The sequence below is a fragment of the Mesorhizobium sp. LMG17149 genome (assembly GCF_024518695.1).
Classification (GTDB): Bacteria; Pseudomonadota; Alphaproteobacteria; order Rhizobiales; family Rhizobiaceae; genus Mesorhizobium.
This window is the reverse complement of sequence record NZ_JANIFL010000005.1, coordinates 514,386-569,284: the sequence shown is the minus strand read 5'-3', so window position 1 is coordinate 569,284 and position 54,899 is coordinate 514,386. Positions and strand designations below refer to the sequence as shown.

The 54,899-nt window shown below is 62.4% G+C and carries 50 protein-coding genes (1 of these 50 only partly in view); 35 read left to right on the top strand and 15 right to left on the bottom strand.

The annotated features are described in order from the left end of the window. Together NP945_RS14780 and NP945_RS14775 are read left to right on the top strand one after the other, a co-directional pair. A partial coding sequence (locus tag NP945_RS14780; protein ID WP_256746747.1) for an adenosine kinase occupies positions 1-646 on the top strand: 646 nt, incomplete at its 5' end. A gap of 382 nt (positions 647-1,028) precedes the next feature. Further along, positions 1,029-1,730 carry an antitoxin Xre/MbcA/ParS toxin-binding domain-containing protein gene (locus NP945_RS14775; protein ID WP_256746746.1) on the top strand — a complete coding sequence of 234 codons (702 nt, stop codon included), beginning with the start codon at positions 1,029-1,031 and terminating at the stop codon, positions 1,728-1,730. Between the two features lie 32 nt (positions 1,731-1,762). Here NP945_RS14775 and NP945_RS14770 read toward each other — a convergent pair whose 3' ends face one another. After that, positions 1,763-2,854, bottom strand: coding sequence for a sensor domain-containing diguanylate cyclase (locus tag NP945_RS14770; RefSeq protein WP_256746745.1), 1,092 nt, complete (start codon positions 2,852-2,854; stop codon positions 1,763-1,765). Positions 2,855-3,396: 542 nt separating this feature from the next. Here NP945_RS14770 and NP945_RS14765 point away from each other — a divergent pair. From NP945_RS14765 to NP945_RS14755, 3 genes are read left to right on the top strand one after another with little or no spacing between them, the layout of a single operon-like run. Then, entirely contained in the window at positions 3,397-4,758 is a 1,362-nt protein-coding gene (locus NP945_RS14765; RefSeq protein ID WP_256746744.1) for a protein kinase, read from the top strand. A gap of 30 nt (positions 4,759-4,788) precedes the next feature. Further along, a complete protein-coding gene (locus tag NP945_RS14760) occupies positions 4,789-5,943 on the top strand; it encodes an AAA family ATPase (RefSeq protein ID WP_256746743.1) in 1,155 nt (384 codons plus the stop codon). Further along, positions 5,940-7,292 (top strand): hypothetical protein, encoded by a 1,353-nt coding sequence (locus NP945_RS14755; protein ID WP_256746742.1) that lies wholly within the window; start codon positions 5,940-5,942, stop codon positions 7,290-7,292. Before NP945_RS14760 ends, NP945_RS14755 begins: the two co-directional genes overlap by 4 nt. Positions 7,293-7,301: 9 nt before the next feature. Here the strand turns inward: NP945_RS14755 and NP945_RS14750 are convergent, their stop codons facing one another. Continuing rightward, a complete protein-coding gene (locus tag NP945_RS14750; RefSeq protein WP_127266636.1) occupies positions 7,302-9,581 on the bottom strand; it encodes an NADP-dependent malic enzyme in 2,280 nt (759 codons plus the stop codon). Between the two features lie 214 nt (positions 9,582-9,795). Between NP945_RS14750 and mutS the strand changes: the two genes are divergently transcribed. Further along, positions 9,796-12,525: a DNA mismatch repair protein MutS gene (gene mutS, locus NP945_RS14745; RefSeq protein ID WP_256746741.1), complete on the top strand. Its 2,730-nt coding sequence runs from the start codon at positions 9,796-9,798 to the stop codon at positions 12,523-12,525. On the opposite strand, the gene NP945_RS14740 is transcribed toward mutS, so the two are convergent. The 3 genes from NP945_RS14740 to NP945_RS14730 all read right to left on the bottom strand — a co-directional run bounded on the left by NP945_RS14740 (position 12,526) and on the right by NP945_RS14730 (position 16,397). Continuing rightward, complete coding sequence (locus NP945_RS14740; RefSeq protein ID WP_256746740.1) at positions 12,526-13,371, bottom strand: aldo/keto reductase; 846 nt, start codon at positions 13,369-13,371, stop codon at positions 12,526-12,528. It abuts the gene before it with no gap. 85 nt (positions 13,372-13,456) lie between these two features. Beyond that, positions 13,457-13,849, bottom strand: a complete 393-nt coding sequence (locus NP945_RS14735; RefSeq protein ID WP_127321683.1) for a DUF305 domain-containing protein — start codon at positions 13,847-13,849, stop codon at positions 13,457-13,459. 43 nt (positions 13,850-13,892) lie between these two features. Further along, complete coding sequence (locus tag NP945_RS14730; RefSeq protein ID WP_256746739.1) at positions 13,893-16,397, bottom strand: heavy metal translocating P-type ATPase; 2,505 nt, start codon at positions 16,395-16,397, stop codon at positions 13,893-13,895. A 185-nt stretch (positions 16,398-16,582) separates the two neighbouring features. Between NP945_RS14730 and NP945_RS14725 the strand changes: the two genes are divergently transcribed. The 7 genes from NP945_RS14725 to NP945_RS14695 all read left to right on the top strand — a co-directional run bounded on the left by NP945_RS14725 (position 16,583) and on the right by NP945_RS14695 (position 24,895). Then, on the top strand, positions 16,583-17,401 hold the full coding sequence (locus NP945_RS14725) for a glycosyltransferase family 25 protein (protein WP_127269992.1): 819 nt from the start codon (positions 16,583-16,585) through the stop codon (positions 17,399-17,401). A 79-nt stretch (positions 17,402-17,480) separates the two neighbouring features. Continuing rightward, entirely contained in the window at positions 17,481-20,282 is a 2,802-nt protein-coding gene (locus NP945_RS14720) for a [protein-PII] uridylyltransferase (protein WP_127271558.1), read from the top strand. A 46-nt stretch (positions 20,283-20,328) separates the two neighbouring features. Next, entirely contained in the window at positions 20,329-21,936 is a 1,608-nt protein-coding gene (gene murJ, locus NP945_RS14715; protein ID WP_127271141.1) for a murein biosynthesis integral membrane protein MurJ, read from the top strand. A 172-nt stretch (positions 21,937-22,108) separates the two neighbouring features. Then, positions 22,109-23,176 (top strand): tryptophan--tRNA ligase, encoded by a 1,068-nt coding sequence (trpS, locus tag NP945_RS14710; RefSeq protein WP_256746738.1) that lies wholly within the window; start codon positions 22,109-22,111, stop codon positions 23,174-23,176. A gap of 93 nt (positions 23,177-23,269) precedes the next feature. Continuing rightward, positions 23,270-23,761, top strand: coding sequence for a universal stress protein (locus NP945_RS14705; protein WP_013528063.1), 492 nt, complete (start codon positions 23,270-23,272; stop codon positions 23,759-23,761). Positions 23,762-23,917: 156 nt separating this feature from the next. Beyond that, positions 23,918-24,487, top strand: a complete 570-nt coding sequence (locus tag NP945_RS14700; protein ID WP_023811631.1) for a NifU family protein — start codon at positions 23,918-23,920, stop codon at positions 24,485-24,487. An 81-nt stretch (positions 24,488-24,568) separates the two neighbouring features. After that, positions 24,569-24,895, top strand: coding sequence for an NIPSNAP family protein (locus NP945_RS14695; protein ID WP_127269475.1), 327 nt, complete (start codon positions 24,569-24,571; stop codon positions 24,893-24,895). Positions 24,896-25,006: 111 nt separating this feature from the next. Here NP945_RS14695 and NP945_RS14690 read toward each other — a convergent pair whose 3' ends face one another. Next, on the bottom strand, positions 25,007-25,624 hold the full coding sequence (locus NP945_RS14690; protein WP_127269476.1) for a L,D-transpeptidase: 618 nt from the start codon (positions 25,622-25,624) through the stop codon (positions 25,007-25,009). Positions 25,625-25,850: 226 nt separating this feature from the next. Here NP945_RS14690 and cueR point away from each other — a divergent pair, with 226 nt between their 5' ends. From cueR to NP945_RS14670, 4 genes are all read left to right on the top strand, one after another. After that, positions 25,851-26,273 carry a Cu(I)-responsive transcriptional regulator gene (gene cueR / locus NP945_RS14685; RefSeq protein ID WP_127382668.1) on the top strand — a complete coding sequence of 141 codons (423 nt, stop codon included), beginning with the start codon at positions 25,851-25,853 and terminating at the stop codon, positions 26,271-26,273. Positions 26,274-26,331: 58 nt separating this feature from the next. Continuing rightward, entirely contained in the window at positions 26,332-26,763 is a 432-nt protein-coding gene (locus NP945_RS14680) for an OsmC family protein (protein WP_256746737.1), read from the top strand. A gap of 939 nt (positions 26,764-27,702) precedes the next feature. Beyond that, a complete protein-coding gene (locus NP945_RS14675) occupies positions 27,703-27,963 on the top strand; it encodes a hypothetical protein (RefSeq protein ID WP_256746736.1) in 261 nt (86 codons plus the stop codon). Between the two features lie 91 nt (positions 27,964-28,054). Continuing rightward, complete coding sequence (locus NP945_RS14670) at positions 28,055-28,555, top strand: MmcB family DNA repair protein (protein ID WP_050596738.1); 501 nt, start codon at positions 28,055-28,057, stop codon at positions 28,553-28,555. 29 nt (positions 28,556-28,584) lie between these two features. Here NP945_RS14670 and nhaA read toward each other — a convergent pair whose 3' ends face one another. The 5 genes from nhaA to NP945_RS14645 form a co-directional block, all read right to left on the bottom strand. Then, positions 28,585-29,781 carry a Na+/H+ antiporter NhaA gene (nhaA, locus tag NP945_RS14665; protein ID WP_127397240.1) on the bottom strand — a complete coding sequence of 399 codons (1,197 nt, stop codon included), beginning with the start codon at positions 29,779-29,781 and terminating at the stop codon, positions 28,585-28,587. 297 nt (positions 29,782-30,078) lie between these two features. Next, positions 30,079-30,642, bottom strand: coding sequence for an ActR/PrrA/RegA family redox response regulator transcription factor (locus tag NP945_RS14660; RefSeq protein WP_013528072.1), 564 nt, complete (start codon positions 30,640-30,642; stop codon positions 30,079-30,081). 85 nt (positions 30,643-30,727) lie between these two features. Beyond that, on the bottom strand, positions 30,728-32,059 hold the full coding sequence (locus tag NP945_RS14655; protein ID WP_127383477.1) for an ActS/PrrB/RegB family redox-sensitive histidine kinase: 1,332 nt from the start codon (positions 32,057-32,059) through the stop codon (positions 30,728-30,730). Between the two features lie 26 nt (positions 32,060-32,085). Next, positions 32,086-34,548: an ATP-dependent helicase HrpB gene (gene hrpB, locus NP945_RS14650; RefSeq protein ID WP_256746735.1), complete on the bottom strand. Its 2,463-nt coding sequence runs from the start codon at positions 34,546-34,548 to the stop codon at positions 32,086-32,088. Between the two features lie 47 nt (positions 34,549-34,595). Next, positions 34,596-35,486, bottom strand: coding sequence for a DMT family transporter (locus tag NP945_RS14645; RefSeq protein ID WP_127397038.1), 891 nt, complete (start codon positions 35,484-35,486; stop codon positions 34,596-34,598). Positions 35,487-35,514: 28 nt separating this feature from the next. On the opposite strand from NP945_RS14645, the gene NP945_RS14640 reads away from it, so the two are divergent. From NP945_RS14640 to NP945_RS31990, 17 genes are all read left to right on the top strand, one after another. Then, entirely contained in the window at positions 35,515-36,204 is a 690-nt protein-coding gene (locus NP945_RS14640) for a PIG-L deacetylase family protein (protein ID WP_128307320.1), read from the top strand. 277 nt (positions 36,205-36,481) lie between these two features. Continuing rightward, positions 36,482-37,813: an ABC transporter substrate-binding protein gene (locus tag NP945_RS14635; protein WP_127328780.1), complete on the top strand. Its 1,332-nt coding sequence runs from the start codon at positions 36,482-36,484 to the stop codon at positions 37,811-37,813. 220 nt (positions 37,814-38,033) lie between these two features. Then, a complete protein-coding gene (locus NP945_RS14630) occupies positions 38,034-38,981 on the top strand; it encodes a carbohydrate ABC transporter permease (RefSeq protein WP_032901495.1) in 948 nt (315 codons plus the stop codon). Continuing rightward, on the top strand, positions 38,978-39,928 hold the full coding sequence (locus tag NP945_RS14625) for a carbohydrate ABC transporter permease (RefSeq protein WP_256746734.1): 951 nt from the start codon (positions 38,978-38,980) through the stop codon (positions 39,926-39,928). The genes NP945_RS14630 and NP945_RS14625 overlap by 4 nt, the downstream gene beginning before the upstream one ends. After that, positions 39,925-40,131, top strand: coding sequence for a hypothetical protein (locus NP945_RS14620; RefSeq protein ID WP_127320730.1), 207 nt, complete (start codon positions 39,925-39,927; stop codon positions 40,129-40,131). Before NP945_RS14625 ends, NP945_RS14620 begins: the two co-directional genes overlap by 4 nt. Before the next feature lie 2 nt (positions 40,132-40,133). Beyond that, positions 40,134-41,246 (top strand): ABC transporter ATP-binding protein, encoded by a 1,113-nt coding sequence (locus NP945_RS14615; protein ID WP_256746733.1) that lies wholly within the window; start codon positions 40,134-40,136, stop codon positions 41,244-41,246. Beyond that, positions 41,239-42,252: an ABC transporter ATP-binding protein gene (locus NP945_RS14610; protein WP_256746732.1), complete on the top strand. Its 1,014-nt coding sequence runs from the start codon at positions 41,239-41,241 to the stop codon at positions 42,250-42,252. The genes NP945_RS14615 and NP945_RS14610 overlap by 8 nt, the downstream gene beginning before the upstream one ends. A gap of 55 nt (positions 42,253-42,307) precedes the next feature. Then, complete coding sequence (locus NP945_RS14605) at positions 42,308-43,951, top strand: dihydroxyacetone kinase subunit DhaK (RefSeq protein WP_256746731.1); 1,644 nt, start codon at positions 42,308-42,310, stop codon at positions 43,949-43,951. Positions 43,952-44,023: 72 nt separating this feature from the next. Further along, positions 44,024-44,626 (top strand): dihydroxyacetone kinase subunit DhaL, encoded by a 603-nt coding sequence (dhaL, locus tag NP945_RS14600; protein WP_256746755.1) that lies wholly within the window; start codon positions 44,024-44,026, stop codon positions 44,624-44,626. Further along, positions 44,623-45,012, top strand: coding sequence for a dihydroxyacetone kinase phosphoryl donor subunit DhaM (gene dhaM, locus NP945_RS14595; RefSeq protein WP_256746730.1), 390 nt, complete (start codon positions 44,623-44,625; stop codon positions 45,010-45,012). The genes dhaL and dhaM overlap by 4 nt, the downstream gene beginning before the upstream one ends. Positions 45,013-45,033: 21 nt before the next feature. Continuing rightward, positions 45,034-45,336 carry an HPr family phosphocarrier protein gene (locus tag NP945_RS14590; protein ID WP_256746729.1) on the top strand — a complete coding sequence of 101 codons (303 nt, stop codon included), beginning with the start codon at positions 45,034-45,036 and terminating at the stop codon, positions 45,334-45,336. Continuing rightward, on the top strand, positions 45,320-46,906 hold the full coding sequence (ptsP, locus tag NP945_RS14585; protein ID WP_256746728.1) for a phosphoenolpyruvate--protein phosphotransferase: 1,587 nt from the start codon (positions 45,320-45,322) through the stop codon (positions 46,904-46,906). The genes NP945_RS14590 and ptsP overlap by 17 nt, the downstream gene beginning before the upstream one ends. Before the next feature lie 9 nt (positions 46,907-46,915). Further along, positions 46,916-47,338, top strand: a complete 423-nt coding sequence (locus tag NP945_RS14580; protein ID WP_256746727.1) for a hypothetical protein — start codon at positions 46,916-46,918, stop codon at positions 47,336-47,338. Between the two features lie 90 nt (positions 47,339-47,428). After that, the gene (dhaK, locus tag NP945_RS14575; protein WP_256746726.1) at positions 47,429-48,415 is read left to right on the top strand and encodes a dihydroxyacetone kinase subunit DhaK; all 987 of its coding nucleotides are present in this window, start codon (positions 47,429-47,431) and stop codon (positions 48,413-48,415) included. A gap of 64 nt (positions 48,416-48,479) precedes the next feature. Further along, positions 48,480-49,505 carry a nucleotidyltransferase family protein gene (locus NP945_RS14570; RefSeq protein WP_256746725.1) on the top strand — a complete coding sequence of 342 codons (1,026 nt, stop codon included), beginning with the start codon at positions 48,480-48,482 and terminating at the stop codon, positions 49,503-49,505. A gap of 122 nt (positions 49,506-49,627) precedes the next feature. Beyond that, on the top strand, positions 49,628-50,485 hold the full coding sequence (locus NP945_RS14565; protein WP_236383302.1) for a glycosyltransferase family 2 protein: 858 nt from the start codon (positions 49,628-49,630) through the stop codon (positions 50,483-50,485). Further along, entirely contained in the window at positions 50,482-51,441 is a 960-nt protein-coding gene (locus tag NP945_RS31990) for a glycosyltransferase family 4 protein (protein WP_256746724.1), read from the top strand. Before NP945_RS14565 ends, NP945_RS31990 begins: the two co-directional genes overlap by 4 nt. A 217-nt stretch (positions 51,442-51,658) precedes the next feature. On the opposite strand, the gene NP945_RS14555 is transcribed toward NP945_RS31990, so the two are convergent. From NP945_RS14555 to NP945_RS14540, 4 genes are all read right to left on the bottom strand, one after another. After that, complete coding sequence (locus NP945_RS14555) at positions 51,659-52,645, bottom strand: serine kinase (protein ID WP_127269702.1); 987 nt, start codon at positions 52,643-52,645, stop codon at positions 51,659-51,661. Then, positions 52,642-53,076, bottom strand: a complete 435-nt coding sequence (locus tag NP945_RS14550; RefSeq protein WP_256746723.1) for a lasso peptide biosynthesis B2 protein — start codon at positions 53,074-53,076, stop codon at positions 52,642-52,644. Before NP945_RS14550 ends, NP945_RS14555 begins: the two co-directional genes overlap by 4 nt. Then, the gene (locus NP945_RS14545; RefSeq protein WP_128307323.1) at positions 53,076-53,360 is read right to left on the bottom strand and encodes a PqqD family protein; all 285 of its coding nucleotides are present in this window, start codon (positions 53,358-53,360) and stop codon (positions 53,076-53,078) included. Before NP945_RS14545 ends, NP945_RS14550 begins: the two co-directional genes overlap by 1 nt. A gap of 446 nt (positions 53,361-53,806) precedes the next feature. Further along, positions 53,807-54,655 carry a DUF2259 domain-containing protein gene (locus NP945_RS14540; RefSeq protein ID WP_256746722.1) on the bottom strand — a complete coding sequence of 283 codons (849 nt, stop codon included), beginning with the start codon at positions 54,653-54,655 and terminating at the stop codon, positions 53,807-53,809. 143 nt (positions 54,656-54,798) lie between these two features. On the opposite strand from NP945_RS14540, the gene NP945_RS14535 reads away from it, so the two are divergent. Next, positions 54,799-54,899, top strand: the start of a protein-coding gene (locus NP945_RS14535) for a propionyl-CoA synthetase (RefSeq protein ID WP_256746721.1). It continues 1,807 nt past the right edge of the window; 101 of the gene's 1,908 nt are visible here — the first part of the coding sequence; its start codon is at positions 54,799-54,801; the stop codon falls past the right edge of the window.

The following is a 54,899-nucleotide window of genomic DNA, read 5'->3' as shown; positions in this document are numbered from 1 at the left end:
GATCTTCGTCACGCCCGACGGCGAGCGCTCGATGAACACCTATCTCGGCGCCTGCGTCGAGCTTGGCCCTGAGGATGTCGAAGCCGACAAGGCGTCTGGCGCCAAGGTCACCTATTTCGAAGGCTATCTGTGGGACCCGCCGCGCGCCAAGGAGGCAATCCGCCAGACGGCGAAGCTGGCGCACGCAGCAGGCCGAGAAGTGTCGATGACACTGTCGGATTCGTTCTGCGTCGACCGCTACCGCGACGAATTCCTTGAGCTGATGCGTTCGGGCACGGTCGACATCGTCTTTGCCAACAGCCACGAGATCAAGTCGCTCTACCAGACATCGTCGTTCGACGAGGCGCTGGCCCAGATCCGCAAGGATTGCCGGATCGCCGCCGTGACCCGCTCGGAAAAAGGCTCGGTGATCGTGCGCGGCGACGAGACCGTGGTCATCAAGGCGACCGCCATCAAGGAACTGGTCGACACGACGGGCGCCGGCGATCTCTATGCCGCCGGCTTCCTGCATGGCTACACGCAAGGCCGCGACCTGCAGACTTGCGGCGACCTTGGCTCACTGGCGGCCGGCTTGGTGATCCAGCAGATCGGCCCCAGGCCACGGCAGAATCTGCGCCGCGAGGCTGAGCAGGCGGGGTTGCTGTAGAGAAAGCTCTTCCCTTCTCCCCCTGTGGGAGAAGGTGTCGCCGAAGGCGACGGATGAGGGGTGCTCCAGCTTGGCACTGACGGTACTCCGTCCAACACCGTCTTGGCGCTGCGCGCCAACCCACCTTCTCCCACAGGGGAGAAGGGAAGGCCGCCTCCGCTTCTCACCGTCGCGCGGCTGTCACACATCGCACCTACACGCAATCTGGCGCCCCGCGACTGACCTTTCGGGGCGCCAACAGCCAGTTGGGATGTCAAGAAATGCAAGACAGCGAGCTGTCGGGCCGCAGCATCTGTTGCCGTCGCGATTTCCGCTTTACGCTCTAGAGATTCAAAAGCCGGCCGCAGCTGTGGGAGGGGAGCGCGGCCCAGAAGACAGATGTATGAACAGATTTCAGATCCAGGGCCTCAAGCAGGACGACTTCGCCGAGATGGTCGCCGAAGACGTCGAACGCGCGCTTGCCCACTATGACGAGGCCATCAACAAGCCCACCATGGTCTCGGTCGGCAAAATCGCCGGCAGCATAGCGTCCGCCGTCACCTTGCTGTCACCGAAGCACCAGCGCGCTATCGACGCCATCCATGCCGACCTGCCCGGCCTGGCCTCGAGATTCGTGCGCGCGCTGGCGGCGGAAGCCGCGCGCCGCAGCGAAGCCGGTATAGCCGGCGTGATCAATCCGCCGACGACCCCGTTGGCCGATGTCGAGCCTCCTTCGCTGCCAAAATCCGACGATCTCGAATCGATGCTGATCGAGGACTGGGCGGGCCGCGTCGCCGGCTCGACCTATCTGGAAGAGAATTTGCGTATCGCCCGCTCGACCCTGCACCGCTGGCAGCGGCGGGGCGAGGTCATCGCCTTGCGCAAGGGCGGCCGCAAACATGTCTTCCCGCTGGCGCAGTTCGTCGATGGACGGCCGGTTGCAGGCATTCGCGACGTGCTGTCGCTGATCAGCAATCCAAGGCTCGCATGGCTGTGGCTGACGCGGCCCTCGGCGCAACTCGATGGCCGCGTTCCCATCGACCTGCTCCGGCATGATCAGGTCGACGAGGTCGTCGAGGCGGCACGGGTGTTCGCGCCGGCTTGATGGCTTTTGGTGCAAGCCCTTGATAGACGCGCCTAGGCAGTCTTGCGAATCGAGTGGCGGGGCCTGGACGATGGCTGTTGCGGCGCCATTTCCCTGGCCGTGACCAGCCGGTTGCGGCCGCTCTTTTTTCCGATGTACATCAGCCGGTCGGCGAGCGCGATCAGCGCTTCGGAATCGGCGGCCTCCGCCGGATACATGGCCACGCCAACGGTGCAGCCGACCTGGATGGCGCCAGTCGGCGTGGGAACCTTGATCCGCAATCTTTCCAGGATGCGTTCGGCGACTCGCACGGCCTTCTGCTGTGCCAGATCGGCGTCGCCCGAAAACAGGAAGGCGAACTCGTCGCCGCCAAGCCGGGCGACGAAATCGGCGCTGCGCAGGATCGAGCGAAGCTGGCTCGATACGCGCTGCAGCAGCGCATCGCCGGCCTCGTGGCCGAGCGTGTCGTTGACTTCCTTGAACCGGTCGAGGTCGATGAACAGAAGACCGGCCGCCTCGCCGGTGACGCCGCAGCGGGCCACCACCGATTTGAGTTCGTCGTGGAAGGCGCGCCGGTTGGGCAAGTCGGTCAATGCATCGTGGTTGGCCGAATGGTCGCTCTGCTGCTTCGCCAGTTCGATCTCGCGCTTTTGCGCGGATAGTTCCTCATTGGCGGTCTTCAGATCCAGCAGCAGCTGGGAATTGAGGTCCTCGACAACCTTGCGGTCGCTGATGTCGACGACGAAGCCTTCGAGGAATTCGAGTTCACCGGCGTCGTCCCAGACACCGCCGCCGATCTCGCGGACCCACAGCGGTTCGCCGACCTTCGGCACGATGCGGTAGTCGACGTTCCAGTTGCAGCGCGCTTCGAGCGCGGCGTCGACGGCGGCATAGACCGAGGGGAGATCATCCGGATGGATGGCCGAGACGTAGTCGCGCACGGCGTTGTGAATGAAATCGCTTGGTCGATAACCGCTGACGGTGAGAATGCCGTCGCTGATATAGAGCATGGTGTAGGACGCATCGTTGCGGCAGCGATAGAGGTAGCCGTCCATGCGCCCGGTGATGCTGAGAAGCGCATCCAGGCGCTCGTCGTGATAGGCTCCCTGGCCGCCCACGGATGCAGGACTCGTATCGTGCTTCACGGCTGCAGATCCATGACGGTCACCACCCCAGTCTGTCCAAAATGCCGCGCTGGCACATCGACGACAGCTCTCTGGTATAACAACCGGATATTATCAATCTCTTATGGATCGCGGTGGTTTTGCTCGTGAAGTTGGCTTGAATCGCAGGATTCCTGCGATTGCACGCATCCGGCGGGGTGGGGCGAGCGATTCCATTCAGGCCGCCCTCGGGGCGCTTTTCCTCAAGCTCCCCCCAGATACGCTGCAATCGTCGCTATGTTGACAGCATCACGGTTGAGACTTCAGCCGGTTCGAGATCGCGAGGAAGTCGATGGTCGACACTAGAACGAATTAAATCCCCTATTGTCCGATGGAAACTTGCCATTGAAATTGGATCCTTCATCTCGTTCCTCCTCCAATCGCGATTCCGGAGCCAGCCGAATCCTGATTGCTAGGCATCGATGCGAAAAGATTGGCAATGAGCAGCGCGTTCAAATCCTTCGAACGAGTACTCGCAGTTTCAAGACCTAATGATATAAGATTCACCGTGTGAGGGGGAGAACATGGATTCTGTCAAAGCTGGAATTTTGTACGAGAAACTCAAAGGCACATCTATTGGACCGTGGAGGATTGACAAGCTAAAGGGCATTGGAAAGTCAGCTGCGGTTTTCTTGGGAAGTCAAGGTACTGAAACTGTAGCTGTCAAGATTTTCGACGATGAACTGATCGAAAAGTACGGGGACAAAGCCCAGCTGGCGCGCATCGATAGAGAGTTGAAGTTGGTTGGAAAATCTCATCCGAGTATGGTTAAAATTCTAGACGGCGGCTTCGACAAGACGACTAGTTCCCACTACATAGTGATGGAATATCTCGACGGTCCGAATTTGAAAGAGTGCCTTACTGAAATTCCCTCTATCAATATAGGATCGCTTATTCAGCAGCTGGCGTCCTGCGCACATTTCTTCGAAAATGAGGGCTTGGTTCACAGGGACATCAAGCCTGAGAATATAGTTATTCTAGATAATTACACCAAACTAATACTCCTTGACTTTGGAGTGATCAAGCCAATTGGCCAACCGGGATTTACCGATGACGACGGTATCCAACCATTCATCGGCACTCTTCAGTATAGTTCTCCCGAATTCCTTCTAAGAGAGGAGGATAATTCGAGAGATGGATGGAGAGCGCTAACATATTACCAAATAGGCGCCGTCTTACATGACCTAATTATGAGGAAAGCTCTGTTCGAGGAGTACGCTACACCTTTTGCTAGGTTGGTGAACGCTATTCAATCCACAGTTCCAATAATTCAAAGCTCGAGCGTTGAAAACTATCTAATTGAACTTGCTCGAACTTGCTTGCTAAAGCAACCGAAGGCCAGACTCACATTGCTCGATTGGTCCTCGTTCAATATTCCTGAAGCAGATTCAATGTCAGTAGAGTCCGCTAAGCAGCGCGTAACAAATCGCGTGATAGTTCGACGAGCAGAACAGGTTGAGCCAGATTTGGCGCCTACAGTCTCAGCACCTCAGGTGGTCAATGAGGTGATTGATTTTCTGAAGAAAGCAGCCAGGCTTTTGAGGACAGATAATGAGCTTTTCCCTGTAATCGACATTGTTTTTCGGCCTAAGCACTGCGATCGCATGGTCATGCGCTTGCGAGCATCCGATGAGCATAGCCTACTGCATGATTTGACCGCTTGCATCGACATTGAGGTGGTCGAAGCCAACGCAAGAGCTGTCGCTCTCTACTTGTGGGGGCATTGGGGAAAGGTAGTGAATGAGGAGCCGTCTTCGAAGAAATCTTTCTTCAAAGGTTCCGTTGACACTTCTGCCATACTGATGGCGTTTGAGAGCGCTGTTTATAATCTAGTTGATGCAGGGCAAGGGGTGGTCGACCCGGAGCTTGGTCAACTTGTAGCGTAGGCAGATTGTAGCAATTTTTTGGGGGGCGTTATGGCGGGCACTTGGTGGACCAAACCGGAAGATCTTGATGAAAAACAGCTGGAGGTGGTGTCGCTCGGACTAGGTGGGAATCACCTAATTCTTGGGCCGGCCGGATGCGGAAAAACGAACCTACTTCTCCTGCGAGCCACCTACCTGCACAAGAGCAAAATCTCTAACATAGCAGTATTTGCCTTCGGTCGAGTTCTAAAGGAATTTCTGACCTCCGGCGCTGCTAATTATCCATTTTCGTCCGACAAGATCCAGACTTACCTTCGATGGGGAGCAGAGATGCTTTCTGCTAATGGCATAGCTTTCTCCGGTAAGGGAAATTTTGACGAAGTTCGAGCTGAATTGTACGAGAAGCTCTATGGTCTAGCTGGGAAGAATTTAGAGGAGAATAGGCTGGACTGCATTCTTATCGACGAGGCGCAGGACTATGACGAGCGCGAAATAGATCTAATTTTCAGTTTCGCCGATCAGATCTTCGCTGTCGGTGATGATCGCCAGCGAATATCAAATGTTAGTGGCGCGCTCGAAAGGCTGGCCGAGAGGTGCGACCACGTCATTGAACTTACGGACCACTATCGAAATGGGTTTAAGATATGTCGCCTAGCCGACGGAATCCGAAATAGCATTGACAGCGAAGACGGCTTAGAGGCTCACTCAAAATATAATGAGTCCGAGTTCGAGTCCACGGTGCGATCATTCCCGAACTTGGATCTGAAGGAACAGGTGCAGAAAGCGATCGACGAAATTTCTGAACAATTGGACGCGTACCCTGGCGACTTGATCGGCGTGCTCTGCCCCCGCCAAGAGGAGCTTGGGGAGGTTTGGGACCTAATTGCAAACTCGCCCTTGGCGGATGAGGCCCAACTACAACAATTTGCTGGGGGATACGCTCAATTCCAGCCAAACAGACGCATTATAGTAACGACGATACACGGGGCCAAGGGATTGGAGTTTCGAGCGCTTCATCTTCTAGGCATGGATTTCATTAAGAAATTCAAGACGCAAAAGAACATGAGCTACACAGCGGTAACGCGATGCAAAACCTCTCTCAGAATTTACCATGACTCTGATCTACCTGGATATCTTGAGAAAGGTCTCTCTTGCCTAGATAATTCGGTAGCAACCCCGCCTTCTGTAAAAGATTTGTTCCAATGAAGAACAACACTTATCTCGAAGGAGCAATCGTCAATAGGAAAGATTTTGTTGCATGGATTGGAAAGCAGCTTTCACCTGTACGAGTTCCAGTTTCAGCATTAAATTTTAGGAGAAACCTAAAGGCTGACTCCTGCGCACTCATCTGGTCCAAGAATCAGGTGGGTGGAAACTCATTGCCTTTTATTGTGGTTCCCGATGAAAGTCTCCCGGATTTCTTTGCATTCGTAAACACTTATCTTCTTGGCTACTCACCGTTTTCGGCGTTTTTTCGCGTGATTGGAATTAGCGTTTATGATGAGATCGCCTCCGATCGCAGTTCAAAGGAACATTTCTGGCTCCCACAGACAGCAGTCGGCATCGCCATTGCTGAAGCAGCACTCCGCCAAGGCGGGCGGCGACTGGTTGAAGCACCTAATGTAGCCTCCATTCGGTCCACCCTGTCCTGCGCTCTCATAAGTGCTGCATACCAGTTGCATCCTAATGTACCCCTGGAACGAATCGCTTCTCGCTGGCTCGCGATCCGTCGAGGATTCGGTGAGGACGATAGCAATTCCAGCGTTGAGAGATGCTTGACGGTCGTCGGAGCGTATATCGCAGCTTTGTCGGATGCGTCAGCCTCGAGGCAGTCAAAACTTTATGACGCAATCCGCCAAACTCGGACCGACGGAGTCGTCACCGCAGAAGTTTGGCGATTGCTGGTTTCCAACATTCCCGAATTTCAGGATATATTCAACAAATTACGCGGACCGAGGGAAGAACGAGTGCGAGTCGCCCGAAGCGCCTTGATCGAGCTAGCGACTAGGAAGGATAGGATCGACCTTATGCAATTGGAGTGCATCGCTGGATGCGTTCTTGCGTTGGTTGGGGATGGGTCGTTCCAATATCTCCCTCTAGCAGTTGATTTAGGTAGCTCTCTTCCAACGAGTATTCTATGGTTTGCTGCTTGGTGCTCTCTGTTTAAAGCGACGGATATTCTTGAGTACGGTGGATCCGTTGGCCGCCGCGTGGCGCGCGACGTGTTCACTCCAATTGAATTTTTCGGAGCGCCCCAATGCGACATATCCTCTGATGAACTACTAGTCATTCGAGAAAATCTAAAAATAAGCAATCTTAACGCCCCAGATTCATCATTGCTGGTCGTGGAAATCTTTCCTTTTGTTAATTCAATTTTTCGACTCAAGGACTCTGCCTTTGGCACCGGCAAGCCAAATATCTCATTGGATGACCTTATGGAAGTCGAACGTCTTATCGATAGAACTAAGCTCTTCCTAAATAGAGCAATGAACCGTGATCGGGACACCGATCAGTCGCGGCTACCCTTGGGGGATCGATCTCGCCGCAATCGTTGACATACTTGCTCAAGTTCCCGCCGTATATGCCGCAATCGCCGCCATGTTGACGATGTCGCTATCCTTGGCATTCAGCGAAACAATCTGCACCGGCTTGTTCAGCCCGACCAGCAGCGGGCCGATCACCGTCGAGCCGCCGAGTTCCTGCAGCATCTTGGTCGAGATCGAGGCCGAATGGAACGCCGGCATGATCAGCACGTTGGCCGGACCGGTCAGCCGGATGAACGGATATTGCGCCATGGCGCGGGCGTTGAGGGCGACGTCGGCGGCCATTTCGCCGTCATATTCGAAATCGACGCGGCGCTTGTCGAGGATGCGCACCGCTTCCTGGACGCGTTCGGAACGCTCGCCCTGTGGATGGCCGAAGGTGGAATAAGCGAGCATGGCAAGGCGTGGCTCGTAGCCCATGCGGCGGGCAAAGCCTGCGGCTTCCTCGGCGATGTCGGCGATCTGCTCGGCATTCGGCATGTCGTGCACGGCGGTGTCGGCGACCAGCACGGTCTTGCCTCGCGCCAGCACGATCGAGACGCCGATGACGCGGTGGCCGGGCTTGGCGTCGATGACGCGGCGGATGTCGTCGAGCGCTGTCGAATAGTTGCGGGTGACGCCGGTGACGATGCCGTCGGCATCGCCCAGCGCCACCATGCAGGCGGCGAAGTGGTTGCGGTCGTTGTTGATCAGGCGCTGGCAGTCGCGGAACAGGAAGCCTTTGCGCTGCATGCGCTCGTAGAGATAGTCGGTATAGATGCCGTTGCGGCGCGACAGCCTTGCATTGATGATCTCGATGCCTTGCTTGTTGAGGTCGATGCCGGCGTGCTTGGCGTTCTCCTTGATGACGTCGTCGCGTCCGAGCAGGATGGCGGTGCCGAGCCGCTGGTTCACATAGGAGACGGCGGCACGCATGACCTGCTCCTCCTCGCCCTCGGCGAAGACGATGCGCTTGGGCTGGCGGCGCACCCGGTCGTAGATGCGCTGCAGGGTCGAGGCGATCGGGTCGCGGCGGGCCGACAGCTCCTGCGCGTAACGGTCGAGATCGAGGATCGGCTTGCGGGCGACGCCGGAATCCATCGCCGCCTTGGCGACCGCGATCGGGATGGCCGAGATCAGGCGCGGGTCGAACGGCACCGGGATGATGTAGTTGGGGCCGAATTTCGGCCGGTTGCCCTGATAAGCGGCGGCGACATCGTCGGGCACATCCTGGCGCGCCAATGCCGCCAGCGCCTGCGCGGCGGCGATCTTCATGTCGTCATTGATGGTGGTTGCCCTGACATCCAGCGCACCGCGGAAGATATAGGGAAAGCCGAGCACGTTGTTGACCTGGTTGGGATAATCAGAACGCCCGGTGGCCATGATGGCGTCGGTGCGGATTTCGGCGACCTCCTCCGGCGTGATTTCCGGGTCGGGATTGGCCATGGCGAAGATGATCGGGTTCTTGGCCATCGACTGCACCATGGCGGTGGTCAGCGCGCCCTTGGCGGAGAGGCCGAGGAAGACGTCGGCGCCGTCGAGCGCCTCGGCGAGGCTGCGCGCCTCGGTCTTGACCGCATGCGCCGATTTCCACTGGTTCATGCCTTCGGTGCGGCCCTGGAAAACGACGCCCTTGGTGTCGCACAGGATGATGTTTTCCGGCGCAAAGCCCATCGCCTTCATCAACTCGATGCAGGCGATGCCGGCGGCGCCAGCGCCGTTGCAGACCATTTTTGTGGTCTTCATGTCGCGACCGGTGATCTCCAGCGCGTTGATCAGGCCGGCGGCCGAGATGATCGCGGTGCCGTGCTGGTCGTCGTGAAAGACGGGAATGTCCATCAATTCGCGCAGGCGCTGCTCGATGATGAAGCACTCCGGCGCCTTGATGTCCTCGAGGTTGATGCCGCCGAAAGAGGGCCCGAGGAACCGCACGCAGTTGATGAATTCGTCGGCGTCCTCGGTGTCGACCTCGAGGTCGATGGAATCGACATCGGCGAAGCGCTTGAACAGCACCGCCTTGCCCTCCATCACCGGCTTGGAGGCCAGCGCGCCGAGATTGCCGAGACCGAGGATGGCCGTGCCGTTGGAGATGACGGCGACCATGTTGCCGCGCGTCGTGTAGTCGAAGGCGCGGCTGGGGTCTTCGGCGATGGCCAGAACCGGAACCGCGACACCAGGCGAATAGGCAAGGCTGAGGTCGCGTTGCGTCGCCATCGGCTTGGTGGCGACGACCTCCAGCTTGCCCGGCCGCCCCATGGCGTGGAATTCGAGCGCTTCCTGCGCACTGACGGACGGACCGCTGTTCTCGGTTTTCCTGGCCATGATGTTCTTGATTTCCTCGCCGGTGCAGCACCTCCTTGAAGCGGGTGCTTTGTTTCGGTCCGAATTAAGACCACGCGCCGCCGCGTGTAAACCGCCAGCGTTCGGGAATCGCAGTTGGCCCGAGTGATTGCGGGCATGCGGCCGCCTCGGTCGTCCCCTGTTTTTCGAAGCGCCGGCATTAAACCGCGCTATCACATCTGCTAGCGTGCCGCGCATGAACATGCATAGCCCCAACGAGCCAGACGCCCCCGAGGCGATGACGCCCGTGCCCACCGCCCACGCCGGCGCCACGCCGATGATAGAGCAGTTCATCGAGATCAAGGCGGCGAACCCCGATTCGCTGCTGTTCTATCGCATGGGCGATTTCTACGAGCTGTTCTTCGACGACGCCGAGAAGGCGAGCCGGGCGCTGGGCATCGTGCTGACCAAGCGCGGCAAGTATCAAGGGCTCGACATTCCGATGTGCGGCGTGCCGGTGCATGCGGCCGACGACTATCTGCAGAAGCTGATCGGCCAGGGTTTTCGCGTTGCCGTCTGCGAGCAGATCGAGGATCCGGCCGAAGCGAAGAAACGCGGCGGCAAATCGGTGGTGCGCCGCGACGTGGTGCGGTTGGTGACACCAGGCACCATCACCGAGGACAAATTGCTGGCGCCCTCGGAATCGAGTTTCCTGATGGCGCTGGGGCGGGTGAAGGGTGGAGCAGACCACTCCTTCGCGTTGGCCTGGATCGACATCTCGACCGGCGCCTTCCGCGTCACCGACACCACCGCCGACCGGCTGCTGGCCGACATCTTCCGAGTCGATCCGCGCGAACTGATCGTTGCCGAGCCGGTGTTCCACGATCGGGAGTTGAAACCGGTGTTCGACGTGCTCGGCCGCGTCGCCAGCCCGCAGCCGCCGTCGCTGTTTGATTCGGCCTCGGCCACGGGACGCATCGCCCGCTTCTTCGATGTGGCGACACCGGATAGTTTTGGCGCCTTTTCGCGCGCCGAACTGTCGGCGATCTCCGGCGCCATCGCCTATGTCGAGAAGACGCAGAAGGCCGAGCGCCCGCCGCTGTCGCGGCCCGATCGCGAAGAGCAGGGCTCGACCCTGTTCATCGATCCGGCGACACGCGGCAATCTGGAACTGCTGCGCACGCTGTCGGGCAGCCGCGAAGGGTCGCTGTTCAAGGCGATCGACCGCACGGTGACCGGCGGCGGCGCAAGGCTGCTCGCCGACCGGCTGATGGCGCCGCTGACCGATCCCGCGGCCATCGGCGCCAGGCTGGATTCGGTGTCGTTCTTCCGTTCCGAAACGCGGCTCTGCCAAGCGGTGCGGTCGAGCCTGAAGAGCGTTGCCGACATGCCGCGCGCACTGTCCAGGCTGGCGCTCAACCGGGGCGGGCCGCGCGACCTTGGCGCGCTGCGCGCCGGCTTCGAGGCGGCAGGCGCGATCGCCGAAATCTTTGCCGCGACCGCCCCGCCCCCGGAACTTGCGGCGGCATTGGCCGCCATCCATGCTCTGCCCCAGGCGCTGGCCCAGCATCTGACGCAGGCGCTTGGCGACGAACTGCCGCTGCTCAAGCGCGATGGCGGCTTCGTTCGCGGCGGCTATCATGCCGATCTCGACGAGATGCGGGCGCTGCGCGACGAATCGCGAAAGGTGATCGCCGGGCTGGAGCGCTCGCTGATCGACGAGACCGGCATCCGCTCGCTGAAAATCCGGCACAACAATGTGCTTGGCTACTATATCGAGGTGACCGCCAACCATCATGCGGTGATGACCGGCAGCGATGGCGCCAAGGCGCGCTTCATCCACCGCCAGACCATGGCCAACGCCATGCGCTTCACCACGACCGAGCTTGCCGAACTCGAGACCAAGATCGCCAATGCCGCCGACCGGGCGCTCAGCATCGAACTGTCGGCCTTCGAGGCGCTGACGGCGGAAGCGGTTGGCGAGGCGGAAAAGATCCGTGCCGGCGCCGATGCGCTGGCCGTGCTCGACGTGTCGGCGGCGCTCGCGCTGCTTTCGGAAAGCGAAGCCTGGTGCCGGCCGGTGGTGGATTCGAGCCTTGCCTTCGAGATTACGGGCGGGCGGCATCCGGTGGTCGAGCAGGCGCTGCGCCGCTCCGGCGAAGGCCCATTCGTCGCCAATGATTGCGACCTGTCGCCGGAGGGCAGCGCCAAGAACGGCGCGATCTGGCTTTTGACCGGCCCCAACATGGGCGGCAAGTCGACGTTCCTGCGGCAGAATGCGCTGATCGCCATCCTGGCCCAGACCGGCTCGTTCGTGCCGGCGACATCGGCCCATATCGGCGTCGTCGACCGGCTGTTCTCGCGTGTCGGCGCCTCGGACGATTTGGCGCGCGGCCGCTCGACCTTCATGGTCGAGATGGTCGAAACGGCTGCCATTCTTAATCAGGCCGGCGAGCGCGCACTGGTGATCCTCGACGAGATCGGCCGCGGCACCGCCACTTTCGACGGCCTGTCGATCGCGTGGGCGGCGGTCGAATATCTGCATGAGAAGAACCGCTGCCGGGCGATCTTCGCTACCCACTTTCACGAAATGACCTCGCTGGCCGGCAAGCTGGCGCGGCTCTCCAACGTCACCATGCGGGTCAAGGAATGGGAAAACGACGTCGTCTTCCTGCACGAGGTCGGCAAGGGTGCCGCCGACCGCTCCTACGGCGTGCAGGTGGCGCGGCTGGCCGGCCTGCCGGAAGCGGTGGTCGACCGGGCCAAGGAAGTGCTGCACCAACTGGAGGAGGGCGAGGTTTCGGGCAAGACCAATCGCCTCGTCGACGATTTGCCGCTGTTTTCGGTGGCGGTGAGGCGGGAAGCACCAAAGCCGATCAAGAGCGACGTGCTGGGCGCGGCACTTGGCGACATCAACCCGGACGAAATGACGCCACGCGAGGCACTGGAAGCGCTCTACCGGCTGAAGGGGTTGGCGGGGACGTAGTCAGATCATCTCCAACCCGCGCTTGCGCGCTGGTGGCGGGAAGGCGCGGTCGAGATCGGCGATGTCCTGCGGCGTCAGCTTGATGTCGAGCGCAGCGACATTCTGGCGGACATGCTCCTGGCTGCTGGCCTTCGGGATGGCGATGACGCCCTCCTGATGCGTCACCCAGGCCAGGGCGATCTGTGCCGGGGTCGCATCGTGGCGGGCGGCGATGGCATTGAGCCCGGCATAGCGTGCCAGCGCCCCCTGCTCGACAGGCGAATAGGCCATCAAGGGGATGCCGCGCTGCCGGCTCCAGGGTGCCAGGTCGAATTCGAGGCCACGCCGGACCAGATTGTAGAGCACCTGGTTGGTCTGGACATTGTTGCCACCGGGCAGGCCGATCAACTCTTCCATCTCGTCGGTGTCGAAATTGCTGACGCCCCAGTGGCGAATCTTGCCGGCCTTTTTCAAGGCCTCGAAAGCCGCGACCGTTTCCGCCAACGGCACGCTGCCCGGCCAATGCAAGAGATAGAGATCGATGCGGTCGGTGCGCAGGCGTTTCAGGCTGTTTTCGCAGGCGCGCTGCACGCCCGCGCGCGAAGCATTCGATGGCAGAACTTTCGAAACCAGGAAGGTCTCGTCGCGGCGCCCGGCAATAGCCTCGGCCACCACCTCCTCAGCACCGCCGCTGGCATACATTTCGGCGGTGTCGATCAGTGTGATGCCGAGGTCGAGGCCGAGCTTGAGGGCGTTGACCTCAGAGGTGCGGCGACTGTTATTCTCGCCCATCTTCCATGTGCCCTGGCCAAGCACCTGAACGGCTTCGCCAGAGGGCAGTTTGGTGGTTCTGATGGTCGATGGCATGGCGGGCTCCAGTTGGGGCCGATCGCATCACAGGCTGGACGAGAAATCCAGAGGCGTTCTCGCCGCGCTGGCGATGGCTGAAGACTTACTTCACCGGATGGGCGGCAAGCCAGGCCTGCATCTGCTTGATCTCGGCTTCCTGCGCGGCGATGACGCCTTCGGCCAGCTTGCGGATTTCCGGATCCTTGCCATTGGCGAGTTCGACCTTGGCCATGTCGATCGCACCCTGATGGTGCGGGATCATGCCTCTGACGAAATCGACGTCGGCATTGCCGGTATAGTCGGACGCCATCATGTCGGCATGCATCTTGTCCATCGCCGCCTTGTAGCCTTCCGTCGAAGGGCTGGTCGCATCCGCCGCCATGGCGCCCATGTCGTGTTTCATCTCTTCGCTTTGCGCCGGAACGCTTTCGAGGAAGACGGCAACCAGCATTCCGGCCGCCATCAGCAGCAGCACGAGTTTTTTGGCGAAGGTCATTCATGGTCTCCTGTTGGATGGGTTTCGTATTTGGGGGCTTGGATCAGAGTTTCAATGTTCTCAGCCGCAACGCGTTTGCGATCACCGACACCGAAGACAGGCTCATCGCCGCCGCCGCCAGCATCGGCGACAGAAGCGTGCCGGTGAGCGGATAGAGCACGCCGGCGGCGACCGGCACGCCAAGCACATTGTAGAGGAAGGCAAAGAACAGGTTCTGGCGGATGTTGCGGATTGTCGCCTGGGCCAGCGTGCGGGCGCGCACGATACCGTTGAGGTCGCCCTTGACCAGAGTGATACCGGCGCTTTCGACAGCGACATCGGCGCCAGTGCCCATGGCGATGCCGACATCGGCAGCTGCAAGCGCTGGTGCATCGTTGACGCCGTCGCCGGCCATGGCAACACCGGCGCCTTTTGCGCGCAGTTCCTCGACAAGGGCTGCCTTCTGTTCCGGCAGCAGGCCGGCGCGGACCTCGTCGATGCCGAGGCTTCTGGCGATCGCGTTGGCCGTGCGTTCATTGTCGCCGGTCGCCATGATGATGCGCAAGCCGCTTTCATGCAGAGCCTTGATCGCCTCGGCCGTCGTTGCCTTGATAGGGTCGGCGACGGCGACGATGCCGGCCAGCTTCTTGTCGACAGCGACGAACATCGCCGTCTTGCCTTCGAGCTGCAGCGCCTCGGCCTTGGCCGAGATGGATGCGATGTCGACGCCAAGGTCCGCCATCATCGCAGCATTGCCGAGCGCGACCGTCTTTCCCGAGACCGAACCGGACACGCCCTTGCCGGTGACCGCCTCGAAGGCGCTGGCCTCGGCAACGGTCACGCCGCGTGTAGCGGCGCCGTCGACGATGGCTTCAGCCAGCGGATGCTCCGACCCCTTCTCCAGACCGGCGGCAAGCGCCAGCAATTCCTCTTCGGAGAAGCCGTTTGCCGTGACGACATCGGTCAGTTTCGGCCGGCCTTCGGTCAGCGTACCCGTTTTGTCGACGATCAGCGTGTCGACGGAAGCGAAGCGTTCGAGTGCTGCGGCCTCCTTGATCAGCACGCCGGCATGCGCTCCGCGCCCGGTTGCGGTCATGATCGACATCGGCGTGGCGAGGCCGAGCGCACAGGGGCAAGCGATGATCAGCACCGACACCGCGGAGACGATGGCAAAGATCAGGCTGGGCTCGGGTCCAAACACGGCCCAGGCGATGAAAGCGACAATCGCGACAAGGACGACGGCCGGGACAAAGTAGAAAGAAACGCGATCGGCCAACCCTTGAATCGGGGCGCGCGAGCGCTGCGCCTTGGCGACGAGATCGACGATGCGCGCCAGCGTCGTCTCGGCGCCGACCTTCTCAGCGCGCATGATCAGCGCACCATTCTTGTTGAGGGTGCCGCCGGTCAGCGCATCGCCCTCGACCTTCTCGACCGGCAACGGCTCGCCCGTGATCATCGATTCGTCGATCGAGGATCGCCCTTCCAGCACCGTGCCATCGACCGGCACGGCGTCACCGGGGCGTATGCGCAGGCGATCGCCGGCTTTGACCGCATCGAGCGGCACATCGCTTTCGGAACCGTCGGTGGCGATCAGCCGCGCGGTCTTCGGCGCGAGATCAAGCAATGCGCGGATTGCCGAGCCGGTCTTTTCACGGGCGCGGAGCTCCAGCACCTGGCCAAGGAAGACCAGCGCAACGATGACGGCAGCAGCCTCGAAATAGACCGGTACCGCACCGCCATGGCCGCGGAACTGATGCGGAAAGATATCCGGAAACAGCGTGGCGACGACGCTGTAGAGATAGGCAGCACCAACGCCGAGCGAGATCAGCGTCCACATGTTGGGGCTGCGGTTGACGAGCGAGTCCCAGCCGCGGTGGAAGAAGGGGAAGGCGGCCCAAAGCACCACCGGACTTGCCAGGACCAGTTCGATCCAGACTTTTGCCCGGTCCTCGACCAGACCTTCAAACGTCAGGCCGATCATGGGTGCCATGGCGATGATCAGAAGGGGGATCGACAAGGCAGCGCTCACCCAGAACCGCCTGGTGAAATCGACCAGCTCGGGATTTGGCCCTTCATCGCCCGTTGGTACGCCCATCGGCTCCAGCGCCATGCCACAGATCGGGCAGGATCCTGGCTTGTCGCGGATGATTTCGGGATGCATCGGGCAGGTGTATTGCGTGCCTTTGGGCATCGGCTGCGGTGCCGGCCTGTCGCCGAGATATTTTTGCGGCTCCGCCTCGAATTTCGCCTGGCAGGCGGCCGAGCAGAAGTAAAAGCCCTGGCCTTCGTGGCGGGCAAAGTGCCTGGCTGTCGCGCGGTCGACGCTCATACCGCAAACCGGATCGGTGGCCGTCAGGAATTTTTCCGGCTCGGCGACGAATTTCGCGCGGCAGCCCTGGCTGCAGAAATGATAGGGATGGCCATCATGCTCGGCCGTCGGCTTGCCGGCGACCGGATCGACAGTCATGCCGCAGACCGGGTCGCGGACGACGCTCTTCGTGGTGGGCACGGCGCCTTTTGTCGAGCAGCAGCCACCATGCGCGTGATGATCGTGATCGGAATGCGTCATTCGAAAATGCCTCGATGGGTCGGTGTGTGACGCGGAGATAGGGCTTCCAGTAACTGGAAGGTCAAGGGCTGTTTCGACTTTCTTTTCCGGTCGACGGCGCGTCCATCCTCCCCAAAAAAAGTATCACGCGGCAACACCACGCCTGCTAGAGAGCGAGCGTCCCGGGGGTGAGATTTTCTTTGGCAATGAAGCGTCTGGTCATCAATCTCGATCGGTCTCCCGATCGCCTTGCCCGTGTGACGGCGGAGTTTGTCCGCATCGGCGTCCCATTCGAACGCGTTCAGGCCATCGACGCACGGGATCGGCCGGACCTGGACCAGCTGCCACAAAATGTCGGATATCGGAACAGGCTGCCATTGACTGACGGCGAGATCGCCTGCCTGCTCAGTCACCGGGCCTGCTGGGCCGCCATCGCGCAAGGCGACGCTCGCTACGGGGCAATCTTCGAGGACGACATCGTCTTTGCCGCGAAAGCCGGCGCATTGCTTCGCGACAGCGACTGGATTCCAGCCGATGCCGAAGTCGTCAAGCTCGAAAGCTATTTTTGCAAGACCGTGATCCGACGCAAGCGCATTGCCATCGGTCACGGCTTTTCCACATCCAAACTCGACGCCGGACATATAGGAACCGCCGGCTACATCATCTCCAGGCAAACCGCGCTCGACCTGATCAAGGCCACAGAGGAGATCGGCATCGCTGTCGACGACCTTGTCTTCAACCCCGAGTTTTCGGTTTTGCGAGGCGAGACGATCTATCAGCTTGTTCCTGCGCTCTGCGCACAAGATCAGTTCCTTGGCGACAGGGCGCTCCAATTGCCAAGCCTGCTCAGGGAAAAGCGCGATATCCAGTGCGCCGCCGGGACCGGGAGACGCAGAAAGACAGCCATAGCGAAGGTAAAAGCCGAGGCTCGGCGAATAGGCAAGCGCATTGCCGATTTCTGTCGACTGAAGCGGAGAATGGTCATTCCATTTACTTATCCGAGCCAGAGCTCAGCCGGGTCTTGAACCGGCTTTCAACGCCCCATACCCAGCGCCGCGAAAACGCGCTATAGACGCCGCCGAAACGGCAAGGCCGGCTGGGTATATGGCAAGAATCTCCCTGAAGCTCGACGAATTGATCGACGGCGAAGCCTTGCGCCGCGAGATGACCGCGCTGACCGCGGCCACGGCGGGCGACGGCTCCGGGCAGGTCGCGCGCAATGGCGTGCTCCAACTGCTCAAGGGACGACTGGCGGAAGGGCGCGCCATTGCCGAACGCATGCTGATGGACGATGGCGGCGGCAGCGCCTGCGCGGCGCGGCTGTCGCACCTCATGGACGAGATCATCCGGGCGCTTTACGATTTCGCCGTCACCCACGTCTACCGGGTCAAGAACCCGTCTTCGGCGGAGCGCATGGCCGTCGTCGCTGTCGGCGGCTACGGCCGTGGAACGCTGGCGCCCGGATCCGACATCGACCTGTTGTTCCTGCTGCCCTACAAGCAGACGCCGTGGGGCGAACAGACAGTCGAATACATGCTCTACATGCTGTGGGACCTGGGGCTGAAGGTCGGCCACGCCACCCGTAACATCGACGAATGCCTGCGCCTGTCGCGCACCGATGTCACCATTCGCACCTCGATCCTCGAAGCACGTTTCCTGTGGGGCGAGGAAAAGCTCTATGATGAACTGATGCTGCGGTTCGACCATGAGGTGGTGCGCACGACCGGCCCCGAATATGTCCAGGCCAAGCTTGCCGAACGCGATGACCGCCATGCCAAGGCCGGCGAAAGCCGCTATCTGGTCGAGCCCAACGTCAAGGACGGCAAGGGCGGCCTGCGCGACCTGCAGACGCTGTTTTGGATCGGCAAATATTTCTATCGGGTGCGCACCGGCGAGGAACTGGTCGACAAGGGCGTCTTCACCGAGGGCGAATACCGCGAGTTCCAGAAGGCCGAGGATTTCCTGTGGGCGGTACGCTGCCACATGCATTTCCTCACCGGCAAGGCCGAAGAGCGCTTGCATTTCGACATCCAGCGCGAGATCGCCGAACGGCTCGGCTACACCACGCACCCCGGCCTGTCGGCGGTCGAGCGCTTCATGAAGCACTACTTCCTCGTTGCCAAGGACGTCGGCGACCTGACCCGCATCTTCTGCGCTGCGCTCGAGGAGGAGCAAGCCAAGCACGTTCCTGGCTTCAACCGCATCTTCCTGACTTTCTCCAGGCGCAAGCGCAAGCTGGCCGGCACTTCCGACTTCATTGTCGACAACCACCGCATCAACATCGCCGACGACCAGGTGTTCGAGCGCGATCCGGTCAATCTGCTCAGGCTGTTCTGGTTCGCCGACAAGCACGGTCTGGAATTCCACCCTGACGCGCTGAAGCTGCTGACCCGTTCGCTCGGCCTGGTCAACAAGTCGCTGCGGCGCGACGAGGAGGCCAATCGGCTGTTCCTCGACATATTGACCTCGGATCGCAATGCCGAACTCAATCTGCGTCGCATGAACGAAGCCGGACTGCTCGGCAGGCTGATCCCGGATTTCGGCAAGATCGTCGCCATGATGCAGTTCTCGATGTACCACCACTACACGGTGGACGAGCATCTGATCCGCTGCATCGGCGTGCTGGCCGAGATCGAGCGCGGCGACGGCGAAAAGGTCCACCCCCTGTCGCACACGCTGATGCCGGGCCTGAAGAAGAGCCGCGAGGCGCTCTATGTCGCCGTACTGCTGCACGACATCGCCAAGGGCAGGCCGGAGGACCATTCCGAGGCGGGGGCCAGGATCGCCCGTCGCATCTGCCCGCATATGGGGCTGTCGCCGGCCGATACCGAAACCGTGGCCTGGCTGGTCGAGAACCACCTCGTGATGTCGATGACGGCGCAGACCCGCGACCTCAACGACCGCAAGACCATCGAGGATTTTGCCGCGATCGTGCAGTCGGTCGAGCGGCTGAAGCTGCTTTTGATCCTCACCGTCTGCGACATCAGGGGCGTCGGACCCGGTGTCTGGAACGGCTGGAAGGGCCAGCTGCTGCGCACGCTCTACTACGAGACCGAATTGCTGCTGACCGGCGGGTTTTCGGAAGTGTCGCGCGCGCAGCGCACGGCGGCGGCACGCGAGCGCCTGGCCGAGGCGCTTGCCGACTGGCCGGACAAGGCCCGCAAGCGCTATGTCGGCCAACACTACGAGAATTACCTTTTGACCGTCGATCTCGCAGACCAGTTGCGCCATGCCGAGTTCATCCGCGAAGCCGACGTGTCAGGCAACAAGCTTGCCACCATGGTCAAGACCCACCAGTTCGAGGCGGTGACCGAAATCACCGTGCTGGCGCAGGACCACCCCCGCCTGCTCTCGGTCATCGCCGGGGCGTGCGCCGGAGCCGGCGGCAACATCGTCGACGCGCAGATCTTCACGACGTCGGATGGCCGCGCGCTCGACACGATCCTGATCAGCAGAGAATTCGATCGCGACGAGGACGAGCGCCGGCGTGCCGAGCGTGTCGGCCGGCTGATCGAGGACGTGCTGTCGGGCAAGAGCTGGCTGCCGGAAATGATCGAGAAGCGCACCAAGCCGCGGCGCGGCTCCAAGGTGTTCAAGATCCCGCCGCGCGCCGAAATCCGCAACACGCTGTCGAACCGTTTTTCGGTCATCGAGGTCGAGGGCCTCGACCGGCCGGGACTGCTGTCGGAGATCACCGGAACGCTTTCCGACCTGTCGCTCGACATCGCATCGGCCCACATCACCACCTTCGGCGAAAAGGTCATCGACACTTTCTATGTCACCGATCTCACTGGCCAGAAGATAGACAGCCCGGCCCGCATCGCCACCATCCGCAATCGGTTGATGGCAACGCTCGAAGGCATCGTGCCCGAACGCGGCGGCAAGTCCAGGGCGGCGGCCGAGTGACAACGACCATCACTTCGTCCCAATTTCGCAGGCAGTTCCCAAAAGCATGAGCCTCGTCAAGAAATTCGCAACGGTCGCTTCCGGCACGCTGATGAGCCGCGCGCTCGGTTTCGGCCGCGAGATGCTGATGGCCGCCGCACTCGGTACCGGACCGGTCGCCGATGCCTTCAACGCCGCTTTCCAGTTTCCCAACACCTTTCGCCGGCTGTTTGCCGAAGGCGCCTTCAACGCCGCCTTCGTGCCGCTGTTCGCCAAGGAGATCGAGACCCACGGTACCGAAGGCGCCAAGCGCTTTTCCGAGGAAGTGTTCGGCGTGCTGTTCACGGCGCTGCTGGCGCTGACGATCATCATGGAACTGTCGATGCCGCTGATCGTGCGCTATCTGGTGGCGCCGGGTTTTGCCGGCACGCCGGGGAAGTTCGACACCACGGTGACGCTGGCGACGATCATGTTTCCCTATCTGATCTGCATGTCGCTGGGCGCGATGATGGCGGGCATGCTGAATTCGCTGCGCCGCTATTTCGCCGCCGCGGTGGCACCGGTGTTCCTCAACATCATCCTGATCGGCGTGCTCGCCTATGCCTGGTATAAGGGCTCGGATGCCCTCACCGTCGGCTACGGGCTGTCCTGGGGCGTGCTTGCCGCCGGACTGGTGCAACTGGCGATCGTCTGGGTGGCGGTGCGCCACGCCGGCATCTCGATCGGCTTCCGCCGGCCGAAAATGACGCCCGCGGTCAAGCGGCTGCTGATCCTGGCGCTGCCGGCGGCCATCACCGGCGGCATCACCCAGATCAACCAGCTGATCGGCACGGCGATCGCCTCGGCGCAGAACAGCGCGGTATCCTCGCTCGCCTATGCCGACCGCATCTACCAGTTGCCGCTCGGCGTGGTCGGTGTTGCGGTGGCGATCGTGCTGTTGCCCGAATTGTCGCGGGCGCTGAAGTCGGGCAATCTGATCGAGGCGGCCAATCTGCAGAACCGCTCGGTCGAGTTCACGCTGTTCCTTACCCTGCCGGCAGCCGCGGCACTCTGGGTGATGTCGGAGCCGATCGTGCGGCTGGTCTATGAGCGCGGCGCATTCGCCGCCAACGGCTCGACGCCGACGGTGGCGGCGATCCTGGCGATCTTCGGCCTCGGCCTGCCGGCCTTCGTGCTGATCAAGGCGTTCACCCCAGGCTATTTCGCCCGCGAGGACACGCGCACGCCGATGATCTTTGCCGCCATCTCGGTGGCGGTGAACGTCACCACGGCGCTGACGCTGTTTCCACGGATGGGCGCGCCCGGCATCGCGGTGGCCTCGGCCGTCGCCGGCTGGGTCAACGCGGTGATGCTGCTCGGCGTCTTGATCCGGCGCGGCCATTGGGGGCGCGACGTGCCGCTGATGAAGCGCATTCCACGGCTGGTGCTGTCGGCGGCCGTAATGGGGGCGGCACTCTATTTTGCCGAGCACTGGTTCGCCGTCAGGCTAGGGCCGGGCTCGCCGCTGGTGGTCAAGGCGACGACGCTGCTGTCGCTGGTTGCCGGCGGAGCGCTGCTTTATTTCATCACCGCCTTCGCCACAGGCGGTGCCGATTTCGGCATGATCCGTCGCAACGTCAAGCGGGGATCGGGCAAGTCGGCGCCACCGGTCGCAAAGACCGACCTGGACGAGTAGAGCGCCCGACACGCCCGCAGCGCCGTCTTGATCGCAGCGCCGTCTTCGTCCATAAGCGCGCCGTCGCAAGACTTTCGCCGCGCGCGGTTTCCAGCCGCGCGATTGGCTCCGAAAAGTCTGCAACTTTTCGGAATCACGCTTATACGGCCCTCCACAAGCCATGAGGACAATCATGACCGCCTTCAAGCCACTCGTCTTTTCCGGTGTCCAGCCGACCGGCAATCTGCATCTCGGCAACTATCTCGGCGCCATCAAGAAATTCGTTGCCCTGCAGGACACCTCCGATTGCATCTATTGCGTCGTCGACCTGCATTCGCTGACAGCCCAACTCGTTTATGAAGACCTAGCCGATCAGACGCGGTCGATCACCGCTGCGTTCCTGGCCTCGGGCATCGACCCGAAGAAGCACATTGTCTTCAACCAGTCGCGGGTCATGCAGCACGCCGAGCTCGCCTGGATCTTCAATTGCGTGGCGCGCATCGGCTGGATGAACCGCATGACGCAGTTCAAGGACAAGGCCGGCAAGGATCGCGAGAACGCCTCGCTCGGCCTGCTTGCCTATCCTTCGCTGATGGCTGCCGACATCCTGCTCTACCGTGCCACCCACGTGCCGGTGGGCGAGGACCAGAAGCAGCATCTGGAGCTCACCCGCGACATCGCGCAGAAATTCAACAACGACTTCTCCGACCGCATCGCGGCCCTTGGCGTCGGCGTCGAGATGCAGGTCGGCGAAGAGACCGTGAACGGCTATTTCCCGCTGACCGAACCGGTCATCGGCGGGCCGGCGGCGCGCATCATGTCGCTGCGCGACGGCTCCAAGAAAATGTCCAAATCGGACCCGTCGGATTTGTCGCGCATCAACCTGACCGACGATGCCGACGACATCTCGAAAAAGATCCGCAAGGCCAAGACCGACCCCGAAGCGTTGCCGAGCGAGCTGGACGGCCTGGCCGGCCGACCCGAGGCGGAGAACCTGGTCGGCATCTATGCGGGTCTCGCCGAGATATCGAAGGCGGATGTACTCAAGGAATTCGCCGGTCAGCAGTTTTCCGTGTTCAAGCCGGCCTTGGCCGATCTTGCAGTGGAAAAACTGGCGCCGATCGCCAGCGAGATGCGCCGCATTTCGGATGACCGCACCTATGTCGACGCGGTGCTCAAAGATGGCGGCGAGCGCGCCGGCGTGCTGGCCGAAGCGACGATGAAGACGGTGCGCGACATTATCGGCCTGCTGCAGGGCTGATCGCGACATCGGGTGCACTGGCACAAGGCCGGCGGCTTGCCGCCGGTCCCCCGCAGTGGCAGATTGCGGCCGCAAGACACCGAGTAGATAGACATGGTCTCCAAACGCCTCAGCCGCGAAGCCGGCCATCGCAGGAAATTCCTGACGATCATCGACGACACGCCGGAATGCGAGCGTGCCGTCGCCTATGCCTCGAAACGGGCGCAGAGCACCAGCGGCACGCTGGTGCTGCTCTATGTCATCGTGCCGGACGATTTCCAGCATTGGCTGGGTGTCGAGAAGATCATGCGCGAGGAAGCCAACGCCACGGCGCGCGCCGCACTCGACAGCTATGCCAACAAGGTGCGCCAGAAGCTCGGCATCGAGCCCGAGATGGTGGTGCGCGAAGGCAAGCCGACGGAAGAGATCCACAAATTGATCGAGGAAGACCAGGACATCGCCATCCTGGTGCTGGCCGCCGGTGCGGGCAAGGAAGGCCCGGGGCCACTGGTCGGCGCCGTGGCCGGCAAGGGTGCCGCCTTCCCGATCCCGGTGACTGTCGTGCCGCAGAACCTGTCGGACGAGGAAATCGACAGCCTGGCCTGAGATTCTGCTCTTCAGGTGATGCCGGTCCGATGATGGGCGCGAAAAAACATTCCGCCAGCCAGCTGTTCCGGCGATGCGTTTCGCTTGAATGTCCAGCCAATTGAGCCTATTTAGAATTGTTCCAAACTAGATGCCCAAACGGGCACGGAGACGGCTATGTTCATCCAGACCGAATCGACGCCAAACCCGGCGACGCTGAAATTCCTGCCCGGCAAGGAAGTGCTTCTGGAAGGCACCGCCGATTTCCGCGATGCCGACAGCGCCGCCGTCGCCTCGCCGCTGGCCGGCCGGCTGTTCGAAATTCCTGGCGTCACCGGCGTTTTCTTCGGCTATGACTTCATCACCGTGACCAAGGATGGCCCCGACTGGCAGCATTTGAAGCCGGCGATCCTCGGCGCCATCATGGAGCATTTCATGTCCGGCGCGCCCGTCATGGCCAAGGCCGGACCGGCCGCCGAGACCAGCCAGACCGGTGAGTTCTACGACAAGGCCGACGAGGAGCTGGTCATCACCATCAAGGAACTGCTCGATACACGGGTGCGTCCGGCGGTCGCCCAGGATGGCGGCGACATCACCTTCCGCGGCTTCGAGAATGGCACGGTGTTCCTGCACATGAAGGGCGCATGCGCCGGCTGCCCGTCATCGACGGCGACGCTGAAGCACGGCATCCAGAACCTTCTGCGCCATTTCGTGCCGGAAGTGCAGCAGGTCGAACAGGTCTCCTGACGCCCCTTTGATGATTCTACCCCACTGACCATCTGGTCCGATTTCTTCGCTTCCGGCGCATCGATCAGAAGGAACTCCAAAATGATCTACGAACTTCGGGTTTACCGGGCTTTGCCGGGACGCTTGCCGGCGCTTCTTGATCGCTTCGACAAGATCACCCTCAAATTATGGGAAAAGCACGGTATCCGCCAAGCGGGTTTCTTTACCACGCTGATCGGTGCTTCGAACAACGACCTGACCTACATGCTGGCATGGGAATCGCTGGCCGAACGCGAAGAGCGCTGGACGGCGTTCGTGAAGGACCCGGCCTGGACACAGGCGCGGGAAGATTCCGAGCGTGACGGCCAGATCACCGAGACAATCACCAACCAAATCTTGGCTCCCACCTCGTTCTCGGCGGTGTCCTGACCACCGAGCAGGCGTCGCATCGCGCAAACAACAAAAAACCGGGCCGAATTGCCCGGTTTTCTGCTTGGGACGTCCGTTGTTGCCTAGACGGTCCGCGTACGAAAACTGCCTCTAGAGAACGATGACCTTGGCGCCGACCGAGGCGCGGTCATAGAGGTCGATAATGTCCTGATTCATCAGGCGGATGCAGCCAGACGACATCGCCTTGCCGATCGAATTCCACTCCGGGCTGCCATGCAGGCGATAGCCTGAATCACCGCCCTTGTTGAACAGGTACATGGCGCGCGCGCCGAGCGGGTTCTTCAGGCCTGGCTGCATGCCGCCGGCAAACTTTTCCAATTCCGGCTGGCGCTGGATCATCTGCCTCGGCGGCGTCCAGGTCGGCCATTCGCGCTTGAGCGCAATGTGGGCGGTGCCATGCCACTCGAAGCCCTCGCGGCCGACGCCGATGCCGTAACGAATGGCCCTTCCGTCGCCCTCGATGAAGTAGAGGAACTTGTTCTGCGTATCGACGATGATCGTGCCCGGCTTTTCCGGGCTGTCGTAGTTCACTTCCTGCCGATGGTACTTCATCGGCACTTTCTCGATCGGGATGCGCGGCAGCTGATAACCTGCGTCGGTGACCGCGCCGTAGTTGTTGGAGAATATCTGCGAGCCGATGGTGCTGCAACCGGCGATAGCAGTGGAGAGCGCCAGTGCGGCGATGATTGCAAACGACTTCATGCGCATCAGGTGATCCGGTGCCCCGCCCAACTTCGGCGGCACGAGTCGGCCGCTCTCTCATCATCATTCATGCTGGCATTTGCTTTGCTTGCCAAGCGCGCGATGCCTATATGCCTGCCTTGACGTACCGGTAAGCGTATCACTATGGCATTTTGGCAACAGGACTCACAGGATTGTGAAGCAAATTCAAGGGGCCTGCTCCATGGGCTCCTGGAAATCGAGGAGAACCGTCATGAATGTCGGTGACGCCGCCCACCGCTCCGGCCTGCCGGCCAAGACCATCCGCTACTATGAAGAGATCGGCCTGATCGCCCCGGCGCGCGCCGCCAACGGCTACCGCGATTATTCCGGAGACGACATCCATCGGCTGGCCTTCCTGCGCCGCGCGCGCAATCTCGGCTTTTCCATCGACGATTGCCGCCAGTTGATGGCGCTTTACCAGGATCGCAGCCGCGCCAGCCAGAACGTGCGCGAAATCGCCGCCGCTCATGTCACGGCGATCGAGGAGAAAGTGCGCGAGTTGCAGTCGATGCGCTCGACGCTGCAGAAACTGATCCATGCCTGCCACGGCGACGAAAGGCCGGATTGTCCGATCCTTGATGACATGGCGGGGGCGGCGTTGCCCAGCGACAAGGCCGCCTCTGCGCCTGCATAATGACTCTACGTCGACGAGGCCCGACGCCTGGTCGACTCCTGCCGGGAGGACATCCGCAATGGTCTCGATGACCGTCGAACTGCGCAATGTGGAGGACACGCAAGCCGCCATGGGCCGGGCCGGCGGCCACACGATCATCGTCGACCGGCCCGAAGGCAAGGCCGGCGGCATGGGCCTGGGCTTCAATGGCGGCCAGCTCCTCGCCCTGGCGATCGGCGGCTGCTTCTGCAACGACCTTCGCTACGTCGCCGAGGAAATGGGCGTAACGCTCGACAAGATCGCCGTGACCGTGACGCTGAACCTCGAAGGCAAGCCTTTGCTCGCGACCTCGTCAATCATGAAGGTTTCATGCACGACGCTGGACGGCTCCGACCCGGCGGAGATCATCACGAGGGCCGCGGCGATTTCCACGGTCAGCAACTCCCTGCGCCAGGGCGTGCCGGTGAGCATTGAAACGGACGCAACGGCGACCGGCTTGTCGGAGGAATGATCCCTGGGAACAGGCGCATTTGGCCGTGTGGATTGTCGGAGACCGCTAAAAAGATCCGCCGCCGGCACGGCAGGGGGATTGACCCAATTTTCTTCGGCACCTGGGCGCGTCAATCTGCCGCTCTATGTCTTCCCTTGTCGCAATGATCAACGATGGAGGTTGGCATGGATCGGCGATTGTTTCTGACTGGAATGCTTGGGCTTGCAGGGGCTGCGACCGTCGTCGCAATCGCGCGTCCTGCCACCGCCCTGGCCGGCATCCCTGATACGGGGCCCGGCATTCTCGATGAGCTCGACAAACCATCCGACGACATTCTCGGCCCGGATGGTCCCGATGTCCAGGACGGCGTCGAGTTCGTGCGGCACCGCAGATGGCACCGCCGCCGTCGCCGACGCGGGTGGAGGCGGGTTTGCCGTCGCTATTGGCGCAATGGTTCTTGGCGCCGCAGATGTTTCCGCAGATCCTTCTGGATCCACTTCTGACGGGATCACCAAACGCGAAGGCTCCGGCATCCGCCGGAGCCTTCGCTATCGCTGCGGGCTTGAATCCAATCGGCAAAAAAGGCCCGCCGCCCCTCGGCAGCGGGCAGGTCCTGGAGTGCCGGGGATCAACCCGGCATGGGATCAACGAGCGGATCACCGGTTGGTTGCAGGGATCGGCCCGGTAGCCTTCCTTTGGGTGGACCGCCACCGGGCCTGACCGGAGCGGGGTGTATTGGGGGAGCCCCGGCTGCTTCCAAAATATCACCTTTCACTTAAATTAGCTTTAGCTAATTTACAGAAAGCCATGCGCCACCCGCAGATGGGTTGCGCCTTCACGGAAATGTCGAAGTGACGTCTCCCTGCTTATGCCATTCGACATTCGCGGAACTAAAGCGGTTGCATCTGACTTTGGTTGGTAACGCGCAAAGACTTTTTTCTGCTATCTTAAGGTTACTAAATGGAAATTGATCGGCGCGGCATATCAAGGCGATTCGCGCTGACGATCTCTTTGTTTTTCGAGGAACTGCTTGGCGTGTTCCGCCCAATCAGCCGCCGTGACTTTATGCTCCCGAACGGACTTTCTGAAAGCCTTGCGCAGAGCGTCAAGGTCAAAGGCCCATACTTGTTGGCCTTCTTTAGTGTTCGATTTTGCGTCACCCGTCCCCATGAAAGCGACGGTATGCACCGCAAACTCAATCTTTCAAGGATCAATGCCTGACTTCTTTTGGGTATATCCGGGTATATCGAATATACAATCGTCTGCATAAAACAGGTTCAAACCGTGAACAAAATCTGGCATGGTGCCTGGCATGCCGATCATCTCCCCCATCCTCATCAACCCTCTCATCGACGGCCGCCAGTCCGAACGCGCCATGCTGGTGCGGCGCGGCGTACAGCGGCTGCTCATGGATATGGGCGCACATGTGTTGCCCGAACTGTCGCTGGCCACGGGCCGCCGCGCCGACCTCGTCGCGCTGACCCGGCAGGGCGATATCTGGATCATCGAGATCAAATCCTCGATCGAGGATTTCAGGGTCGACCGCAAATGGCCCGACTACCGGCTGCATTCCGACCGCTTCTTCTTCGCCACCCATCCCGGCGTGCCCTCGGAGATATTTCCCCAGGAGTGCGGCTTCATCCTCTCCGACGGCTACGGCGCCGAGATCCTGCGCGATGCGCCCGAGCACCGCATGGCAGCGGCAACGCGCAAAGCGCTGATGCTGCGGATCGCGCGGGCCGGCGCTTCGCGGCTGCTGGCGGCAGAGCTTGCCGGCGTGTCGGTGCCGGCGCTGGAGGGTGAGAGCGAGTAGCGATTGTCCCCCAAGTCCTAAGACTGCCTCTACTCTTCACCGTCCTCCACGCCACCCCTGGCGGGCGCCATGAGCAGCACGGCAGCGCCCAGGATAGCGGCGATGAAGGAACCGGCGAGGATGCCGACCTTGACCGCGTCCTGCAGCGCCACGTCGCCGGCGAAGGCGAGCAGGCCGATGAACAGGCTCATGGTGAAGCCGATGCCGCACAGCAGCGATATGCCGATCATGTGCGTCCAGCCGGCATTGGCTGGCAGGTCGGCAAGACCGAGCCGGATGGCAAGTGCCGAGGAGCCGAACACGCCGACCAGCTTGCCGACCACCAGGCCGGCGGCGACACCCAGCGTCAACGGCTCAATCAGCGCACTGACGCTGAGACCGGCGAGCGAAACGCCGGCATTGGCAAAGCCGAAGATCGGGATGACGACGAAGGCCACTATCTTGTGCAGGCCGTGCTCGAGCCGGTGCAGGGGCGAACGGTCGAGATCGTGGCCGATCCCGGCGGAACGCTCAAGCGGGATGGTCAGCGCCAGCGCCACGCCGGCGAGCGTGGCATGGACGCCGGATTTCAGAACCAGCACCCACAGGATGACGCCGAGCACGAGATAGGGAACCAGCGTCATCACCCGCATGCGGTTGAGCACGACAAGCGCGGCAATGACGGCGAAGGCAGCACCCAGATAAGCCAGCGAAAGGCCGCTGGTGTAGAAGATGGCGATGATGATGACGGCACCGAGGTCGTCGATGATGGCGAGTGCTGTGAGGAACACCTTCAGCGAAGCCGGCACGCGGCTGCCGAGCAGCGACAGCACGCCGAGCGCGAAAGCGATGTCGGTGGCGGTCGGGATCGCCCAGCCGGACAGGGCGGCCGCATTGTTGCGGTTGACGGCCACATAGACGAGTGCCGGAACCAACATGCCGCCGGCGGCTGCAATGCCGGGCAGCACGCGCCGGGGCCAGGTGGAGAGCTGGCCGTCCAGCATCTCGCGCTTGATCTCCAGTCCGACGAGCAGGAAGAACACCGCCATCAGCCCGTCATTGACCCAATGCGAGACACTGAGCGGGCCGAGATAGGCGTGGAGCACGGAGAAATAGGTTTCGGCGAGCGGCGAGTTGGCGACGATCAGCGCCAGTGCCGCCGCCACCATCAGGATGATGCCGCCGGCCGCTTCGCTATCGAGAAATTCGCGGAAAACGGAAACCGGCCGCTGCTTCAGATCCTGCATGTCGCCTCCGTTAAGCCGCCTGTTTGGCGGGCTTCATTGTCCAAGCGCTAGCGCCGCCCCTCACCTGCCTGCCGGCATCCTCTCCCCGTATAGTGACGGGGAGAGGGACGCTGTCATTTATGATTTCGCCAATCACCAACGTTACAGAAATTACGCCTAGGTTGCGGCTAGCCCCTTCTCCCCGTCACTATACGGGGAGAAGTGCCCGGCAGGGCGATGAGGGGCCGCGCTGACTTCGGCGATTGGGCCCTCTCCGCCGCTGGTTACAAACTTGGCCCCAAGCGACACCCTGCGATCCTAACGTGGCGCGCGCTTGGCCAGTATGCGCTGCAAGGTGCGGCGGTGCATGTTGAGCCGGCGCGCTGTCTCGGAGACGTTGCGCTCGCACATCTCATAGACGCGCTGGATATGCTCCCAACGGACGCGGTCGGCCGACATCGGGTTTTCAGGCGGCGCCGCGCGCTCGCCGGCGGTGCGGGTGAGTGCAGCGAAGATATCATCGGCGTCGGCGGGCTTGGAGAGATAATCGACCGCACCGAGCTTCACCGCGGTCACCGCGGTGGCGATGTTGCCATAGCCGGTCAGGATGATGGTGCGGGAATCCTCACGCTTTTCGCGGATGGCCGCGACCACGTCGAGGCCGTTGCCGTCGCCGAGCCGCATGTCGACCACGGCGTAGGCGGGTGGATTGGCGCGCGCCTTGGCAACCGCCTCCTCGACGCTCTCGGCCGTCTCGACCACGAAGCCCCTGGCTTCCATGGCGCGAGCCAGACGCGTGAGGAACGGCTTGTCGTCATCGACGACAAGCAGCGAGGTGTCCTCGCCTTCAACCATTGCGCCAATATTCTCGTCGCCTGTCATAGTCTCAAAATTCCTGCTGCCTTAATTTTACGCAAATATAGTTCCTGAGCCCGATTGTCCAATTTTTAGAGGTCCTTCAAGGCTCTCAGGCGGTGTCGAACATGCTGGCCGAAGTGATTTCCGGATTAAGGAACACACCACGCGGCCACGATATCTGTACCATGGCGCCCTCGCCCAGGCCGCTCGAATTGCGGAAATCGAGCACGGCACCGGAGCGTTCGAGCAGGGTCTTGGCGATGAACAGGCCGAGGCCCAGACCGCCGCCGGTTTCATTGCCCTGACGCGTCGACATATAGGGCTCGCCGATGCGGTCGATGATCTCGGCCGGAAAGCCGGGGCCGTCATCGATGATCGAGAAGGTGACGGTGGCCTCGTCCCAGCTCCAGTGCACGGTGACGCTTTTGCGGGCGAAATCGACGGCGTTTTCGACCAAATTGCCGAGGCCGTAGATGACGCCCGGATTGCGTCGCCCGACCGGCTCGGGGCCGATTCGTTCGCCGGGCCGAAGCTTGATCGAGATGCCGAAGTCCCGGTGCGGCGCGGTGACCTCCTCGACCAGCGAGGTCAATGGCAGCCGCGAAAGATGCGCCTCGCCCTCGGAGGACAGGCTGGTCAGCCGCTTGAGAATCTCGCGGCAGCGCTCGCTCTGCGAACGCAACAGCGTTACGTCTTCCCCATATTTCGGATCCTTGCCGAGCGCCTTTTCCATCTCCTTGGCGACAAGTGCGATGGTGGCGAGCGGCGTGCCGAGCTCGTGCGCGGCCGCGGCGGCCAGCCCGTCGAGGGCCGAAAGGTGCTGCTCGCGCTGCAGCACCAGCTCTGTTGCGGCGAGCGCATTGGCCAGAAGCCGGGCTTCGGCGGCCACCCGGAAGGCGTATATGGCGGTGAAGGCGATCGAGGACAGCACCGCCATCCACATGCCGGCGACATAGAGAAAAGGCATCGCCAGCGGCGCGTCCTCATGCCAGGGCAGCGGCAGGTGGACAAAGACCAGAAAGGTCGCCGCCGACATGACCAGCCCGCCGAGGATGGCGGTCAGGCGCAGGGGCAGCGATGTCGCCGAAATGACGACAGGCACGGTCATCAGCAGCGAGAACGGGTTGGTGAGGCCTCCGGTCATGTAGAGCAGGCCGGCAAGCTGCAGGCTGTCGAAGATGAGGATGCCGAAGGCCGCAAGCGGTGTCAGCCGGTGCGCCGCCGGAAAGCGGAAGGCGAGAAACAGGTTCATCCAGGCCGAACAGGCGATCAGGGCAAAGCAGAGGCTGACCGGCAGCGGAAACTTCAGCCCATAGGCGACGACCAGCACCGTCAGGCTCTGCCCGACAATGGCAAGCCAGCGCAACCGGATCAGCGTGTTGAGGCGCAGTCTCTGGCTCTGCTGGAAATCGGGCGAACGCAAAACGTTGATCATGGCCATGGATTACAGCCGCGGGACCAGGAACGCTAGGTCCCGCGCGGCTTAGCCCGGGCGGTGGCGGTCGCGAGCAGCGGGTTTTCCGGCCAGACATGCTTGGGATAGCGGCCGCGCATGTCGGCGCGCACATCGGCCCAGGAGCCGCGCCAGAAGCCGGGCAGGTCGCGCGTCGTCTGGATCGGCCGGTGCGCCGGCGACAGGAGTTCGAGCGTCAGCGGCACGGCGCCATTGGCGATCGAAGGATGGCGGTCGAGGCCGAACAGCTCCTGCACGCGAATCGCCAGCACAGGCCATTCGCCGTCATAGCGGATCGGCACATGGCTGCCCGACGGGGCATCGAAATGGGTCGGCGCCAGCGTATCGATCCTGCGCTGCAGATCATGCGGCACGAGGCTGGCCAGTCCGGCCGAGACAGCGCCCGCATCGATGGCGGCAAACGAGGCCGCGCCGGCGAGGTAAGGCAGCAGCCAGTCGTCGAGGCGCTCGATGAGGGCGGCATCCGCCATATCGGGCCAGGGCGCGCCAAGGCCGCGATGCAGCCAGCCAAGCCGCTGGCGCAGCGTTTGCGCCTCCTTGCTCCAATTCAGCAGCGACAGCCCGTGCTGGCGCACCGCATCGAGGACGGCGCGGTCGGCGTCAGCACCGATTGGCGGCGGCAGCATGCGTTCGGCAAGCGTGATGGCGCCAAGGCGCACGGTTTCGCGGACGCGCACGGCGCGCTTGTCGCGGTCGAAGCTCGTTTCACGGCGGACCTCGATCCTGTCCGCCAGCGCGGCGCGGACATCGTCCTCGCCGATCGCTGCCGCCGCCGTGATGCGCGCATTCTGTGCCTTGCCCTGCAGGTCGGCGACGACCAGAAACGGCTCGCCCGCCAGCGGATCGGCGGCGTCGAGCATGGCGCCGGAGCCGTTGGCCAGCACGAAACGGCCACGCTCGCCGCGCGCCTTCGCCACCCGATCCGGCCAGGCGTGGACGAGCAGGGGACCGGCTGCCGCAGCTTCGCTGCCCTTCGCCTCGCCAGCCTGCCTCGCCAGCCGTTCGGCGAGCTGCTTGGCGGCTGTAGCGCGTGGCGATTTTTCCCCGCGAAAACGCATCAGCCGCCGCTCCAGATCGGCGCCGTCGCCACCAAGGCCGCGTTCGGTGAGCAGCACGGCAAGCATCGCCGCCTCGAAGGCATGGCCGCTGCCGGCTGCCTCGGCAACCATGTGCGCCAACCGCACCGGCAGGGCGAGCTTGCGCATGGCTGCACCCGCGTCCGTCAGGCGCCCCGTCTCGTCGATGGCATCCAGCGCGCGTAGTAGCCCCCTTGCCTCATTAAGGGCCGGAACAGGCGGCGGATCGAGAAAAGCGAGCCCTGCCGGATCGGCAACGCCGAAGGCAGCGCAATCGAGCAGCAGTCCGGACAGATCGGCCTCAAGGATTTCCGGCGGCGTGAAGGCGGGGAGTGCAGCCGTCTGCTCGGCCCGCCACAACCGGATGGCGACGCCTGGCTGCGTGCGCCCGGCACGGCCGGCGCGCTGGTCGGCGGAAGCCTTGCTGACGCGCACGGTCTCCAACCGGGTGAGGCCGCTGGCCGGCTCATAGCGCGGCAGCCGCGACAGGCCCGAATCGATGACGACGCGCACGCCGTCGATGGTGATCGAGGTTTCGGCGATCGAGGTGGCCAGCACCACCTTGCGGCGGCCGGCCGGCGGCGGCTTGATCGCCGCGTCCTGCGCCTTGCCGTCGAGCATGCCGTAGAGCGGGACGATGTCGGTATCGGTGCCGACCTTGCCGGCCAGCCGTTCGGCGGTGCGCTCGATCTCGCGCTGGCCGGGCAGGAAGGCAAGCACGCTGCCGCTCTCGTCGGCAAGGGCAGCGCGGATCGCCTTGGCCATCGCGTCCTCGATGGCGATGCCGGCGGGGCGTTCGTCATACCGGATGTCTACGGGGAAGACGCGACCCTCGCTTTCGACGACCGGCGCGCCCGACATGAGTTTGGCGACACGCGCGCCGTCGAGCGTCGCCGACATCACTGCCAAGCGCAGATCCGGCCTGAGCGCCCCTTGGACGTCGAGCGCCAGAGCGAGACCAAAATCGCCGTCGAGCGAGCGCTCGTGGAATTCGTCGAAAATGACAGCCGAAACACCGGGCAGTTCGGGATCGTCGAGGATCATGCGCGCCAGCACGCCTTCGGTGACGACCACGATCCTGGTCTTTGCCGACATGCGGTTTTCCATGCGCATGGCATAGCCGACGGTGGCGCCAGGTTCCTCACCAAGCAATTCAGCCATCCGGCGGGCGGCGGCGCGGGCGGCGAGCCGGCGCGGTTCAAGCAGGATGATCTTGCCGGCGCCGAGCCAAGGCGCGTCAAGCAGCGCCAGCGGCACCAGCGTCGTCTTGCCGGCGCCCGGCGGCGCCACCAGCACGGCGCTGTTGCCATGGCCGAGCGCTTCCGTCAGCGTCGGCAGCACGGCGGATACAGGAAGCTCCGGCAGGGGTTTTGTGGTCATGGCGCCCGCATATCAGCGGTTACGGCCAAGGCGCAACCAGAGTCGGTTTAAAGCCGGGTGCGCGAAAACGGGTTCCAGCGCACGGTGCCCAGCCGCGCTTCCTCACGAACCATGGTCAAAAGGCCGGCGCCGCCAACGACCGCCAGGCCAACCAGCGACAGCCCGTCCGGATATTCCTGGAAGAACAACGCGCCGAGGATCACCGCCCAGGCGATCTGCGAATAATGCGTCGGCGCGACGCGGTTGGCGGGCGCGTATTTCATGGCCAGCAGCTGCAGGAATTGTCCACCCGCGGTGAAGGCACCGGCCATTGCCAGCCACAGCAACTGCTTTCCGCTGGGAACAGTAAAGGCGGTGGCGGCGGCACCGATGCCGTTGAACAGCAGGCCGCAACCGACCAGCACGCCGAGCATGGTGGTGCGCTTTTCCTGCTGCGCCAGCGAGCGCATCAGGATGACGCTGGTGGCCGCGAGGAAAGCAACGCCGAAGGCGGCAAGATGGCCGAGATTGAGTTCGCGAAAGCCAGGCCGCACCACCAGCATGACGCCGGCAAAACCGGCGACCACCGCCAGCCAGCGCCAAGGGCCGACCTTCTCCTTGAGGATCACCGTGGAGAGAATGGTGACGCAGAGCGGCGCCAGGAAGATCAGCGCATAGGACTCGGCCAGAGGAATGGTGGTGAAGGCGTAGACGCTGAGCACGCCGGAAGCGATACCCGCCCAGGCACGCGCCTGCACCGCCCATGGCCTTTTGGTGCGCCAGAAATCGCGCCAGCGTTCGCCCGCAGGTCGCGTGAAGAACAGGAAGAAGCCCGCGAACAAGGTTATGAAAAAGCCGATCTCGAAGATCGTGAGTTGACCGCCCAGGCTTTTGACAACGGCATCGCTGCCCGAATAGCTTGCGTAGGCGATCAGGGCGAGCAGGATTCCGTTCGTCACGTTGTTCCAGTTCCGGGGAGAGAGTGATTTGAAAATCCTGGCGCTCGGTGCCCATCCGGACGACATCGAGATCTTCATGTTCGGTACGATGGCCGCCTATGCCGCGCAAGGCGCAGAGCTCACTTTTGCCATGGCCACGGATGGTGCCAGGGGCGGCACGAGTGATCCCGCTGTTCTCGCTCGTGTCCGTCGCGATGAAGCAACGGCCGCAGCTGCGCTGGTAGGCGCAATGCCACGCTTCCTCGACTTCCCGGACGGCGAGTTGGTGGCCGATGCAGCGCTGATCGGAGCTCTGAAAGCACTGATTGGTCAAACCGGCCCGGATCTGGTGATCACGCATGCGCCCAACGACTATCATGCCGACCATCGCGCGCTGTCGGACGGCGTGCGCATCGCGGCGTCTTTCGCCGTCCCGGTGCTGCATGCCGACACGATGGGCGGCACCGGTTTTTCGCCGACGCACTATGTCGACATTTCCGCCCATGCCGACGTCAAGGCCGAGGCGATCCGAATGCATCAGTCGCAGGATCCCGACCGCTTCGTCGACATCGCGCGGACACAGAACGCCTTTCGAGCCGGCCAGTGCAACGGCGCGCAAGGCTCATCGGCCGAAGCCTTCCGCTTCGAACCGTCGTTCCCGTTCGCCGATATCCGCGCGCTGCTGCCGCCGGCGCCGCCGATCCGGAAGGTGATGGTGAGCACCAGAAGGGTCGATTGAGAAGCCGAGGCGACCCACGGCCCTGGCCAGAAGCGGCTTGAACGGCTTCGGTAAGCCGACCAGCGAGCCGCGCTTTTCCAACGTTTTCAGACATCGCCATAAGCATGCTGCGGCGCAGCAACGAATTCGCTTGCTTTGTTTAGTAATAATTGCATCACTAAACAAATTACTAAACATCCGCAGCGTAACAGCGCCGCCATGTTTAGGCCCCTGAGGAGAGGGGTTGAGGGCTTTTTGAAACCGTCATCCGGGCGCGTTTCGCAAATGGGAGGAAGTCATGAAATCGAGCTTGAAACTGGCGTTGGGACTGACCTCGGCGATCACAGCGTCGACAGCCGTCTCGAACGTCGCGCACGCTGAGGACCTGACGCTGTGCTGGGCCGCCTGGGATCCGGCCAACGCGCTTGTCGAACTGTCCAAGGATTTTACCAAGGAAACGGGCATCGGCATGAAATTCGAGTTCGTGCCATGGACCAACTATGCCGACCGTTTCCTCAACGAGCTGAATTCGCACGGCAAATTGTGCGACCTGATCATCGGCGACAGCCAGTGGATCGGCGGCGCTGCCGAGAACGGCCATTACGTCAAGCTGAACGACTTCTTCGACAAGGAGAAGATCAGCATGGACGATTTCGTGCCGGCAACCGTCGTCGGCTATTCGGAATGGCCGAAGAACACGCCGAACTACTGGGCGCTGCCGGCCATGGGCGACGTTGTTGGCTGGACCTACCGCAAGGACTGGTTCTCCAAGCCGGAGCTGCAGAAGGAATTCAAGGAGAAATACGGTTGGGATCTCGGCCCGCCGACCACTTTCGACCAGTTGAAGCAGGTCGCCGAGTTCTTCCAGAAGCGTGAGATCGACGGCAAGACCGTCTACGGCGCCTCGATCTACACCGAGCGCGGCTCTGAAGGCATCACCATGGGCGCCATGGACGTGCTCTACAGCTATGGCTTCCAGTACGAAAACCCCAAAAAGCCCTACGAGATGGAAGGCTTCGTCAACTCCGACAAGTCGGTGAAGGGGCTGGAATTCTACAAGGCGCTCTATGATTGCTGCACGCCTCCGGGTGCCTCGAACAGCTACATGGGCGAAGGGGTCGACGCCTTCAAATCCGGCCAGGTGGCGATGCACATGAACTTCGCCTTCACATGGCCAGGCCTGCAGAAGGACGAGAATGTCGGCGGCGACAAGATCGGTTACTTCGTCAACCCGAAGGGTCCGGACGGCGAGCAGTTCGCCCAGCTCGGCGGCCAGGGCATCTCCGTGGTGTCCTATTCCGACAAGCAGGAAGCGGCGCTGAAATACATCAAATGGTTCGCCAACAAGGACGTGCAGGCCAAATGGTGGTCGCTCGGCGGCTATTCCTGTCTCAACGCGGTGGTCAAGGATCCGAAGTTCCCGGCCAGCCAGCCCTACGCGCAGACCTTCCTCGACTCGATGGCCATCGTGAAGGACTTCTGGGCCGAGCCGAGCTACGCACCGCTGCTGCAGGCCTCGCAGAAGCGCTTCCACGACTATGTCGTCGCCGGCCAGGGTTCGGCCAAGGATGCGCTGGACGGCCTGGTCAAGGACTGGACGCAGGTCTTCCAGGATGACGGCAAGATGTAACCGGCTCCTCCCGAGCTAGGCCCCTGAGCCGGATGATTTCAGGTCGGATCGACCAGAAATCATCCGCCTCTAGGAATAAGGAGAGAGAGCATGATGTCGTCCGAAAACCGCTTCACACTTTTCGGCATCATGCTCTTGGTCCCGTGCCGGCCTTGGCACGGGACGCAGTTCAGATAAATTCCATGACAGAGACGACCAAGTGACCGAAGCAGGACTCACCATGCTCAATCGGACCGCGGAGAACGTTGCCCGGGCGACCCCGGAGCCGTTGGCCCGCAAGGTCCGGGGCATCAGCGACAAGGGCCTCGCCTGGCTGTTCATCTCGCCGACGATCCTGTTGCTGCTGGCCATCAACATCTTTCCGCTGTTCTGGGCGATCTATCTGTCGTTCACCAACTACCGCGCCAACCGTCCGAACGAGGTGGTGAAGAACCTCGGCTTTGCCAACTACCAGCGCATCCTCGGCGACAAGGATATCTGGATCGCCATGCAGACGACGGCGCATTTCGTGTTCTGGACCATCCTGTTGCAGACGCTGATCGGCTTCACCCTGGCCTGGCTGATCGACAGGAAGTTCCGCGGCCACGCCTTCTGGACGACGCTGATCCTGGTGCCCATGATGCTGTCGCCGGCGGTGGTCGGTAATTTCTGGCGCTTCCTCTATGAGCCGCAGATCGGCCTATTCGCCTACGCCATATCCTTCGTCACGAGGATCCCGCCGACCGATATCCAGATGCTCTCCAACGTGTCGCTGGCGCCCTGGTCGATCATCATCGTCGATACCTGGATGTGGACACCCTACGTGATGCTGATCTGCCTGGCGGGCCTGCGCTCCATCCCCGAATACATCTACGAGGCGGCCGAGGTCGACCGCGCCTCCAACTGGCGGCAGTTCTGGTCGATCACGCTGCCGATGGCGTTGCCCTTCATCATGCTGGCTGTGCTGTTTCGCGGTATCGAGAACTTCAAGATGTTCGACATGGTCAATCTGTTGACCGGCGGCGGGCCGGGCTCGACGACCGAGGTCGCCTCGATAACGCTGAAGCGGCAGGCTTTCGAAAGCTGGCGCACCGGCTATTCCTCGGCCTTCGCAATCATTCTTTTCGTGGCGGTGTTCGGTCTGGCCAACATCTACGTCAAGGCGCTCAACAAGGTGAAGCAGAGATGATCCTGACCACAGCCCATTCGGTCGTCGCACCGAGCAGCAACTCGAAACGGATCGCCGGCACGATCATCGTGCTCTACGCGCTGATCTCGATCGTGCCGCTGCTGTGGATCTTCGCCACCAGCTTCAAGACGCCACCGGATTCGATCGCCTATCCGCCCAAGATCCTGTTCCAGCCCAGCCTTGAGGGCTACTGCAATCTGTTCACGACGCGGACCCGGCAGACGCCGGAATACATCAACTCGCTGGGCCCGGCGACAGGCTTCTGCGACGAGACCACGCGCAAGCGCAACATGGTGATCGCCGGTCCGTCCAACTTCCTGCCGCGCTTCGTCAATTCGCTGATCATCGCCTTCGGCTCGACTTTCTGCGCCGTGTTCCTCGGCACGCTCTCGGCCTATGGCTTCTCGCGCTTCAAGGTGCCGCTCGCCGACGACCTTTTGTTCTTCATCCTGTCGACGCGCTTCATGCCGCCGATCGCCGTCGCCATTCCGATCTATCTGATGTACCGCGAGCTTGGCCTGTCGGACACGGCGCTCGGCATGATCCTGCTCTACACGGCGGTCAATGTTTCGCTGGCGGTGTGGCTGCTGAAAGGCTTCATCGACGAAATCCCGCGCGAGTACGAAGAGGCGGCGATGATCGACGGCTATACACGGCTGCAGGCCTTCTGGCGCACCGTGCTGCCGCAAGCGACGACCGGCATTGCAGCGACCGCGATCTTCTGCCTGATCTTCGCCTGGAACGAGTATGCGTTCGCGGCACTCCTGACCTCGGGCACCGCGCAGACCGCGCCGCCCTTCATCCCAACCATCATCGGCGAAGGCGGCCAGGACTGGCCGGCGGTCGCGGCCGGCACGACGATCTTCCTGGTGCCGATCCTGGTCTTCACCATTCTGCTCCGCAAGCAATTGCTGCGCGGCATCACCTTCGGCGCGGTGCGCAAATGAGCATGACCAAGCCTCAGAAACGCAAGTCGCGCTGGCCGGTCTGGGCCAGGCGCGGGCTGATGGAAAACATCGCCACGGCGCTGATCGCCATCGGCTTCCTGATGCTGTTCCAGCCCTTCGCGCTGTCGCTCTACACCTACTCCTTCATCACCATGCTCGCCGGCACCGTGATGTTCATCATCGTCTCGAAATTCCCGGAATAATCATGGCCGAAATCCGCGTCCAGCACCTGAGAAAGGCCTTCGGCGATTTCGTCGCCGTGCAGGATTCCAACTTCGTCGTCGAGGATGGCGAGTTCTTCGTCATGCTCGGGCCGTCGGGCTGCGGCAAGACGACGACCTTGCGCATGATAGCCGGGCTCGAACTGCCGACCGGCGGCCAGATCCTGCTCGGCGGCGACGACGTCACCATGCTGCGGGCACGCGAGCGCGACATCGCCTTCGTCTTCCAGCTGTTCGCGCTCTATCCGCACATGAACGTGCGCAAGAACATCGGCTTCCCGCTGTTGGCGCAAGGCATGCCTTCGGCCGAGATCCGCACCCGTGTCGAGGAAACAGCAAAACTGCTGCGCATCGATCATCTGCTCAACAAATCCGTCTCCGGACTTGCCGGTGGTGACCGCCAGCGGGTCGCGCTCGGCCGCGCCATCGTGCGGCGGCCAAAATGCTTCCTGATGGATGAGCCGCTCGGCACGCTCGACACCGAATTCCGCGATTTGATGGTCCATGAACTGCGCGAACTGCACAACCGCATCCGTGCCACGACGGTCTATGTCACGCACGACCAGATGGAAGCGATGTCGATGGCCGACAAGATCGCGGTGATGAACCATGGCGTCATCGAACAGTTCGGAAGCCCACGCGAAATCTACGACCGCCCGGCGACCATGTTCGTTGCCGACTTCATCGGCTCCCCGCCGATGAATTTTCTGGGTTTTGGCGGCGGGCTGGCCAAAGGCGCCAGGGAGATCATCGTGCAAGGTGCGAAGGTCGCGGTGCCGGAGGTACGAGAGGACATCGCACCCAGCGACATGGCCCTTGGCATCCGCCCGGAGCACATACGCTTCGACGACGCCTCCAAGCTGCGCGGCGCCATCTATGGCACCGAATATCTCGGCACCACGCAGATTGTCGCGGTCGAAACGGCGGACGGTATCATCAAGGCACGCGTGCCGGCCGAAATCCGGCTCTCCACCGGCGACCATGTCGGCCTGACGCTGAGCAGCGCGCGGCTGTCGCTGTTCGAGAAGGGATCGGGCCGCGCGGTGAGAACCGCGATCCATGATGTCGCCTCGGAGCGGAGGACCCAGCATGGCTGAGGTGCACATCAAGAACGTGACCAAGAGTTTCGGCGATCATGCCGCCGTCAACGGCCTCGACCTGCATATATCAGATGGCGAGTTCGTCGTGCTGCTCGGGCCGACGGGGGCAGGCAAGACGACGACGCTGCGGCTCATCGCCGGTTTGGAGCGGCCGGATTCCGGCATGATCGAGATTGGGGGCCACAATGCCACGACACTGTCGCCGGCCGAGCGCGACACGGCCTTCGTTTTCCAGCAATATTCGCTCTATCCCCACCTCTCGGTGTTCGACAATCTCGCCTTCCCGCTGCGCTCGCCGGCGCGGAAAATGCCGGAGGACCAGATCCGCCGCCGGGTCGAGGAGGTGGCCAGGATGGTGCGAATCCATCACAAGCTCGCCAATCGCTCGACCAAACTTTCGGGCGGCGAAATGCAGCGCGTCGCCATCGGCCGCGCGCTGGTGCGCAAGCCTTCGATCTATCTGATGGACGAGCCGCTGTCGTCGCTCGATGCCAAGCTGCGCGGCGATCTCAGGCTAGAGCTGAAGCGCATCCAGACCGAACTCGGCGCCACCATGCTTTACGTTACCCACGACCAGATTGAGGCGATGACGATGGCAGACCGCATCGGCATCCTCACTGAGGGCGTGCTGGTGCAGATCGGTTCGCCGCGCACCATCTATTCCGAGCCGGCAAACCTTCATGTCGCGGCAAGGCTCGGCCAACCGGCGATCAATCTTCTGCCGACCGGACTGCTGCCTGATGCCGGCGCGCCAGCCGGGACCAAGACGATCGGCGCGCGCACCGAACATCTTTCGATCGCGAAGGCTGCGAATGGTCATGCCGACGGCGTCGTCGACTGGGTCGAGCATCTCGGTGATCAGAACCATTTGCATGTGACGGTGGGGACCAAGAAACTGGTGACGCTGACCGATCCCGACACGGATCTGGCGCAGGGCGACAAAGTGGTGATCCGCTACCGGGCGCCGCTGTATTTCGGCGCCGATGGACAGCGATTGATGTGAGCGGTTTTCGGTGATTCAGCACCGGTTTTGACTTTGCCAGTACGGGACGAATTCGATGAAGCACTTTTTCAATCGCAGGGAAACGATCGTCACCGAGGCGCTGGACGGCCTGTTGCGGACCATCGGATCAGGCGATCTCGCGCGCCTCGACGGCTATCCCGAGATCAAGGTCATCCTGCGCGCCGACTGGGACAAGACGAAAGTCAGCGTCGTCTCGGGCGGCGGGGCCGGGCACGAACCGTCACATGCCGGCTTCGTCGGCAAGGGCATGCTGACGGCGGCGGTCTCAGGCGAGATCTTTGCCTCGCCAAGCGTCGAAGCCGTGCTGGCGGCCATCCGGGCGGTCAGCGGTCCGGCCGGCTGCCTGCTGATCGTCAAGAACTACACCGGCGACCGCCTCAATTTCGGCCTGGCCGCCGAGAAGGCGCGCGCCGAAGGATTTCATGTAGAGATGGTGATCGTCGCCGACGACATCGCGCTGCCGGACATCAACCAGCCGCGCGGCGTTGCCGGCACCTTGTTCGTGCACAAGATCGCAGGCCATCTGTCGGAGGCCGGCCATGATCTGGCATTCGTCGCAACGGCCGCTCGCGCGGCGGCGAAGGATATCGTTTCGCTCGGCATGTCGCTGTCGTCCTGCTCGATCCCCGGCCAGCCGCACGAAGACAGGTTTGGCGAGAACGATGGTGAACTCGGCCTCGGCATTCATGGCGAGCCGGGCGTCGAAAGGATTGCGGTGCAGAGTGCCGACAGACTGGTGGCGATCATGGTGGAGCGCCTCGCGGCACGGCTTGATCCCGAGGCCACCTACGCCTTGCTGATCAACAATCTCGGCTCCGTGCCGCCGCTCGAAATGTCTGTCGTCGCCAATGCGGTGCTTGCATCGCCGCTCGCCAAGACCATCAAGCTGACGATCGGCCCGGGCCCGCTGATGACGGCGCTCAACATGAACGGCTTCTCGCTGTCGCTGATCCGGCTGGATGCGGCGCGCGAAACCGCCTTGCAGGCGCCGGTCGGTCCGCACGCCTGGATGCCGGCAAAGCCGGTTGTTTCACCTACCGTCGTGCCGATGGCGAAAGCGGCCGGACAGAGCGCGGCACGCAAGCCCAGCCAGGATGCGCGGACCCGCTCTCTTCTCGTCACCACCTGCGAACGGCTGATCGCGCTGGAAACCACGTTGAACGGGCTCGACGCCAAAACAGGCGACGGCGACACCGGCTCGACGGTGGCGACCGGCGCGCGCAGTGTTCTCGAGCGGCTTGATGCGCTGCCGCTTGCCGAGCCGGCGGCGACCCTTGGCGCGATAGGTGACATTCTGAGCGCGTCGATGGGCGGCTCCAGCGGCGTGCTGCTGTCGATCTTCTTCACCGCCGCAGCGCAAGCTCTGGAGAGCGGCGCGAGCTTAGCCAAGGCGCTGCTTGCCGGCCTCGACCGAATGACTTTCTATGGCGGGGCCAGGATGGGGGATCGCACCATGGTCGATGCCCTCGAGCCAGCCCTCAGAGCGCTCGATGCCAGGAGCCTGGACGAAGCGGCTATCGCGGCTCGACGTGGCGCCGAGGCCACCGCTGCCATGGACAGGGCAAAATCCGGGCGGTCCGCCTATGTCGGCAGCAAGCTGCAAGGCGTGGCCGACCCCGGCGCCTATGCAGTGGCCGAGGTTTTCGCGGCGGCGGCCGCGCTGCATGAAGCGGCCTGATTCATGCTCCAGTTGTCGAATGAGCGTTCTTTCGATACTGCGGGCGGCATGGAAACCGGAAATGCGGGTGACATGGCGGCGTTGAACCTTGCCAGGCTGATCGCGGCCGCTGCGGATACCATTGCCGCTCACGCCGAGGAGTTGACGGCGCTCGACCAGGCGATCGGCGACGGCGACCACGGGCTGAACATGAAGCGCGGCTTCGAGGCCGTGCGCGCGGAAGCCGAAGCATTTTCGGCCAAGCCGCTGCCCGATGCCTTGAAGGCGATCGGCACCAAGCTGGTGATGACGGTCGGCGGCGCCTCCGGCCCGCTATTCGGCACCCTTTTCCTGGCACTCGGCAAGGAGATTTCAGCGGCGCCTGATCGCGCCAATCTGACGGCGGCGTTCGGCAAGGCGATCGAAGCGGTGGCAGCACGGGGCAAGTCGCAGGTTGGACAAAAAACCATGCTCGACGTGCTGCAGCCGGTGCATGACGCGCTGCTGCAGGGAAAGACAGCTCTTGAAATCGCCGATATCGCCGACGCCGCGGCCGAGGCGACCGTGCCTATGAAAGCCTTGCGTGGCCGCGCCTCGTTCCTTGGCGACCGGTCGATCGGCCACATGGATGCCGGTGCACGTTCGACCGCGCTTCTGGTACGCACGATCGTCGAAACGCTGGAAGGTCAGCCATGAGCAATGTCGGCATCGTCATCGTTTCGCATTCGCCGCTGGTTGCCGAGGGCACGGCCGACATGGTGCGGCAGATGGTGGGCGACGAAGTGCCGCTTGCATGGTGCGGCGGAAACGGCCATGGCGGGCTCGGCACCGATGTCGAGGCGATCATGGGCGCCATCGACAAGGCCTGGTCGGAAGCCGGTGTCGCCATTCTGGTCGATCTCGGCGGTGCCGAGACCAACTCGGAAATGGCGGTGGAGATGATCGGCGAGCCACGCTCGCACAAGATCATCGTCTGCAACGCGCCGATCGTCGAAGGCGCGGTGATGGCGGCGACCGAGGCCTCCGGCGGCGCCTCGCTCAGGGAAGTGGCGGCGACGGCGCATGAATTGTCGCCGTCGTGAGTGAACGGGAAGTTTGAAGACATGTCCGCATCCGCCGAAGCGACCGTTGTGATCACCCATGAGGTGGGTCTGCACGCGCGTCCTTCGGTGAAGTTCACCAAGCTGGCCAAGAGCTTTGCCGCCGAGGTGGAAATCGCGCTGGCTGCCAACGGACCATGGTTCGACGCCAAGAGCATCGTCAAGGTGATGGCGGCCAAGGCGCCGAAGGGCACGGTGCTGCGCATCAGGGCCAGCGGTGACGGCGCCAATGATGCCGTCGACGCGCTGGTCGAACTGGTGCGGCGCGATTTCGACGAAGGCGCGGACCATGCGCGAACCGCTTAGGATTAAAGGCATTTCGGCCTCGGCCGGTTATGCCGAAGGGCCGCTCTTCGACCTCGACCAGACTGTCGGCTCCTATGTCGGCAAAGAAACAGCCGACGATGAGAAGGCCGCGCTCGAAACCGCAATCGGCATTGCCACGGGCCGTCTCACTGCAATAATCGGGATGGCCGAGGGCGATGCCGCCGACATTCTCGAGTTTCAGATCGCCATGCTGCAAGACGATGCGCTGAGCAGCCCGGCCTATGCCGCGATCCGCACCGGCCTGCCGGCCGACACGGCGTGGCGGCAGGCGCTTAACGCTGAAATCGCCGGCTACGATGCTTCGGACCAGGATTATTTCCGCGCGCGCGCCGCCGACATCCGCGATATCAGGGACCAGGTGCTGCGGGCTCTGTCGGAGGTTGGCAACGTCGAGCCGCCCGCCGGCGCCATCCTCTATGGCGAGGATATCGCGCCGACGCGTTTTCTCGAAACCGACTGGAGCAGCGGCGGCGGCATCGCGCTGAGGGTGGGCAGCACGGCCAGCCATGTCGCCATGCTGGCGCGCTCGCGCGGCGTACCCATGATCGTCGGTCTCGGTGCTTCGCCGGCTCATCTCGCCGGCATCGCCCTGCTCGACGCCGAACATGGCGGCATCGTGGTGTCGCCCTCCAGGACCGAAATCGCCGCTTTTCGGCAATCCTCCTCATCATTCCGGGCGCGCCGCGATCGGGCCGGGACCTTCCTGGCGCGACCGGCGGTCACCAAGGCCGGCACGGCGGTGCGGATGCAGGTCAACATCGCCGACCCGTCCGAGGTCGACGGCATCGATATCGCCACCTGCGACGGCGTCGGGCTGATGCGCACCGAATTCCTGTTCGGCAAGACGCTGCCGGACGAGGGGACACAGTATCGCGCCTATCGCAAGGTGCTGGAATGGGCTGGTGAAAAACCGGTGACGATCCGCACCGTCGATGCCGGCGGCGACAAGCCGGTGCCCGGCTTCACCATCGAGGAGAGCAATCCGTTCCTCGGCCTGCGCGGAATCAGGCTGTCGCTGGCAAGGCCGGAGGTGTTTCGTGTACAGATCCGGGCACTGCTGCGCGCCGCGGTGCACGGCAATCTGAAAGTGATGTTTCCGATGATCGCCATTGTGGAGGAATACCGACAGGCAGCGGCGATGTTCGCCGAGGAGCAGACCGCACTTGCCGCGCGCGGCATCGCGAGCAAGATGCCGCCGCTCGGCATCATGGTCGAGGTGCCGTCGGTGGCGATCCTGCCGGAAGCCTTTGCTGATGCCGCCTTCTTCTCGATCGGCTCCAACGACCTCACCCAGTATGTCATGGCGGCTGCCCGCGATAACGCTGCCGTGGCACATCTCAATTCGGTCCGTCATCCGGCCGTGCTGCGGCTGATCGCTGCCGTGACCGCGTTTGGCCAGCGGGAAGGAATCCCGGTCAGCCTGTGCGGCGATGCAGGCGGCGATCCCGCCTCGATCCCGTCACTGCTCGAGGCCGGCCTGCGCGATCTTTCCGTCGCTCCGGCGCAACTCGCCATGGCCAAGGCGGCCATCGCGGATATCTCGGTCTAGGCGCCGGGCATGGTCGAAAAAACACCTGAACCCGGTTCCGAAGAGGCGATCCGAGCCTACAAGACGATCCTGTCGCACGTCATCGACCAGCGCCCGTCCGGCATGCGCCAGCGCCTCGCCGACGCGCTCGGCAAACATCGCAGCTTCGTCACACAGATTTCCAGTCCTGCCTATTCAATTCCGATCCCGTCTAAACATTTGCCGGCTATATTTTCGGTCTGCCATTTCAGTCCGGGTGAGCGCGATCAGTTTCTCGCCGCCTACCATCAGGCGCATCCGGGGAAAATTTCGGTCGCGGCAGGCATGCGCAAGACGCGGCATGTCTCGCTTGTGGTGCCGGATTTCGGCGACGACAAGCAGAACGCCGCACTCGACAAAGCGGTGAACGACTTTATCCAGAAGATCACCAGCATCACCGGCAAGGGTAGCTGATCGAACTCTTTGTTTTACGCAATTCCGGAAAAAACCGCGACACATTTTTCCTGGAATTGTTTGGAAGGCCTATTTCGGGAGGAGACGATCGTGAAGAAGTTCATGAACTCGGTGGACACGGTGCTGACCGAGAGCCTCGACGGTTTCGTGGCCGCCCATGCCGACATCCTGGTGCTTGGCGACGAGCACAAATTCATCCGCCGCAAGACCTTGCGGCCGGGCAAGGTGGCGTTGATCTCCGGCGGAGGCTCCGGCCACGAGCCGCTGCATGGCGGCTTTGTCGGGCACGGCATGCTCGACGCCGCCTGCCCCGGCCAGGTGTTCACCTCGCCGACGCCGGACCAGATGCTGGCGGCGGCGCAAGCCGTCGACACGGGCGCCGGCTGCCTGTTCATCGTCAAGAACTATGAAGGCGACGTCATGAACTTCGAGATGGCGGCCGAAATGTCGGAAGGCATCCTGCAGATCGTGACCAATGACGATGTCGCCGTCGAGAATTCTTCCTATACGACGGGCCGGCGCGGCGTCGCCGGCACGTTGGTGGTGGAAAAGATCGTCGGCGCGGCCGCGGAACATGGCCTGGCGCTGGCGCCGCTGAAGGCGCTGGGCGACGGCGTCAACGCTGCTACCCGCTCGATGGGCGTGGCGCTGACCAGTTGCACCGTACCGGCGGCGGGCAGGCCGACTTTCGACATCGGCGATGGCGAGATGGAATTCGGCGTCGGCATCCATGGCGAACCCGGACGCCGGCGCGACATGTTGAAAAGCGCCGATGCGATCGCGCAGGAGATTTGTGCCGCGATCCTGGGCGATCTCGGGGACAGGGCGAAGGGTTCGGCGCTGCTGTTCGTCAACGGCTTCGGCGGCACGCCGCTGATGGAACTCTATCTGATGTACAACAGCGCACGGCTGATCTTCGAGAAGCATGGCGTGACGGTGGCCCGTTCGCTGGTCGGCTCCTACGTCACCTCGCTCGACATGGCCGGCTGCTCGATCACGCTGACCATGCTCGACGACGAGACGACCGGATTTTGGGACGCGCCGGTACACACTGCGGCGCTGCGCTGGGGCATGTAAAAGCTGGCTTCCACCCTGCTTTTCTGCAACATCTTTCCCTTCAATCGCAACATTGTCCAGGTTGATGCTGCCACCGCTTACCCCTGCCGAAGAAAAGCTGCTGCTGCGCTACGCAGATCCGGAGGCGCCGACTGTCGACGTCGATAATTTGTCGGCAAAGACGCTGATGTCGCTGCTCGACAACGCCGAATTCCATGGCGTCTTGCCGATCATGCTGCGCAAGCTCAGCGGCGACGCGCAACTGCCGTCGGATCAGGAGCTGCGAGACAAACTGGAGGACCTGCGCCAGAAAGCGACGATCGCCACCGGCCAGTCGATGCTGTTGAAGTATCATGGCGACCGCATCATGAAGGGACTGGCGGCGGACAATGTTCCGGCGCGGATCGTCAAGGGGCCGGTCTTCGCGCGCAAGCTCTACCGCAACGTCGCCGACAGGCCGTTCACCGACATCGACATCCTGGTCGAACCCGCCAATCTGGCCAGGGCAAACCAGGTGATCGCGGCATGCGGCTTCGAGCTTGGCAGCGACGAGGCCGAATCCTACGAATTGCAGGAATTCAAATGGCTCGAAAAGGAGAATTCCAGCCTGCTGGTCGAACTGCATGGCGACCTCGTGCATAACACCGGCATGCGGCGGCGCCTGTCGCTGGGTTTCCCTGAATTGCGCGCCATCGACGGCGACGCGACAGACACGCCGGCGGCTCTTCTCACAATCGCCATCGTGCACGCCGCCGGCGGCCACAAATTCCACCGGCTGCAGCTTTGCGTCGACGTGCTGCAAGGTGTGCGGGCGCTGCAATCACCCGAAGCGGAAGCACGCCTCTTCGATGCTGCCCGTACCACCGGCATCGAGCTCGAGTTGGCAATCGTGCTCGATGTGACCGGCCGGTTGTTCGACGAGAGCCGCGCGCTCGACCTCGCCGGCCAGATCAAGCCCGATCTCTCCATACGGCTGGCCAGGCGGTTGATCACCACGAATACGCTGCTCGGCGTCAATTCCAGGGATAAGCTTGGTTCGCGCCTACGCCGCGACGCCTTCCGCTGGATCCAACGGCTGGCCAGGGCCAGAGCAATTCCAGGAAAAGTGTGAGACGTTCTCCCCCGGAAAAGCGTCGCGCCATCACCTCAGGTCGGAAAGTGATGGCGCTCTTGGCTTGGCCGCTCTGAGTCTTTAGCCTGCGTCGGGAAGCACACGACGAAGGATTGAGGAATTTGGCCGATCTCAATACCCACATTGCGAATGCTGCGCGTGATCGGAGTTCCCCGCGAGTCGTCGCGGTCCTTACGACACGGAACGAAGAACGGTTCGTCGCCGGATGTCTCGAGAACCTCTTTCGTCAAGGCGTACAGGTCTACATCTGCGACAATCAGTCGACGGACCGAACGCTTGAGATTGCCCAACGCTACTGCGGAGCCGGATTGATAGGATTCGAAACCATCCCGCATAACGGCTGGTATTGCTGGGAGCACCTTCTTCGTCGCAAAGAGGAACTGTTTCAGTCGCTCGAAGCAGACTGGTTCATGCATGTTGACGCTGACGAGATCCACCTTCCGCCGACTTCGTACTCATCGTTGGTCTCCGCCATTGCGGCAGCCGACGCACTCGGCTTCAATGCGATCGAATCTTCCGAGTTTACGTTCATTCCTACCAGAGAAGCTCCCGATCACGACAATCCCGATTATCAACACACGCTGCGCACCTACTACCCGTTCCGGCCAACCTCCCCACACTGCGTCCGTGCCTACAAGAAACAGGACGGCCCCATGGAGATTGCGTGGTCAGGCGGCCATCTCGTACGGTTCGCGGGTCCGGTGAGGCTTTACTCCGAGCGTTTTCGCATGAAGCACTATCTGTTCCTTAGCGCAGAGCACGCCGCATGCAAGTATGCTGGCCGCCGGTTTCTGAGCGAAGAGGTCATTGGTCGTGGCTGGCACGGATGGCGACCCCGCTTGCGATCAGAGGATATTCTGCTGCCGGACGCCAGCCAGGTGCGCGCCAGCGCGACGGACGACGATCTGGACGAGGCCAATCCATGGTCGGCACACTGGCTTGAGCGGTACGCCTCGTGAATGAGGTACACCTCCCCCGCGTCCTGGCGATCGCGGATCGACCCGGCTGGGCGATTGATCGCAAGACCCAAAATCTCCGGCGCGCGCTGGAAAGAAGGTTCGAGATCGTCCAACGATTTCAAGATGATGTGACTGAGTCGGACGTGAACACGGCGGACATCGTGCTCATCTTCTATTGGCTCCAGATCTCGAAGCTGCCCCTGCCGGAATCGGCCCTCGCCAGGCGGTCTGACAGGCTGCTCATCGGGATCTGCAGCCACAGAGAGCTGGAGGGCGAATTCCGCGAGCCCGGGCTCGCCGCCCTGCACCGGCTGGCGCGCGCTGTCTTTGTCAACAATCGGCAGCTCGAGCACGAATACGGTCCTCTACTGCGTGTTCCGGTCCACTACACGCCCAATGGAGTCGACACGACGTTCTTTTGTCCCGCACAAGAGCCACAACCCGGTTCTGGCGAGCTCCGTGTCGGATGGGCGGGAAGTCTCGGCAACCATGGTCCAGCACATCGCGGCTTCCACGACGTCATCGAGCCCGCGGTAGCGGCCGTGCCGGGCGCGCGCCTACTGACGGCGATTCGCGAGCAACGCTGGCGTAGCCATGACGAGATGCCCGGCTTCTATCGGGATCTCGACGTTTATGTCTGCGCCAGCCTCAGCGAAGGCACTCCCAATCCTTGCTTGGAGGCGGCGGCGTGCGGTGTCCCTTTGGTGACCACCCGTGTGGGAAACATGCCCGAGCTGATTCGGGATGGCGACAACGGGCTGTTCTTCGATGGAACTGCGGAGGGGCTTGCGAACAAGCTAGCCTTGTTGCGGGACACGCCATCGCTCCGGTCGAGGATGGCCGCCCGCATGATCGAGACGATCCAAGAGTGGGATTGGGGCGTGCAGGCGGAGAACTACGCGCGCATGTTTGCCTCGTTGCTTACTGCGGGCGGAGCTGTCGGGCCCATGAGATGAGCGGCTTCGGGTGTGCCCTGCCAAACCTGACCTTTGTAGCGCCATTCGAGTTTTCCCGGACCCTTGCTCTTCCGTACCTCGCGCAGCAAGGATAACGAGGCGGCGCTGCGCTTAAATCGTTGTTTTTGCGCAAAACTGCGAAGTAGAAGCACTCCGAAACACGCTATCCCCACGCCCTTGGGAACAAGGAATAGCGGCCCCACGTTGCCTGGGGTATTCAGTCCCGAGTCGTCAGAGCGGCGCTGATCAGTGCCGCAGCGTCAGCCGGGCGCGCGCCCACCTCCAACCGGAAGGTCGGCACCGCATTGACCACCCCGGCGATGGTCGCCAGCCGGCGTTTCTGCATCGGCAGCAGCCCGGTCATACCGGTGCGGACGTTGTCCACCGCCAGTGCCACCATTGCGTCGGTGCCGGCCATGGCGACGAGCCGGCTCTGGCTTCCGGCGGAACGCGCCAGGTGCAGAAGGGCCGCCACCGGCCGGGCGGACGCGTTTTCCACCCGGATGATATCCTCCAGCCGTTCTAGCGAGATGGGCTGTTCGCCATTGCGATCCCAGGTCTGGCCAAGGCAGGGCGCCACCTGCGGGATCATCTCCGCGGTCTTCCGATGGATCTTGACGGCGCGCGGCAGACCCCAGGCTACGACCTTGCCCGAAGTGGCATGCACGATCATGGCGTCGTCGGAGCAGAGGCCAAAGCCCTGTATTGCCAGCGCGAGTGACGTCGTGGTCTTGCCGGTGCCGCTCGGAGCATGGATCAGCACCACCGCATCGCTGTCCGGCAACGTCAAGCCGGCAGTGTGCAGCATATGCTGGCCACCGGCGTCGAGCGCGGCGTCGAGCACCAGCATTGCCGGTGTCCACGCGGCTTTCGCGCCAGGGCGGATCCGGAGTTCGGCCCAGCCCGCCACGCCGTTGATGGCAACGGTCTGACGCTCGGGAAAGACCAGATGGATGATACCACTATCCTCGAACATCCGGCAGGGACCATCCTCCGGCACCTCGCCATCGAAGACGAGGGATCCGTTGGGGGCCTCGTCCAAGGTGTCTGTCTCGGCGATTTCGAGACGAAAGTCCGGCTCGACGGGTTCCGCGATACGCAGGCTGCCCAGCATCCGGTCGAAATCCTGCCACAGCTCCGGGCGCTCGGCCGATATGCCAAGGATCAGGCCGTTGAGGCCATAGCAGGCTGAAGGTCTGGTCAAGCGGGACGCGCCTTTACGGCATCGGCATGATGACGATAGATTTCGACCATGCCGGGAAGCTTGTCGCTGACCACCGGCCTGCCATCGAGGCAGACCCAGCAATGCGCTGCCAGGCGCTGCGCTTGCATCGACTGCGGATCGATGCCGAAGCGCAGGTCTGGATCGAAGCCGGCCAGGCGCAGGAAACGATGACCGAGCAGACCCTCCCTCAGGCACCTGCGGTCACGCATCAGCCAGGGACGGCGGACGGCGCGGTTGACGCTGGCGACTATGTAGGCGGACGGCAGACCGCGATAGGGCGTCGACGAGGCGAGCGGCGCCCATTTGAGCACCTCCTCGAAGCTCCGGTTGGTGACAAGGACCGGCATCAGCCGCGCGCTTGCCCAGAGATGGCAGCGAAACAGAGCGCGCAGGAGCGGGCCGTCAGCCATCAAGCACCTGGCGCGGCGAGGATACCTTCAGAGATCAGATCCGCGGCCAGTGCCGCCATGTCCTGGTCGAGCGTCCCCTTGTCGACCTCGAACTCCTCGCAAAGCAGGTCGACGATCTGGTCGAGGTTGCGCGCGCCGTCCACCTTGTCGAGAAAGGCTTCGGTCGTGCCGTTGCATGTGTAAAGCTGGCCGCTGCGCGCCAAAAGCACGACTGCGCCATCGCCCACATGCTGCACCGAGGCATCCTCGGCCAGCCGCAGAACGGTTCCAGAGACTATTTCCACCACGCCCCTCCAAGCCACGCTCATCCCGGAAATCAGATAGCGCGGAGGTGGAGCGCTGTCTATCAGCCGATCATGGGAGCCCAGTGCACGGGACCAACGGCTTTGCTGACGGATTCGCCGAGCCAGTCGCGTTAGAACCTGCTCGGTTGCGTCTTCCCGGCCGCATTCGTCCCAGAAATAGTCATCGATGAAATGTGACAAGCAGCGGGCCTGCCGGCAGCGGACGTTGCATTTCTTCCCCTAAGTAAGGTAAAACCTGTCCGGGTATTGGGGAGATAGCGTATGCGTTACAATTGGGAGCGGGCTCCGACGAGCTTCGAACGTCACAGAAAAGCGCTGGCCACAGCCATTTTGATCGCTGGCGGCATTGGCCTCATGCTTGTGGCCCTGCCGATCTAGAAACAACCTTTCAGACAGAGCGGCTGCCGGCGCCTGGGCGTGACCTCTCAGCGTGGCTGCCCGGTCACCGCGAGGAAGCGGCGATCGCGCCCCTCGAAACCCTGGCTGAAACGCTGCACCAGCACGACGATCACCGCCGGCTTGCCGGCCGGGGTGAGTTCGTAGGATTCCGACAGGCTGTAGGAGGTCGGGCAGTTTCTTGAGCCCGGCACGGTCTTGTCCTTGTGCAGGATCTTGAACGGCTTGCCATCCTGGCCTTGCAGCGTCAGCCGGAAGCCGAGTGCCTTGCCCGCCTTCTCACCCTGAAGTGGCTTTTCCCCTTGAAGTAGCTGGTCGCCTTGCCGCGTCACATCGAAACTCGCCGAACAATCGCTCGTGCTGGCCGCCAGGATTTCGTCGAGCTGGATGGTCGAAATGCCTGTTTCGCCATGGAGCGGCGACAGCCATTTCTGCGACACCTGCTCGAGGCGAGAAATGTCGTTGTAGGCAACCATTTCGCCCGGAAAGGTGAACTTGTCGGAAGCCGACTGCTCGGCTGGGGATGTGATGGCATATTGGGCGAGAATGGGCGCCGCCTGAGCGGCGGCCTGCGCCCTCGCCTGCTCCAGCGTCAGTATCGCCTCCTCCGTCTCGTCGACGACGAGGATCGGCTTACCGCCAACGAACTGATCCGTGCGGGTATCGATGATGTCTATCTGCGACCAGCCAGAGTCCGAGGCGCCGGCGTCGAGCGCTCCATATTGCTCGAAGGCGAAATAAGCGCCATCCGGCGAAAAGCCGATGATGTGCCGTGCCGCGGCATCGCCAGCCTGAGCGGTTCCAGCGGAGATCGCGAGCACGACACCCATGACCAATGGGAGCGCAAGGCGCCCGATGATCCGCACAGCAGCAAACATCTCCACTCCAATCTCGAATCGCAATTTCATAGCTGCTTGCCCCCAAGCGCCAGGTCGATATCGGCCGTACAATGGCGTGCATTTGCGGCCAAGGGTAGAGCGCGCTATCTGGAGGGAAGAAAATCATTCCTGGGGAGGTATGGATGGCTTCACGCTATCACGAGGTCTATGAAGGCTGGAAACGCGACCCGGAACGCTTCTGGGCGGACGCAGCCGGCGCCATCGACTGGTATTCGCCCTGGGA

Excerpts from the sequence above, each read along its gene's own strand:
- NP945_RS14680 (WP_256746737.1), top strand. The coding sequence starts at position 26,332 with ATGGTCTCGATGACCGTCGAACTGCGCAATGTGGAGGACACGCAAGCC.
- NP945_RS14735 (WP_127321683.1), bottom strand. The coding sequence starts at position 13,849 with ATGACCTTCGCCAAAAAACTCGTGCTGCTGCTGATGGCGGCCGGAATG.
- NP945_RS14610 (WP_256746732.1), top strand. The coding sequence starts at position 41,239 with ATGGCTGAGGTGCACATCAAGAACGTGACCAAGAGTTTCGGCGATCAT.
- NP945_RS14765 (WP_256746744.1), top strand. The coding sequence starts at position 3,397 with ATGGATTCTGTCAAAGCTGGAATTTTGTACGAGAAACTCAAAGGCACA.
- cueR (WP_127382668.1), top strand. The coding sequence starts at position 25,851 with ATGAATGTCGGTGACGCCGCCCACCGCTCCGGCCTGCCGGCCAAGACC.
- NP945_RS14705 (WP_013528063.1), top strand. The coding sequence starts at position 23,270 with ATGGTCTCCAAACGCCTCAGCCGCGAAGCCGGCCATCGCAGGAAATTC.
- NP945_RS14730 (WP_256746739.1), bottom strand. The coding sequence starts at position 16,397 with ATGACGCATTCCGATCACGATCATCACGCGCATGGTGGCTGCTGCTCG.
- NP945_RS14700 (WP_023811631.1), top strand. The coding sequence starts at position 23,918 with ATGTTCATCCAGACCGAATCGACGCCAAACCCGGCGACGCTGAAATTC.
- NP945_RS14660 (WP_013528072.1), bottom strand. The coding sequence starts at position 30,642 with ATGACAGGCGACGAGAATATTGGCGCAATGGTTGAAGGCGAGGACACC.
- trpS (WP_256746738.1), top strand. The coding sequence starts at position 22,109 with ATGACCGCCTTCAAGCCACTCGTCTTTTCCGGTGTCCAGCCGACCGGC.
- NP945_RS14695 (WP_127269475.1), top strand. The coding sequence starts at position 24,569 with ATGATCTACGAACTTCGGGTTTACCGGGCTTTGCCGGGACGCTTGCCG.
- NP945_RS14760 (WP_256746743.1), top strand. The coding sequence starts at position 4,789 with ATGGCGGGCACTTGGTGGACCAAACCGGAAGATCTTGATGAAAAACAG.
- NP945_RS14690 (WP_127269476.1), bottom strand. The coding sequence starts at position 25,624 with ATGCGCATGAAGTCGTTTGCAATCATCGCCGCACTGGCGCTCTCCACT.
- dhaL (WP_256746755.1), top strand. The coding sequence starts at position 44,024 with ATGGCGGCGTTGAACCTTGCCAGGCTGATCGCGGCCGCTGCGGATACC.
- nhaA (WP_127397240.1), bottom strand. The coding sequence starts at position 29,781 with ATGCAGGATCTGAAGCAGCGGCCGGTTTCCGTTTTCCGCGAATTTCTC.
- NP945_RS14670 (WP_050596738.1), top strand. The coding sequence starts at position 28,055 with ATGCCGATCATCTCCCCCATCCTCATCAACCCTCTCATCGACGGCCGC.
- NP945_RS14725 (WP_127269992.1), top strand. The coding sequence starts at position 16,583 with ATGAAGCGTCTGGTCATCAATCTCGATCGGTCTCCCGATCGCCTTGCC.
- mutS (WP_256746741.1), top strand. The coding sequence starts at position 9,796 with ATGAACATGCATAGCCCCAACGAGCCAGACGCCCCCGAGGCGATGACG.
- NP945_RS14755 (WP_256746742.1), top strand. The coding sequence starts at position 5,940 with ATGAAGAACAACACTTATCTCGAAGGAGCAATCGTCAATAGGAAAGAT.
- NP945_RS14655 (WP_127383477.1), bottom strand. The coding sequence starts at position 32,059 with ATGGCCATGATCAACGTTTTGCGTTCGCCCGATTTCCAGCAGAGCCAG.
- murJ (WP_127271141.1), top strand. The coding sequence starts at position 20,329 with ATGAGCCTCGTCAAGAAATTCGCAACGGTCGCTTCCGGCACGCTGATG.
- NP945_RS14550 (WP_256746723.1), bottom strand. The coding sequence starts at position 53,076 with ATGGCTGACGGCCCGCTCCTGCGCGCTCTGTTTCGCTGCCATCTCTGG.
- NP945_RS14570 (WP_256746725.1), top strand. The coding sequence starts at position 48,480 with ATGCTGCCACCGCTTACCCCTGCCGAAGAAAAGCTGCTGCTGCGCTAC.
- dhaM (WP_256746730.1), top strand. The coding sequence starts at position 44,623 with ATGAGCAATGTCGGCATCGTCATCGTTTCGCATTCGCCGCTGGTTGCC.
- NP945_RS14620 (WP_127320730.1), top strand. The coding sequence starts at position 39,925 with ATGAGCATGACCAAGCCTCAGAAACGCAAGTCGCGCTGGCCGGTCTGG.
- ptsP (WP_256746728.1), top strand. The coding sequence starts at position 45,320 with ATGCGCGAACCGCTTAGGATTAAAGGCATTTCGGCCTCGGCCGGTTAT.
- NP945_RS14605 (WP_256746731.1), top strand. The coding sequence starts at position 42,308 with ATGAAGCACTTTTTCAATCGCAGGGAAACGATCGTCACCGAGGCGCTG.
- NP945_RS14675 (WP_256746736.1), top strand. The coding sequence starts at position 27,703 with ATGGAAATTGATCGGCGCGGCATATCAAGGCGATTCGCGCTGACGATC.
- NP945_RS14750 (WP_127266636.1), bottom strand. The coding sequence starts at position 9,581 with ATGGCCAGGAAAACCGAGAACAGCGGTCCGTCCGTCAGTGCGCAGGAA.
- NP945_RS14615 (WP_256746733.1), top strand. The coding sequence starts at position 40,134 with ATGGCCGAAATCCGCGTCCAGCACCTGAGAAAGGCCTTCGGCGATTTC.
- NP945_RS14740 (WP_256746740.1), bottom strand. The coding sequence starts at position 13,371 with ATGCCATCGACCATCAGAACCACCAAACTGCCCTCTGGCGAAGCCGTT.
- NP945_RS14630 (WP_032901495.1), top strand. The coding sequence starts at position 38,034 with ATGCTCAATCGGACCGCGGAGAACGTTGCCCGGGCGACCCCGGAGCCG.
- NP945_RS14625 (WP_256746734.1), top strand. The coding sequence starts at position 38,978 with ATGATCCTGACCACAGCCCATTCGGTCGTCGCACCGAGCAGCAACTCG.
- NP945_RS14775 (WP_256746746.1), top strand. The coding sequence starts at position 1,029 with ATGAACAGATTTCAGATCCAGGGCCTCAAGCAGGACGACTTCGCCGAG.
- NP945_RS14540 (WP_256746722.1), bottom strand. The coding sequence starts at position 54,655 with ATGTTTGCTGCTGTGCGGATCATCGGGCGCCTTGCGCTCCCATTGGTC.
- NP945_RS14720 (WP_127271558.1), top strand. The coding sequence starts at position 17,481 with ATGGCAAGAATCTCCCTGAAGCTCGACGAATTGATCGACGGCGAAGCC.
- NP945_RS14635 (WP_127328780.1), top strand. The coding sequence starts at position 36,482 with ATGAAATCGAGCTTGAAACTGGCGTTGGGACTGACCTCGGCGATCACA.
- NP945_RS14580 (WP_256746727.1), top strand. The coding sequence starts at position 46,916 with ATGGTCGAAAAAACACCTGAACCCGGTTCCGAAGAGGCGATCCGAGCC.
- NP945_RS14590 (WP_256746729.1), top strand. The coding sequence starts at position 45,034 with ATGTCCGCATCCGCCGAAGCGACCGTTGTGATCACCCATGAGGTGGGT.
- hrpB (WP_256746735.1), bottom strand. The coding sequence starts at position 34,548 with ATGACCACAAAACCCCTGCCGGAGCTTCCTGTATCCGCCGTGCTGCCG.